Source organism: Candidatus Brocadia sp. (genome assembly GCA_021646415.1).
Taxonomy (GTDB): domain Bacteria; phylum Planctomycetota; class Brocadiia; order Brocadiales; family Brocadiaceae; genus Brocadia.
Genome location: SOEU01000025.1, coordinates 1 through 43,359 on the forward strand (window position 1 = coordinate 1; position 43,359 = coordinate 43,359).

At 42.9% G+C, this 43,359-nt stretch carries 36 protein-coding genes and 3 pseudogenes; 15 read left to right on the top strand and 24 right to left on the bottom strand.

The window, feature by feature from the left end:
• Positions 1-208: 208 nt before the first annotated feature.
• The 3 genes and pseudogenes from E3K36_15150 to E3K36_15160 all read left to right on the top strand — a co-directional run bounded on the left by E3K36_15150 (position 209) and on the right by E3K36_15160 (position 2,280).
• Positions 209-703 carry a hypothetical protein gene (locus E3K36_15150; protein ID MCF6156540.1) on the top strand — a complete coding sequence of 165 codons (495 nt, stop codon included), beginning with the start codon at positions 209-211 and terminating at the stop codon, positions 701-703.
• A 702-nt stretch (positions 704-1,405) separates the two neighbouring features.
• A pseudogene (locus E3K36_15155) lies at positions 1,406-1,957 on the top strand (transposase).
• Positions 1,958-2,019: 62 nt separating this feature from the next.
• A pseudogene (locus E3K36_15160) lies at positions 2,020-2,280 on the top strand (type II toxin-antitoxin system HicA family toxin).
• A gap of 121 nt (positions 2,281-2,401) precedes the next feature.
• On the opposite strand, the gene E3K36_15165 reads toward E3K36_15160, so the two are convergent.
• The 3 genes from E3K36_15165 to E3K36_15175 form a co-directional block, all read right to left on the bottom strand.
• Entirely contained in the window at positions 2,402-3,484 is a 1,083-nt protein-coding gene (locus E3K36_15165; protein ID MCF6156541.1) for an MBL fold metallo-hydrolase, read from the bottom strand.
• A gap of 168 nt (positions 3,485-3,652) precedes the next feature.
• Positions 3,653-4,738, bottom strand: a complete 1,086-nt coding sequence (locus E3K36_15170) for an NAD(P)-dependent alcohol dehydrogenase (GenBank protein ID MCF6156542.1) — start codon at positions 4,736-4,738, stop codon at positions 3,653-3,655.
• Positions 4,739-5,040: 302 nt separating this feature from the next.
• Positions 5,041-5,400: a hypothetical protein gene (locus E3K36_15175; GenBank protein MCF6156543.1), complete on the bottom strand. Its 360-nt coding sequence runs from the start codon at positions 5,398-5,400 to the stop codon at positions 5,041-5,043.
• Between the two features lie 514 nt (positions 5,401-5,914).
• Between E3K36_15175 and E3K36_15180 the strand changes: the two genes are divergently transcribed.
• The 5 genes from E3K36_15180 to gmhB all read left to right on the top strand — a co-directional run bounded on the left by E3K36_15180 (position 5,915) and on the right by gmhB (position 11,748).
• A complete protein-coding gene (locus E3K36_15180) occupies positions 5,915-8,278 on the top strand; it encodes a PAS domain S-box protein (protein MCF6156544.1) in 2,364 nt (787 codons plus the stop codon).
• Positions 8,271-8,897 carry a response regulator gene (locus tag E3K36_15185; GenBank protein MCF6156545.1) on the top strand — a complete coding sequence of 209 codons (627 nt, stop codon included), beginning with the start codon at positions 8,271-8,273 and terminating at the stop codon, positions 8,895-8,897. Before E3K36_15180 ends, E3K36_15185 begins: the two co-directional genes overlap by 8 nt.
• A 160-nt stretch (positions 8,898-9,057) precedes the next feature.
• The gene (gene rfaE2, locus E3K36_15190) at positions 9,058-10,581 is read left to right on the top strand and encodes a D-glycero-beta-D-manno-heptose 1-phosphate adenylyltransferase (GenBank protein ID MCF6156546.1); all 1,524 of its coding nucleotides are present in this window, start codon (positions 9,058-9,060) and stop codon (positions 10,579-10,581) included.
• Positions 10,582-10,600: 19 nt separating this feature from the next.
• Positions 10,601-11,182: an SIS domain-containing protein gene (locus tag E3K36_15195; protein ID MCF6156547.1), complete on the top strand. Its 582-nt coding sequence runs from the start codon at positions 10,601-10,603 to the stop codon at positions 11,180-11,182.
• Entirely contained in the window at positions 11,179-11,748 is a 570-nt protein-coding gene (gene gmhB / locus E3K36_15200; protein MCF6156548.1) for a D-glycero-beta-D-manno-heptose 1,7-bisphosphate 7-phosphatase, read from the top strand. Before E3K36_15195 ends, gmhB begins: the two co-directional genes overlap by 4 nt.
• A 268-nt stretch (positions 11,749-12,016) precedes the next feature.
• Here gmhB and E3K36_15205 read toward each other — a convergent pair whose 3' ends face one another.
• Positions 12,017-12,694 (bottom strand): DUF1326 domain-containing protein, encoded by a 678-nt coding sequence (locus tag E3K36_15205; protein ID MCF6156549.1) that lies wholly within the window; start codon positions 12,692-12,694, stop codon positions 12,017-12,019.
• Positions 12,695-13,017: 323 nt separating this feature from the next.
• Between E3K36_15205 and E3K36_15210 the strand changes: the two genes are divergently transcribed.
• The 3 genes from E3K36_15210 (at position 13,018) to E3K36_15220 (ending at position 17,248) form a co-directional block, all read left to right on the top strand.
• Positions 13,018-13,335: a DUF2325 domain-containing protein gene (locus E3K36_15210; protein ID MCF6156550.1), complete on the top strand. Its 318-nt coding sequence runs from the start codon at positions 13,018-13,020 to the stop codon at positions 13,333-13,335.
• 311 nt (positions 13,336-13,646) lie between these two features.
• On the top strand, positions 13,647-15,950 hold the full coding sequence (locus tag E3K36_15215) for a hypothetical protein (protein MCF6156551.1): 2,304 nt from the start codon (positions 13,647-13,649) through the stop codon (positions 15,948-15,950).
• Between the two features lie 227 nt (positions 15,951-16,177).
• Positions 16,178-17,248: a DUF763 domain-containing protein gene (locus tag E3K36_15220; GenBank protein MCF6156552.1), complete on the top strand. Its 1,071-nt coding sequence runs from the start codon at positions 16,178-16,180 to the stop codon at positions 17,246-17,248.
• A gap of 197 nt (positions 17,249-17,445) precedes the next feature.
• Here the strand turns inward: E3K36_15220 and E3K36_15225 are convergent, their stop codons facing one another.
• The 4 genes from E3K36_15225 to E3K36_15240 form a co-directional block, all read right to left on the bottom strand.
• On the bottom strand, positions 17,446-17,979 hold the full coding sequence (locus E3K36_15225; protein MCF6156553.1) for a PepSY domain-containing protein: 534 nt from the start codon (positions 17,977-17,979) through the stop codon (positions 17,446-17,448).
• 229 nt (positions 17,980-18,208) lie between these two features.
• Positions 18,209-19,714 carry a carboxypeptidase M32 gene (locus tag E3K36_15230; protein ID MCF6156554.1) on the bottom strand — a complete coding sequence of 502 codons (1,506 nt, stop codon included), beginning with the start codon at positions 19,712-19,714 and terminating at the stop codon, positions 18,209-18,211.
• Positions 19,715-19,922: 208 nt separating this feature from the next.
• Positions 19,923-20,882 carry a bifunctional riboflavin kinase/FAD synthetase gene (locus E3K36_15235; GenBank protein ID MCF6156555.1) on the bottom strand — a complete coding sequence of 320 codons (960 nt, stop codon included), beginning with the start codon at positions 20,880-20,882 and terminating at the stop codon, positions 19,923-19,925.
• A 97-nt stretch (positions 20,883-20,979) separates the two neighbouring features.
• Positions 20,980-22,734, bottom strand: a complete 1,755-nt coding sequence (locus E3K36_15240; protein MCF6156556.1) for a hypothetical protein — start codon at positions 22,732-22,734, stop codon at positions 20,980-20,982.
• Between the two features lie 230 nt (positions 22,735-22,964).
• Between E3K36_15240 and topA the strand changes: the two genes are divergently transcribed.
• A complete protein-coding gene (gene topA, locus E3K36_15245; protein MCF6156557.1) occupies positions 22,965-25,289 on the top strand; it encodes a type I DNA topoisomerase in 2,325 nt (774 codons plus the stop codon).
• A 36-nt stretch (positions 25,290-25,325) separates the two neighbouring features.
• Here the strand turns inward: topA and der are convergent, their stop codons facing one another.
• From der to groL (E3K36_15285), 8 genes are all read right to left on the bottom strand, one after another.
• Entirely contained in the window at positions 25,326-26,657 is a 1,332-nt protein-coding gene (gene der / locus E3K36_15250; protein MCF6156558.1) for a ribosome biogenesis GTPase Der, read from the bottom strand.
• Positions 26,658-26,964: 307 nt separating this feature from the next.
• Positions 26,965-28,182, bottom strand: a complete 1,218-nt coding sequence (locus E3K36_15255) for a hypothetical protein (protein MCF6156559.1) — start codon at positions 28,180-28,182, stop codon at positions 26,965-26,967.
• On the bottom strand, positions 28,175-28,375 hold the full coding sequence (gene yacG, locus E3K36_15260) for a DNA gyrase inhibitor YacG (GenBank protein MCF6156560.1): 201 nt from the start codon (positions 28,373-28,375) through the stop codon (positions 28,175-28,177). Before yacG ends, E3K36_15255 begins: the two co-directional genes overlap by 8 nt.
• A gap of 15 nt (positions 28,376-28,390) precedes the next feature.
• Complete coding sequence (locus E3K36_15265; protein MCF6156561.1) at positions 28,391-28,657, bottom strand: zinc ribbon domain-containing protein; 267 nt, start codon at positions 28,655-28,657, stop codon at positions 28,391-28,393.
• A gap of 113 nt (positions 28,658-28,770) precedes the next feature.
• A complete protein-coding gene (gene dnaJ / locus E3K36_15270) occupies positions 28,771-29,892 on the bottom strand; it encodes a molecular chaperone DnaJ (GenBank protein ID MCF6156562.1) in 1,122 nt (373 codons plus the stop codon).
• A gap of 251 nt (positions 29,893-30,143) precedes the next feature.
• The gene (groL, locus tag E3K36_15275) at positions 30,144-31,763 is read right to left on the bottom strand and encodes a chaperonin GroEL (GenBank protein MCF6156563.1); all 1,620 of its coding nucleotides are present in this window, start codon (positions 31,761-31,763) and stop codon (positions 30,144-30,146) included.
• Between the two features lie 53 nt (positions 31,764-31,816).
• Positions 31,817-32,101 carry a co-chaperone GroES gene (locus E3K36_15280; GenBank protein MCF6156564.1) on the bottom strand — a complete coding sequence of 95 codons (285 nt, stop codon included), beginning with the start codon at positions 32,099-32,101 and terminating at the stop codon, positions 31,817-31,819.
• Between the two features lie 85 nt (positions 32,102-32,186).
• Complete coding sequence (groL, locus tag E3K36_15285) at positions 32,187-33,851, bottom strand: chaperonin GroEL (protein MCF6156565.1); 1,665 nt, start codon at positions 33,849-33,851, stop codon at positions 32,187-32,189.
• A 395-nt stretch (positions 33,852-34,246) separates the two neighbouring features.
• Here groL (E3K36_15285) and E3K36_15290 point away from each other — a divergent pair, with 395 nt between their 5' ends.
• Entirely contained in the window at positions 34,247-35,143 is an 897-nt protein-coding gene (locus tag E3K36_15290) for a biotin--[acetyl-CoA-carboxylase] ligase (protein ID MCF6156566.1), read from the top strand.
• Positions 35,144-35,271: 128 nt separating this feature from the next.
• Here E3K36_15290 and E3K36_15295 read toward each other — a convergent pair whose 3' ends face one another.
• The 3 genes from E3K36_15295 to E3K36_15305 all read right to left on the bottom strand — a co-directional run bounded on the left by E3K36_15295 (position 35,272) and on the right by E3K36_15305 (position 37,483).
• Positions 35,272-35,886, bottom strand: a complete 615-nt coding sequence (locus E3K36_15295) for a hypothetical protein (protein MCF6156567.1) — start codon at positions 35,884-35,886, stop codon at positions 35,272-35,274.
• A gap of 52 nt (positions 35,887-35,938) precedes the next feature.
• Positions 35,939-36,715 carry a ParA family protein gene (locus tag E3K36_15300; GenBank protein MCF6156568.1) on the bottom strand — a complete coding sequence of 259 codons (777 nt, stop codon included), beginning with the start codon at positions 36,713-36,715 and terminating at the stop codon, positions 35,939-35,941.
• Positions 36,716-36,886: 171 nt separating this feature from the next.
• The gene (locus E3K36_15305) at positions 36,887-37,483 is read right to left on the bottom strand and encodes a hypothetical protein (GenBank protein ID MCF6156569.1); all 597 of its coding nucleotides are present in this window, start codon (positions 37,481-37,483) and stop codon (positions 36,887-36,889) included.
• Positions 37,484-37,750: 267 nt separating this feature from the next.
• On the opposite strand from E3K36_15305, the gene amrS reads away from it, so the two are divergent.
• Positions 37,751-38,893, top strand: coding sequence for an AmmeMemoRadiSam system radical SAM enzyme (amrS, locus tag E3K36_15310; protein MCF6156570.1), 1,143 nt, complete (start codon positions 37,751-37,753; stop codon positions 38,891-38,893).
• Positions 38,894-39,020: 127 nt separating this feature from the next.
• On the opposite strand, the pseudogene E3K36_15315 reads toward amrS, so the two are convergent.
• Positions 39,021-39,644 (bottom strand): annotated as a pseudogene (locus E3K36_15315) (DNA-binding protein).
• 451 nt (positions 39,645-40,095) lie between these two features.
• On the opposite strand from E3K36_15315, the gene E3K36_15320 reads away from it, so the two are divergent.
• Positions 40,096-40,755, top strand: coding sequence for an MOSC domain-containing protein (locus tag E3K36_15320; protein MCF6156571.1), 660 nt, complete (start codon positions 40,096-40,098; stop codon positions 40,753-40,755).
• A gap of 145 nt (positions 40,756-40,900) precedes the next feature.
• Here the strand turns inward: E3K36_15320 and E3K36_15325 are convergent, their stop codons facing one another.
• The 4 genes from E3K36_15325 to E3K36_15340 form a co-directional block, all read right to left on the bottom strand.
• Positions 40,901-41,485 (bottom strand): hypothetical protein, encoded by a 585-nt coding sequence (locus E3K36_15325; protein ID MCF6156572.1) that lies wholly within the window; start codon positions 41,483-41,485, stop codon positions 40,901-40,903.
• A gap of 94 nt (positions 41,486-41,579) precedes the next feature.
• Positions 41,580-42,509, bottom strand: a complete 930-nt coding sequence (locus E3K36_15330; protein MCF6156573.1) for a hypothetical protein — start codon at positions 42,507-42,509, stop codon at positions 41,580-41,582.
• A 93-nt stretch (positions 42,510-42,602) separates the two neighbouring features.
• Positions 42,603-42,881, bottom strand: a complete 279-nt coding sequence (locus E3K36_15335) for a hypothetical protein (protein ID MCF6156574.1) — start codon at positions 42,879-42,881, stop codon at positions 42,603-42,605.
• 75 nt (positions 42,882-42,956) lie between these two features.
• The gene (locus E3K36_15340) at positions 42,957-43,226 is read right to left on the bottom strand and encodes a hypothetical protein (protein MCF6156575.1); all 270 of its coding nucleotides are present in this window, start codon (positions 43,224-43,226) and stop codon (positions 42,957-42,959) included.
• Between the last annotated feature and the right edge of the window lie 133 nt (positions 43,227-43,359).

The window sequence follows — 43,359 nt, forward strand, 5'->3', positions numbered from 1 at the left end:
TTCATTGAAAAGGTGAACCTCCTTTTAGGTGTTTTTATTCTCAAAATACCTTGAAATCCCTTGGAGATTCTACCATTTCTGGCCTAATCCTGCAACAAGGCTTCGCCTTGTTTGCAGGATTTAGGTTTAACAATATTTTCGGGCAGGATATTTTTGTCCAAGGCTGAGCGCAAGCGTTAGATACAGGTAAGCATTAAGGAAAAACATTATGTCTGACCAAGATGGCACACCAATATTCGAAGTGTGGGATAGATATGAAAATATCGCCAAGCACTTCAATGATCTACTTATCAAGCTAAGAACACAGGCACTTGGTGGGGTTGCCGCAATTACTTCCATTGGGGCAATTCTAAGTAAAAATGGAGGTGAATCTGGGTTTAACTGGGCAATAATGGCTGGCGTATTCTTCTTTCTTAATGTTTTCTGGGTTGCTGTCTGGATTCTCGACTTTAAGTATTACAACCAACTTCTTCGTGGATCGGTTGATGCTCTATTGGATCTGGAAAAACTGACCCAAACTAAAACACACGTTAAAGAACTCGACCTAAGTACAAAAATTGAAGATGCAGTAGCCGGTAAAAGAACGAAGACTGGTGAAAAACCATACAGGAAGTTATTCTGTGGTATAATGTGGTTTTATTTTGTTGTGCTTGGTGGCCTTTTAATTGGTCTAGCTCTTTCAATTTATAAAGTTGTATGCTAGCTCACGGGGAGAAAGGAGAAAGAGGGGTCACCCATTAGAAGGCTTTTGTCAAGCGAAAAAGATTTGTCCCCCCCATTATTTCTCTGCTCGGCGCAAGTGATACTCATCGTTAGTTGCGACCCGAGGTTGCATAATTGATTGTATAACAAGGAGTTATCTTCTTGATTATACCTGATGTATTCCCATCAGTACCCTAGGGAGGCATGCTACCATTGCGCTGATGATGGGGTGTGGAGCCCTCTCGACAATGTACCGAAACGGGTAGAAACCGTGAGGTGAAAACCCATCCGGAAATCCCGTCCGGTTAAGGGCTAGGGTCTGGATAATACGGTGAGATTAGACAAAGTACTGTAGACGCATCGTCAAGCGAGCAACAGACCTACCGAGATTAATAGTCGAGTAGGATGGGTTAAACGAAGTGAACCCATCAGCATTATGGTTTCGTTGGGTGCGCTTTGTCACTTCGACAAGTTTAGTCAGGTAGGGTAGGCACTGCCTACCAAAAATTGAGCACTCGGGGTTGGTTCTGCATAAAGGATTGGACCGAAATGGTTTTGACCAATAATCGGTAGTTGGGTAGGTGGCGCGCGTACAACAGCCTACGTTAAATATTCGGGTGTTTGCCGCTTTGGGAATCGTGGGATTGATTATGGCGGGCAATGCCCGCCCTACATTAATATTACGTGGATGGGAAATAGGCATATGCCAAATTATCGAAGGATACGGATATCGGCTATAACTTATTTCTTTACGGTTGTCACCTACAAACGGCGGAATATCCTGGTGATTCCGAGGAGCAGGCAAATTCTACGTGCCATAATTCATGAGGTGCGGCAACTATATCCATTTACGATTTGCGGATGGGTGCTGCTGCCTGATCACATCCATTGTATATGGACCCTTCCGGAAAATGACGGTGATTATTCCAAACGCTGGGGCATGATTAAGGCAGGATTTTCAAAAAGGGCTAAAAACCTGTTTCATCGTAGCGAATGGATGACCGATTCAAAACGGAAATACCGCGAAGCAACGATATGGCAACGGCGTTTTTGAGAACACATGATTCGTAATGAGGATGATTTCAGGAGACACATGGATTATCTCCATTTTAACCCGGTAAAGCATGGATTGGTAAAACGTGTCAAAGACTGGCCGTATTCGACATTTCACCGGTTTGTGAAAAACGGGTTTTATCTGCCAGATTGGGTTGGAGATGAAATGGATGAGATAACCGATGCAGATTTTGGTGAATAATATTTTGGCAGGCAATGCTCTGCCCTACCTAACTGACATGGATTTTTGTTAAGATAAAACAAATGGGTAAGCATGAAAAGCTTTTACTTAAAATTCTAAGCGGAACTTCCGATGCAAATATTTAATTTAAAGATTTATGCAACTTGCTGAAAGATTTTGGTTTTGAAGTTCGTGTTCGAGGCAGTCATCATATCTTTAGAAAGGAAGGAATAGCGGAGAAGATTAATCTTCAGCGGGAAGGAAATAAATCCAAGCCTTATCAGGTGAAACAAGTACGAAATCTCAAGGCTGGTTCAATCTTGCAGATTGAACCATATATTTGAACGGTACTCTAAAGTTTGAACTTGTACTGTGAGACGGAATTATACCAAATGTTTCGGTTCGATCGAGGACGATTGAACCAGCGAAGAGATTTACAAATAGTTGCGAGAATGAAAACCATCACTATTTCATTTTTTCTGCCTGGCGAAAGGCAGTCATACCACCGCTCATATTAAAGACCTTCCTGAACCCCGCCTTCAGCAAAATAGCAGCTGCGGTATGGGCGCGACCACCGCTCCGGCATACGGTAATAATCTCTTTATCTTTAAACTTTTCCAACTCTTTCAGCCTTTGTGTTACCTGTCCCACAGGGATATTGACAACACCCTTAATGGCCCCCAACTCTCCTTTGAGTTCTGCCGGTTCTCTGACGTCCAGGATAACCGTGCCATCGAGCTGATTCGTTTCCACACGTCGTTTAACCTCTGCCACAGGAATGGTGGGCACCGGCTCTTCATTCACCCCGGGAGACAGAGTACCCTTGATCTCACAGGCTGGCGCATCTACCGGGATCCATGCAGCCTTGGGATCACGGGCGCAGGCATAATTAGCCTTCAGCACGTCCTTCATCCAGTCTGCAGGACCCAGTTTCATTTCAGTAAGCCATTTGATATATGCCTCTTTTGAACGGGGCTGTAAATTGGGATTGCGTTTTTTCTGCTCGCCCAAGCTGGACGGTTCTCGACCGCGATACTCATGGGCGGGGTATACTACTAAATGATCCGGTAATTGCATGATCTTTTGTAAGGATTCCCAGTGTTCACCAGGGTCACCGCCTGGTAAATCTGTACGTCCTGCCCCACCATCGTCCAGAAATAAGGTATCCCCCGTCAAAATGCGGTCTGAAAAGATAAGACACATGCTGTCCTTCGTATGACCCGGTGTGTGCATGATTTTTACCGGGATATCGCTCAGGTGACAGTCAAACCCATCAGGGACATGGAATGCCACACAGCGGACAGGGGAGTTTTGGTGCATGACGTATACGGCACCCGTAAGGTCAGCCAGTGCACCAGACCCTGAGATGTGGTCTGCATGGGTATGGGTATCTAACACATGGGTCAGTTTTAGTCCCTCATTTTTAATGAGGGATACATATTCATTTACCTGCTCCAGAACAGCATCTACCACAATTACTTCTTTCGTATTTTCTGAACCGATAAGGTAGGTTTTACACGAGGTCTTATTTAATTGTTTAAAGATCATTTTGGTATCCCTTCATTAAAATATACTCTTGAGAATTGCCTATTACTTATACCCGATTTCAGGAAGTCCTCAACACAGGTATCTTAATTAAATCGGGATCGTCCCATAGCTTTTGGACTCTATCTTATGTTTCCCCGCTAATGGGTGCCCCCTTTTGCTTCCATTACCTTACGCATCGCTAATTCGCAGCACGGGCTTGATGGTGTCGCCGTGCCTGGCATCAGCGATGGCCTGGTTGATCTCGCTGAAGTCATAGAATCTTACAAGGCGGTCAAAGGGAAACTGCCCTGCCTGGTATAGCGCGATCAGTTTAGGGATAAAGCGCTGCGGCACGGCGCCGCCCTGGATTACGCTGAGGGTTTTCCGCCCTTCTGGCAAAACATCCGTGCCCTTAGGGGAGGCAATGAGCACCACAATGCCATGGGGATTCAACACGTCAATGGCAAGTTGGTGCATCTTCGGGTTGCCAGTGATTTCCAGCACGTAATCAACGCCACTACCGGTGATACCGGTGATGCGTGAAGCAACCTCATCATGACGATTGTCGATCGAGTGGGTGGCTCCCAACTCCAGGGCAAGTTCGAGCCGCACAGGGTTAATGTCGACAGCTATGATCGGGTTGGCGCCGACGATACGAGCCGCCATAACCGCCGCCAGGCCAACCGATCCTGTGCCGAAGATGGCGATGCTTGCCCCGTCGGAGACCTCCAACGAGTTCATCACGGTGCCAGCCCCGGTCTGCAGGCCGCAACCCAGCGGAGCCAGAATCTCCAGACGTAAGTCTTTGGAAACCTCGACGAGGTTGCGTTCGGTCGCCAGGGCATGGGTGGCGAACGAAGACTGACCAAAGAAGTGCCCACTGACGTCACTGCGTTGGAATGCATTGCTGCCATCCAGACGTTTGAAACCGAAGTTCGCCTCATAGAAGTGCTCGCAATCTGTAGGGTATCCATTCCGGCATTGACGGCAGCGGCCGCAGGACTGGTAAGAGAGCACGACATGATCGCCGCGCTTGACACCCTTCACGCCTTTGCCAACCCGCTCTACCACGCCTGCCCCCTCATGACCCAACACTACCGGCTTAGCTGCTGCGTCCCAATCTTCGCAAAAGTCTATATCGGTATGACAGATGCCTGTTGCGACGATGCGCACCAGGACTTCGTCGTCTCTCGGACCTTCCAGATCGAGGGATTCGATCTTCAAGGGGCCGCCTTTCTTGCGCAGAACGGCCGCCTGAATCTTGTGCACTTGCACGCCGGAATGGTGAGTCAACGTGCGGCTCCTTTTTGTTTCGATGCTTCTGTTTTTTCTTTGTTGAAGCCTCTCTAAAGAACGACTTTCGCATCACTCAACGATAGAATTCATTGGCGGCGTTCTTTGCCGTCCACCGCAATAATTTGTTATTTTACCTAGCCTCGATAGCTTGCCTCCATGTGATAGCCGTAGCAGCGATCATCAAACAGGTTTTTTGAACTCGACGTAGGTTTCAGAAAGCGTACAAAGATAGCGGGAACACCAGAATTACCATGCGAGTCAGCATAATGTCAGAATATTTCTTATTGAGCGCCTACCCAGCCCTTTGTATCACATGTCTTGCAAGGAGCACAACTGCTACATCCTGCCCCCGTACAAGCCTTTTTACCGCTGTGCACCTGTCCCAATCCTTTGCATGATCCGCATCGTTTGGCTGAATCGGGGATTTTTCCTGATCCGCCACAGCTATTGCATTTTATACAATAATTACAACCTTTTCCACTGCACGGGATTTTGTTGTCGGTATGCCATACCCCGCTTCCGCAGCACTTAAAACACATCTGGCTTGCCAGGGCGAAGGGGATGCAAATCAATCCGATAACCAAACAGAAAGTGACTATGCCAGCTAGCATTTTTAACGTAAATTTCTTTTCATTCTTCATCTGTTTCTCCTTTTCTGTGACAAAGTTTATGGAGTTTTGCTTTTAGTATCTTATACGTTTTTTAATATTACTTTGAAAAAACTTTTTCCCCCATTTCCCATCCTTACGGGAACAAGTTTCACGAGGACAAGTTTTGGCAAGTTTTGGCAAGTTTTTACAACCCCCTGTGTCCCCCCTTGATAAGGGAGATTTGATTGAGACTCTGCAGCACCAATTATTTTCGATTGTAATCACTCCTGGATGTTTGTCAATGCCTTAATTTTGATAAATCCCCAACCGTCTTGATTGCATAGGAATTTCCATTTTATTTAAGCGGGTTTTTGATCCTTTACCACCCCTTCATCCCATCCTTCTAAAGGAGGGGAAAGAGGGGAGGTTATAACTTGAGTTGTTCCCGTGGCAGGCTGTACGCTTTGCACTTGACATAAATTTCCTATAATATTAATATTTATGAATACAAGTAAATTTTGTTGTATCCGATATTTACAATTAAACAAAGCGGACTAAATTCTACATGCAAAAGAGCCACAATATACTTATCATTGATGATGATAAGCTAATGTGTGTATCATTCAAAAGTCTCCTGGAGGAAAATGGATACCATGTGTACACGGCGTCTAATGGTGATGATGCTGTCCAAATCCTGAACAAACACTGCGTCGATTTAATTCTGTTTGACCTGAGATTACACGATGTTCGTGAGCTTTCTCTTGTAAACAAGATGAAAGAGGTCTCGGCAGATGCGATCATACTTGTTATGATCGATCAGAATAAAATCAAGGCTGTAATCAATACCCTGTGTTTGGATACGGTTGACTACATCCTGAAACCATTTGATCCGGATTATTTAAAAAAGACCATTGAAAAGGCCCTTTACAAGCAACAGTTGGAAACCAGTCTCAAAAGGACTGTCATTGAAAAAGAAATTATCAGCAACGCGAACAAGATCATTGCCACCAGCCTGGACATTCGGGAAAATTTTTCCAGCGTATGTAGCGAATTAAAAAAAATTATACCGTTCGATCGTGCCTGTCTGATTACTTCTAACGAGCAGGGACAATGGTTTCAGGTGTTCGCGCTGGCGAAAACATACCATTTCAGCGAGATCAACGAAGGTGAATCCTTTCCCATGTCCGGCAGCCTCCTGGAAGAAATCGTCAAAACAGGAGAACCGGTTATCGTCAATAATACGGAAGCAGGACGTTTTTGGACAGACAGGGTATTATTTAAAGAAAGGATACATTCCCGACTTGGATTTCCTCTTACCTATAAAGGAAAGGTACTTGGCGCCCTTACCTTTGGTAGTGAAAAGGCAAATAGTTTTAGCGAACAGTGTTATTATTACCTCTGGCAAATAGCGCCACAACTTGCCATTGCCATTGAAAATACCAAACTATTTAACCGTATTAAAGCCTCGGAAGAACGGTATAAAACATTATTTAACCACGCCGCAGATTCCATGCTGATGATAGACCTCAATGGAAAGATTCTTACCGTGAACCAGCGTGAAGAAGAAATTATTGGTTACAGGATGGAAGAACTCTTGGGTAAGTACATTTATGATTTCTTACCGGAAACGTCGAAGAAGGTGGTTACCCAACTTCTTTCAATGGCAGTTAACAACAAGGTTCCAACAACCGAGATTGAAGTTATCAGCAAGAATCAACAAACCTTAGTTATGGAATTAGATATCACTGTGGTAAGAGAAGGTGGCAACGTTTTACATTTATTGGCACACTTCAGGGACATAACCAGAAGAAAGAACCTGGAATCAGAATTAAAAGAGGAAAAGAAAAAACTGGATAATATTGTGAGTGAAATAGGGGCTGACCTCTTAGTTATTAACAAGAACAATACGATATGCTGGGCAAACAAACGATTAATCGAAAATCATCCCTTAGGCAAAAAAATAATAAATCAAACCTGCTTTGACAGTTATTGCCACCTTCAATCTGTCCCCTCGGATTGCCCCTCTGCGAAGGTGTTTGATACGGGAAGAATAAATCAAATTGAACGTATAGTTCACAATCACCATAAAAAAAGATTCTACAATGTGATCAGTTCTCCTATTTTTGATAAAGACGGAAATGTTGTACAGGTACTGGAGTTAATTCAGGATATTACCGGGAAAAAGCAGGAAGAAGAAAGGCAGAAAAGGCTTCAGCAGCAGCTGGTGCATTCTGACAGATTAATTTCTATCGGGCGACTCGCAGCTGGTGTTGCGCATGAAATTAATACTCCCCTTGCGATTCTTTCCGGCATGATCCAGGGGTTTCTCGAACGAAACAATTCCTTTACCAAAGAGATTATAAAAGAATTTAAAACCATGCACAAGGTAACAAGGCGTATTGAAAAAACAGTCGATTCTTTGCTGGAACTGTCTCATTTTGAGGGGAATGAGCAACCGAAACTTATCAACATTAATGAACTGATCAAGGATACCATTTCCCTTATTGTCGAACAATTTACTGCAAAAGACAAGAATATCATTTTAAAACTATCTTCCCGTTTGCCAAAGATCAGAGGTTTTGCAGAGCAACTGCAACAAATATTTATGAATTTGCTGATTAATGCTGACAATGCTACTGTAAACGGCGACACCATCTCAATAACCACAACTCAAAAAGATAAAAAAACCATAAATATCAATTTCAAAGATACTGGTACGGGTATGCGTGAGGATGTGTTGTCGAAAATTTTTGATCCATTTTTCACAACAAAAGAGGTAGGGAAAGGAACCGGTCTTGGGTTGTCTATTACCTATGGGATTGTAAAAAGGCATCACGGTACAATCCATGTCAAAAGCAAAGTAGGTAGAGGTACTACCTTTGATATCAATTTACCCATAGACTTTGGAAAGGTGGCGGTTCATGGATAGAGGGATAAAAATATTAGTCGTAGATGATGACAAGGACTATAATTTGTATTTAACGAAATTTCTATCTGACGAAGGATACATTACCAGGGGCATTACAAAACCGATGGATACCCTATCTACGTTGGAGCAGGAAAAGTTTCATATCGTTATACTGGACCTGAAAATGCCGCAAATAAACGGTACTGAATTACTCAAAGAAATAAAATCGAAATACCAGAATATTTGTGTTATCATATTGACTGGATATCCCTCATTTAAGACAGCAGTCGAAACGATGAAGCTCGACGCCTTTGACTACCTGAAAAAGCCGTTTGATTTAAACGATTTGAGAAAGGCACTGAATAATGCACAAAAGACGTACTGCCTCGTCGGAAGCTCAAAGGACAGGCTCAAAAGCTCTGTAGGGAAAAAACTGAAGTCGCTAAGAAAAAGTAAAAAAATTACGCAAAAACAACTGGCAAATCGTACCGGTTTGTCGCCAAGTTTGTTATCCCAGATCGAAAATGGACAAATTGCAGCCTCCCTTACCACCCTGGACAAATTATCTGCCTCACTTAATGTCAAAATAGCATACTTCCTGGATGAGGAAGCTGATGAATCCACAGCGGAGATTAGCTAAAACTTAATAACTGCAGTAAACACCGAGAATAAGTATCGCTTTTTAAAAGAAAAGGGCTTACTCTTTTGTTATTCTCTGTGTACTTCGTGGTTTTCTGTTTGCAGAATTTACGTAGAATGGCAAGTTTTAAACGGTTATTTTTGTAGGAGTTTTTACGTTGATGGATAAACTGCTCAATATTGTCTCAAACCTTGGTTCTCCCAGGATTATGATTATTGGCGATTTGATGCTCGACAAATATGTATGGGGTGAGGTAAAACGTATCTCGCAAGAGGCACCAATACCAGTTATTAATGTTTCTTCTGAAGACGTGCGGCCGGGAGGCGCTGGAAGTGTCGTTAACAACTTGCAGACATTGGGCGCACAGGTGTTTGCATGTGGGATTATCGGCGACGATACTTATGGACATACCCTTTTGAATCTTTTTAAGGGTATGGAAGTTGACACTTCAGGAATCGTTATGGATAAAAGCCGTCCAACTATCTTGAAAATGCGCTTCATGGGTCATTTACAAACTGCCGGAAGAGGAGTACAGCAGTTGTTGCGGGTTGATTATGAAAAGACCCATGTTATATCTGCGGAAATAGAGTCACAACTTACCGGTTATTTAAATAAAAATATACCTGCGTGTGATATCATCCTGGTTTCTGATATGAATAAAGGCTTGCTTTCTCATTCATTTCTGAAAACAATCGTAGCCATTTGTAAAAAGCATAAAAAGACCGTGATCGTGGATCCCAAACTCATGAGTGACTATTCCTGTTATGAGGGTTTCACCGCTATGACTCCCAACAGAAACGAAACAGAAATTGCCACGGGAATAAAAATTAATGATAGTGACAGTCTGCATCGTGCCGGAAGCAAACTTGTTTCGGGTCTTTCACTGGAGTATTGTATCATTACCATAGATAAAGATGGCATGTTCCTCTATCACAAGAATGGCAGTGGAAAGATCATACCAACTGTTCCGCGGGCTGTATTTGACGTGACTGGCGCCGGCGATATGGTACTCAGTATGTTTGGTATGATTGTCGGAACCGGTCATAGTTTTGAAGATGCCGCACTCCTTGCCAATGTAGCCGCAGGAATAGAAGTTGAAAAAATTGGTGCAACACCGGTTAGTAAGGGAGAAATCCAGAGTGAACTCATGGGTGGAAAAAGCCACCTGTCAAGCAAAATTAAAGACATAGAAGTACTTACGGGTATATTAAATGAACATAGAAAGAAAAATAATAAGATTGTTTTCACAAACGGTTGTTTTGATATCTTACACATTGGGCATGTCGAATACCTTAAATTTGCCCGGAAACAGGGCGATTTGCTTGTAGTAGGATTAAATACCGATCGGTCCGTCAAGAGTCAAAAAGGTCCTAGCCGTCCCTTTGTTTCCGAAGCAGAGCGTGCTAAAATGCTTTCTGCATTGGAGGATGTGGCTTACGTGGTACTTTTTGACGAACTCACCCCATTAAATTTAATTAAGGCCGTAAAACCGGACGTGCTGGTAAAGGGAGAAGACTGGAGAAATGCCGGGGCAGTAGGAGGGGAATTTGTAGAATCCTACGGGGGAAAGGTCGTCTTTGCCCCCTTTGTTGAGGGTGTTTCAACAACCAACATTGTTTCAAGAATACTGAGCAGGCACAACCAGATCCAAAATCCAAAGGAAGCAATTGGCCAAACTCAATAAAAATCGAAGGGATTTGTTTATGGATGATGACATTGAAATACAATTGCAGGACAGCATCGATACGAAAAAAGCGTTATTATCAACCAACCTTGACGTAATTCGAGAAATAGCCGATGTTCTTGTCAAGGCATTTAAAAACAACAACCGCTTATATCTCATTGGCAATGGGGGAAGCGCAGCAGATGCCCAGCATATTGCCGGGGAATTGATCGGAAGGTTCAAAATGAACCGGCGCCCCCTTCCCGCGGTTGCCTTAACTACGGATACTTCTGTAATGACCGCGCTTGCAAATGACTTTGGTTACGATACCTGCTTTGCCCGGCAGGTCGAGGCCCTGGCAAACCCAGGAGACGTTGTCCTGGCTTTCAGTACCAGCGGGAATTCAAAAGGCATCTTGAGTGCCGTTCACATTGCAAGAAATCGTGGCGCTATTACCATTGGGTTTACCGGAAAGGAAGGCGGCCTCCTAAAAGATGCCGTAGATATCTGCTTAAAAATTCCCTCAGACAACACACCACGAATACAAGAATGCCATATCACCGTTGGGCACATCCTGTGCTCCATTATCGAAAAACAAATTTTTGGAACGGTAGTTACATGAAAAAGAGAAAGGCTGTTTTCCTCGACCGGGACGGTACCATTGTCGTCCACGAACCTTACCTCAGTTCTCCGGATCAACTGAAACTATTGCCGAATGCCGCCCAAGGAATTCGTCTCTTCAAGGAATATGGTTATCTGATTATTATTGTTACAAACCAATCCGGTATAGCCAGAGGATTTTTCGATGAAGGACGTTTAATGCTAATTCATAAAAAATTGATGGGTATGCTGGAAGAGAAAGGGGTTTCCATTGACGACCTGTATTATTGTCCACATCACATCGAAGGAATCATAGAATGTTACAAAGTAGATTGTGATTGCAGAAAACCCAAGCCCGGGATGCTTCTTGATGCAGCCCGAAAGTACCACATAGATTTGACACAATCCCTGATGATCGGTGATTCAGAGACGGATATGCTGGCTGGTAAAAATGCAGGTTGCAAATGCGTATTGATAAGGAACAACCATACAGATGAGATAAGCACTGTCCAAATGATAGGCACTGATTACATTGTGAAAGACTTATTGGAGGCTGCGAGCCATGTTATATCAAAAATGTCTAAATAAGATTTCATCTTTTCAGGTATATTAATTTGGTTTGGTTTTAAAAGGCAAAACCCAACGACCTTCTTGTTATTCCGAATAAATATGAGGAATTTTAACATTGTAAGATTTTTCTTTGCAATGATGACCGGCGAGGATGCCAGTTCCATGAGAACAGCTTGTGCAGGGTGCGTCCTACGCACCAAAACAATCCAACGCATGGATGGTGCGTAGGACGCACCTACAATGGTTTGCTGCAAAATTGAAATTCCAAATTCAAAATCCCATAGTTTTAATTACCGGTAAAGTGAAATGTGGTAGCAAATCCGCTTCGCCCATCGTAATTCCATTCCTGGTTGCCCTCCTGGAACCGATGGGAAACGGCCTTTCCCATATCCAATGTCAGATCAAATTCCTTTGCCCAGATCGAAAAATTCTTGTTCACAATTTGGGTGGGTTTATCGGGATTTCCTGCGCCACGGAGTAATTCAACGTCTAATGTAAGATTGTTGGTAACAATTGCCTTCTTGCGCCATTGGGAAGACTCCACATGCATAGGTACATATCTTACCGTAATCCTCTCCGGGGGAACTTTTGCAAAGCCAAATACATCGTTTTGAAAGATATCCAGTAACGCATTTTTCTGAACGGCTGCGGCTTTTTCATCAAGGTAAAAAACAATCCAATTCTTGTCCGGCCTTGCCGTCAAATCTGTTATTCCTATAACGGTTTGGCCGTCCAGGGTATGTTGCCCATAATTCCCCTTTTTAATATGAAAAACACCGGTAATTTTACATGTATTGTTATGAGTCGGTTCACTTCCAAACAGGCATGGACAACCGGGATTACAAGTACATCCCTCAAAATACTCACCTTCGATTGACCAGTCGGGACCGGCAAAAATGGCATTGGAGACACCAAATGACATAATAATACCCAGGAATCCTGCCAACACATATCTGCTCTTCATCGTCCATTTCCTCCCACAAAAAATGAAATATCAAACACTCTGTAACAAAGGCAGAGATACCTTCTTCCTTAGCAATGTCGATAGCATAATCACACCATAGACATTTGTCAAGATAGAAAGGACAGAAACATTGAAGTCTGTTTCAGACAAAAACATAACTCTTAAAACAGCCTTGACAAGAAAAAAACTTTTTTGTTGACATCTCAAAATTTTTATTTATATTTAAATGAGAATGAGTCTCATTTGCATTTTATAATACCCTAGGAATTTCAGTGTTGAGGCTTGCGGAACCAAGAAACCTTTTTTAAAGAGGAGGCAGAAAAATGTCTGTACTTATTGTTGGCGGCGACTATTTGGGGAGCATCCCAAAGGAACTTGATAAAATCGGGGTTACGGAGATTCGTCACGTAACGGGTAGGAGCGGACAGAAGATTCGAGGTGGGATTCCCGAAACCATGGATTTTATCATTGTCCTGCACGACTTTGTGAACCATAACCTTGCCTATAAGATAAAAAGTTTTGCCGAAAATAGAAAAATTCCTATCGTTTATGCAAAAAGGTCATGGTCCTCTATCTATCAAAAAATGAAGGACTGTCAGCAACAATTGAAAAAAGCAGGTTTACAAGTTCTCTTGAATTAAGCCTTCGGCAACATTCCCCCCGTTTCCCCCCCCATTTACGGGTGGATTATGGGGGGGGTAATTGAAATTCCTTTACATTAAATTTTCTGACAGGAATCCACCCCCTTCACCCCCGCCAGCGGGGGACAATTGGCTGTCCCCCTCAGCGAGAGGGATTAAGGGGGAGGAAATTTTTGTTTGAAATTCCTGCACATTGAATGAAGCTGCCTTTGGCAGCGACTTTTTATTGCTTGTTCCCAAACTCAGTTTGGGAACAAGCCGCAAAACCGCTTAAATAAAATGAAAATTCCTATACAATTATATGAAAACTTATGAAATACTATAAAAAAATACTTATCCTCATTCTTGTTGTATTAGCCATATCCTTATTCTGTAAAAACTCCTTTGCAGGCGCATCTCACATTCTCAGCAGGAATGCAGATTATTCAACAGATGATCGTGCCTTCCTTAATACCGATACCCTTTACGTCCAGGTGACACAGAACATCATTGATTATAAGGAAATTAAAAAATCTTTCTTTACCTTAAAATCTCATAAGACGAAAAACAAAACCAAGTATCCATTGATTTGGAACTCTGACCTGACAGCCTTTACCGGCCTTGCGACCCTCGATCATTACCCCGTCGGCGATAAGATAACCATTCACATAACCTTGCGCGGAAAAAATGCAAAGGATGAAATTAAAAGGAAAGACCGCTTTGTTATTGGTAACGCCGGGAAGTGGACATTAACGGGGACCATTTATGAAAAAACATCAGATAAAGGCACAGGAACCCTCGCCAATGCACGCGTGCGGATTCAAGGCGTTGCGGATATTAACACAGCTGATATCAGTTATTACCCAAAAGAAGATGATAAATTTATCCTTTCAGGTGAGAATGGAAATTTTGCTATAGATTATGAAGGTATTTCCGGTCAGGTTATTGTGATCACCGCAGGTAAGGAAGGTTATAAAAATACAGGCAAAAAAATAACCCTGGGGCACGATAACGGTGCGACTATTACCCTTTCCCCCGTTCCGGCAGAAGACCATCCATCATACGACTACCGATCCTCAAAATCCTGCGAAAAGTGTCACAGTACTATTTACAATGACTGGCAAGACAGTGATATGGCATATGCGGCTGTTAATCCCATTAACCAGCTTATCTTTCTCCTCTACACGGCATGGTATGTTACCGGTGACCGTACCAATTTTACGGATCCTTCCATCTTTAATGACCCAAACCCTGCATTTGTGGGAGATAAGGGAAAGATATTTGAAGATGCAACGGGGCGTTACAAGATTCTTGGCGATGCCGGACATATCCACGATTGTGCCGACTGTCACTCCCCTTCTTATGCCTCAAAGGTACAGGACGATGGTGTCACTCCGTTATGGGATATGCGGGCAGGGATACTGTCCGACGTAGATAAACTCTCCTTTATAGACAAACAGGGTGTTCACTGCGATTTTTGCCATAAAATGCATAAGGTTCATGATGAGGAAGAGTATTGGACGGAACCCGGGGTAAATTATAAGGTAAATCTCTTGCGACCTGACCCCTTGCTTGAGTCATCTCAGGAGGGCAAGATCATGTTCGGGCCATTTGACGACGTCATATATAACAGCATGCAGGCGTCCTTTGTTTCTCAGTTTAAAAAAAGCGAAATCTGTTCGCCCTGCCATCAGGATGCCCGAAAACTCTATCTGCAACCTCTGAACAAGAATGGCCAGCCTGAGGGTGATGCAATTGAACGCATCCTCTGGAGTGAAGATACTTACCGGGAATGGCGGTTTAGTGGATACAGTGGACTGGAAGCTGATTATCCGGTAAATAATTATGCAGGAAAGGTATTGCAATGTCAGGATTGCCACATGAAAGACCCACCGCCGGATCCAGCTACCGGTAAATCGATTGCGGATTATACGGAAGTTACCGATCCCTTTTTCATGATTTCGGAAGAGAAAAGAAAGTACGCCACCAAACGGGATCCCAGGACAGTTTATCCTCATCGTTTTGAAGGCACCAATCAAAACCTGTCGGCTGGAAAAAGGAAAAGATATCTGGATTGGGCGGTAGATCTTACCGTTACCAACGCTCAGGTAAAAGATGGTATTTTGAGCTTCGATGTGAATGTAATAAATTCCCATACAGGCCACACCTATCCTTCCGGGGTGACCCAGAGAAACGTTGTTCTTCTCGCGGAGGCAACGCAATCGGGAACCGCTCTTACCCAAAGCAACGATCAGACGGTAGATACCCCGGGTGGAAGTTTTCCCGAAGGTTACTATGAAGGCAAAGGAGATTATGCAGGAAAGCCTGGGAAGATATTTATAAAACACAATAGAATGGTAGTGGATAATGAAGAACTCAGTCCTTTCTTCTACGACGTCTTGTATGCCTATGCTGTAGAAGAATTGTATGATACGCGTATTAAGGCAAACCAAACGGACACTACACATTATGAGTTTCAAACAATTGATACCAGCAAAATCACCATAACAGCCAGACTTATCTATCGTTTCCTCCCCAAGGGCACCCTGGAATTTGCGGCAGAAAACGGATATGTCATTTCGCTGGAAGAAAATGACTATGAATCGCACAAAGTGGAAACAACTTTAGAGCCGTAAATAAATCTTAGAGGCTAATATGCACTTGGGAGTGTTGATGTATTTCCGTAGAAGGATGTATCGAGACTATAGACGGCAAGGTACAGCCAGTCATTATGCTCAGGCAGTCTGACGAACCATCTGTTATTTTCCATTTTTATTTTTTATCTTTGTATCTATAATAGTATTGTTCATCTTCTTATTCTTACGAAAAAAGTATATTTTTCAATTTGTTTTATGACAGTACTATGAAGACTGGTATTGCACATCTTCCGCTTCACGGAGGCAAGGCACCGTCCTGGCTCTTTCAGCGGATGAAACGCCTGGCAAGGGAAATTACCATTGCTATCGTAAGCGAGTATGGCCCTCGGGAAATGCCCAAAAGACTTTCTGATCCATTCTGGTTTCAGGCGTTAGGCTGCGTATTAGGATTTGACTGGCATTCCAGCGGCGTAACCACAACTACCTGCGGGGCTCTGAAGGAGGGTATCAAGGGGCTTGAGAAGGAACTGGGACTATTCATTGCCGGAGGCAAGGGCGGGACTTCCCGAAAGACACCCTCAGAGATTGTGGGTGTGGGTGACCACTTGTCATGTGACCCTGAAAAACTCGTTTATGCCAGCCGTATGAGCGCCAAGGTGGATAGTAGCGCCGTGCAGGATGGGTATCAGCTCTATCACCATTCGTTCATCTTCACGAAGTCCGGGGACTGGGCGGTTGTTCAGCAGGGGATGAATGATGTCAATAAGTATGCCCGCCGGTATCATTGGTTGGGTAGTAAGGTTACAGATTTTGTGGTGGAACCACATCAGGCCATTTGCTGTGATTCCAGGGGAAATGCCTTGAATATGGTAGCCGGGGAAAGTGAAGAGGCACGACAGACCACTGTCATGCTTTCTCAAATAAAGCCCGATGCTTTAGTAAGCGAGATCAAGAAGATGCAGAACTTGCATTTGCCCTCCCGTCATCACGTCGATGTCCATGATATTCATCCTGACAGACTGTATAAGATATTCATAAAAACCTATGAAACCGTCCCCAAAGATTTTGAATCCCTGCTGGGAATAGAAGGTGTAGGGCCAAAAACCATCCGTGCCCTGGCCCTGATCTCAGAGATTGTCTATGGTAAAGCCCCGAGTTTCAATGACCCTGTACGGTACAGCTTTGCGCATGGTGGTAAGGACGGACATCCGTTCCCTGTTGATAAGACTGTTTATGACCGTTCCATTGAAATATTGAGAAAGGCCATTAAACAATCGAAGGTGGGAAACAGTGAGAAGATGGACGCTATCAAACGGTTGAATTATCTTGATGCATAGGATTTTCAATTTTGATCATTAGGAGTGGAAGATTCTATCCGCAGGGATGTCTATTGCAGGAAACAGAGTTGTTTTATCAATAACACAAGTATGAATTAAAAGGTTTTAAGATTAGTATATATTTTCAGTATAACGCTTCGGTTCAGCAGCGGACCGTCCGCTGGAACCGGTTGTTAGGTATGATCTGTTCCTCCTTGTTACCGCCTCGTTTCTCCAGTCATTGGATCTACAACCAGCTTCATCTTTTGTCTGTCCTTGCGCAGTTCGACTTCCCAGAACCCATCATCAAAATCAACTTCTATTACGGTGCCCATCCCACGAGCTTCGATAGACTGAATGATTGTTGAGATCGACATGGCGTTTGCTAATGGTATTTCATCAGAATCCGTTTTCCGCCGGCGTTTTTCGTCACCGGTTCGTGGGTCGAGGTAAAGCTTCTGGCAAGCAGCCGCACCGCAGATCTTCACCTCCCACAGGCCGTCCTCGAACTCGGCTTCCGTAATGCTCCCCAGTTTTCGTTCTTCCACCGATTTGAGGATCAACGAGAGTGGCTTGTTACCCGGTGGCAGAATTTCACCGGCTAGCGCTGCAGTCAGTGGGGAAAGCAACAATCCGAACATCAAGAAGACCATTGTGACACCCTTGCTTTTCATGAGACATCCTCCTGTCAAATGATTGCCTAACAATGTTATTAACAAGTTTTCTTTAATCTGACAAATAGTACAGCGCAAATCAAGGAATAATTGACATAAATATTGACATATAAAATAATTATAAGAAGTGGTTGAGGTACTATCCTGATTTCTGCCATAAATACTGGGGAAGACAAAAGGGGTCGAATCGTTCCAGGTTATCCGAGAATAGGTGTTTTAGCAAATTCTTGTGTCATACTTTGTACTAATTTTGTGCTAAAATCAATCCAAAAGGATATAGTTAATTGAGATGCATAGAAAGGTACATTCACAAGTTATAGATTTCACCATACTTGTTCTTTAAGTATGCAGTGAAAGAATGGGTCTGTAAGGATTCCCCGGTGATTTTGTTTGCAAGCTCGTTCAGGGTGAATTTACGGCCGTGGGTATGCAGATGTGTGCGCAGCCAATCAAGTAATATGTGAAACTCACCTTTCTCAAAATATTTATCGAGCCAAGAAATGTCTTTTTTGATCTGGTCAAATAATTGGGCTGCGAAAAAATTGCCGAGGGAATACGTTGGAAAGTAACCAAAGCTGCCGTGTGACCAATGAACGTCCTGAAGCACGCCATGCGCATCATCGGGTGGTGTTATACCGAGATATTCCTGCATCTTGCCGTTCCACACTTCGGGCAGGTCGTTCACCACTATGCGTCCTTCGAGCAGTGCATTTTCCAATTCGAAACGAAGCATGATGTGCAAGTTGTAGGTGATCTCGTCCGCCTCCACGCGAATAAGCGAGGGTTTTACGCGGTTTACTGCGCGGTACATCCTTTCGGCATCTACATTTTTGAACTGTTCAGGAAAAACGGCTTTCACGTGCGGCATGAAAAATTTCCAAAAAGGGCGGCTACGCCCAACGAGATTTTCCCACATCCGTGATTGCGACTCATGGGCACCAAGGGATGCGCCGTCCGCAAGGGAGGTTCGTTCGAGTTCATGGCGTATACCCTGGTTGTACAGCGCATGGCCGGTCTCATGCATGGTCGCAAAAAATGCGGCGGGATAATAATCATGCATGAAGCGTGTCGTGATTCGTACATCGTCCACAGAAAAAGACGTGGTGAATGGATGCGGCGAGCGGTCCTGGCGACCACGCTCAAATGCATAGCCGATCAATCGGGCTACTTCAATGCCGATATCCCACTGTTTTTGTTCATCAAAGGTTTGGTGCAAAAAGGAATCATCAATCGTATTCTGTTTTGGCGCAATGGCGTGAACGAGTGGCACGATTTCTTGTTTGACGTTTGCAAAGATGGCCTCTACCTGGGCTGTTTTCATGCCGGGTTCGAATTCATCGAGCAGTGGATCGTAGATACGATCTGTATAGCCCAGACATTCGGCGTAGCGCCTTTTCAAATCAAGATTCCGCTGAAGATAGGGTGCAAAGTCAGAGAACCTGGATTCGGCCTTGGCCTTTCGCCAGACTTCAAAGGCCTGAGCGCTGGCTTGTGCGATTTCAGAAACAAGCGCTGGTGGCACCCGTCGAGCCTTATCATATTCTCGTTTTGTCACCCGGATGAGGCTTGCATCGTCTGAATCGTAAGGTAAACCCACGGCATATGCGTGCAGTTCATCCAGGAGATGTCCGATTGTATCATCGGTAAACTTTTCATGTGCAATGTGGCTTAAGGTCGCAAGTTGCCGGGCACGAGCCGCAGCACCACCGGGCGGCATATAAGTCTGCTGATCCCAGCCAAGTACAGCCGCGGCGTTATTGAGATCGCTTATCTCAGCCAGTCGATTTTTTAAATCATTCAATTTCTCTTGCATGGGGCCTTCCGATATTGTAAATTTAATCTTGCTGCCCGTGGTCCGCTCAACCTGCAAAATATGCAGGACAGACAAAATTATCCTCACTATTCAACCAGGCAATAGAAATTCATTCAATTTCCGAGTTATGATTTGAGATTGAGGATTCTCCTAACTAAAAATCTAAAATCACAATTCTTAAATCGTAAATCTAAATTATCGTCGAAGTTTATTCTTCAATATGCTGGGCAGTTAATGCCCTTTTCAGCAGTATTTCTTTGTCTTTTTCAATTTGCGCCTTAAGTTCCTCTACCGTCTGAAATGGTATTTCATCCCTTATTTTAAAGAGGAATTGAACCTCAAGGTTTTGTCCATACAGAGACCCTTGAAAATCAAGGATATGCACCTCGATCTCCAGTGTTTCATCTTCACTCGTAAACGGTTCTTTTGCAAACGTGGGTCTTAAACCGATATTGGTCAACGCCAGATAGTCTTGCTCAGCCCATCGAACCTTTGTCCCATAGACACCCTGGGGCGGTCTGACTTCATGATGCAGGTTCAGATTCGCAGTAGGATATCCCAATATTCTGCCCCTGCCAGACTTCTTCACTACCGTGCCCAGGATGGAAACGGGCCTGCCAAGCATGGCCTCGGCTTTGTCTAACTCCCCGTTAAGAATGGCCTGACGAATGGCCGTGCTGCTAATTACCTGACCACGATATATCACCGGCGGGCATTCATATACCTCGAAACCATAGTGGTCAGCGAGTTTGCGAACCAGGGTTATGTTCCCCTGACGGTCTTTTCCGAAGTGACAATTAAATCCCAGCACTATGCACTTTACGCCCAGCCAGCAGACCAATATTTCACGAATAAAATCCTCAGCGGTCATTTCTGCAAGCTTCTGGTCAAATTGGAGCACTACTGTGTGATCTACTCCCAGACGTTCAAACAATGATAATCTGTGATCCATTGAGATGATAAAGGAAGGAGGTCTGTTTTCAATAATACTTTTCGGATGACGGTTAAAGGTAATCACAACCGACTCCCCTTTTCTCGTCAATGCGTAATGTCTTATACACTCGATGATCTTTTGATGTCCCCGGTGTACACCATCAAACATTCCAATAGTGACCACAGGATAATTAATCTTTCTGGGCAATTCCTTTATGCCATAAATCTTTTCCAACGCTCGCTCCTTCTGGGGTAATAGATTATTACTACGAAGTTCTTTGAATACTCAGGAAGGCGCCTTAATGGAAAAACAGATGATTTACATTGCTTTTTTATTGGAATTTTGTATAGATTTCCGCATGCCGGCGAATCTCATTCTGCCAGTCAGCCATGAAGGCCTCTTGTTTTTCATATAAGTATCGTTTGGTTACATTTTCCTTGTCTTTTTCAAAGGCAGTTTTGTCAGCAGACTTCCTATCAACTACGTCTATAATGTAGCAAGCTTTTTCGCCAGAGGTTTCTACCGCTATTGCCAGCTGGCCTGGTTTCAACTCGAATGCCTTTTTTGCCACATTGGGTCTATCCTCTTTGAGCGCTTCGATATATCTCGATTCTTTGTTGAAAAGTTTCATGGGGCGAGTAATATAATCAGTTTCATAAAGAGGAATATCTTTTTTTCCAGTTTCCGTCCTGATTGATTTTGCGATATCATTAAAGGAACTCTGCTTCGCAGCACCCGCATATTTCTCGGCAATCTCCTTTGCTTTAAGGAGTCCCTTCTCCTGCTTAAGGTCATTAATCACCACGTTTCGAATCTCTTCCAATGGCGCCGCAGCTGATGGTTTTTTATCAATTATCTGGAAAATGACCCTGCCTTCAACAAATTCGAGAGGAATGGAAGCCTCGTATTTATCCCTGTCAAACGCAATCTGAACGATCTGGTTAGAACCGGGGAATAGTTCCAAAAGGTCACTCTCCGTAAGAAATTCATTATTGGACTTCTTGCCTTTGGGGATCTCATACGTTACTTTATACTTTTTTGCCAGTTCCTTGAAACTCGGACGTTCTGCTTTATCCATTGTCTCGTATATCTCCTCGTCGAGCTTATTCATTATTTCAGCAGCCTTTTCCATTGCCTTTCGTCTTGCAAGGGTCTTTTGGATCTCCCCTTTTACCTCGGCAAATGATTTATATGTGGTCGACCCTTTCTCTTCTTTTTTCAATGGCTGTTTGGCGGTTGATGACTCATCTTTGGTTGCGGTCTTATCCTCTTTTCCTGCAGGTTTCTGCTCCGCAGTCGAAACCTTAAATTGTGCATCCTTATTCTCTTCATAATATTTTTTCATTTCCTCTTCTGTAACCGGCACCTGCTTTTCCACATCATCATATTTTGCAATCAGGCATTCCAGTTTAACCCTTTCCGGAAGCTTGTATCCTGGTCGCGCAGAGTCTTCCTGGTATTCATCATTCATGTACTTCTCATAAAAGGCACGTATTTCTTCCTCTGTTGCATGAACTGAATTCAGAAAATCCTTTGCTTTCAAGGGAAGCACCTTGAGTTTTACCTGTTCATTTTCCAAAGAGTACCTTTGCCAGACTTCATCCGTTGTTATCTTTACCGACATTCGTATCATAGATTCCAGTTTTTCGACAAGGAGCGCTTCCCCCAGGGTACGCATTATTTGCTCCTGGTTCAGCCTGAAATTATTACAGAGAAATTGCATGAGGCTTGAACGGTTGATGTTCTCATTCGCACCAAATATCTGAAAAGCAAGCCTTTGAAGACCGTCTTCAATCTCTTGCGCTGTTACCACCATCCCCATTCTCTTTGCTTTTTCCACAAGCATAAGCTGTTTCCAAATCAGGGAAACAATGGATTCTTTCGCCTGTGGAAAGAACAATCTTTGCCATCGCCCCAACATATCCGCAAATTCGTTCTGCGTAACCTTCCTGCCAAATATCTTTCCTATGGGTTTTTTAGGAATCATCTCCATAGCAGAATAACTGATCCCCCATACAAACATTGCAAAGATCATGATGATATAAACTGTCTTTTGATGCCTCCTGAACCAAGAACTCGAGACCATATCTCCCTCTTAATCGAATACTCTCAATAGTAATCACGAAAAAATAAAATAAAACAAAAAATCATTTTATCTATAATTTTTACAATTATCAAATGGTTTTTTAACATTTATATTTCAGTGAAAAGCCTGAATTAATGTACTTCCGAAAAATCTGTAACAGAAAAAAGTCTTGACACCGTTTCAAACCTCTGCTTAAATTTCCGTTTTAACGTTACTCTGAGGTTGTGAATATGGCAAAAGCTAAGAAAAATATGGTAATTGTTGAGTCCCCCGCCAAGGCCAAGACCATTGGTAAATATCTCGGTTCATCTTTCTTCGTTTGCTCATCGATGGGACATGTACGAGACCTGCCCGAAAAAAAATTATCCGTTGATATAGAAAATAATTTTACTCCCGAATATAAAATAATTCCCAGTCGGAAAAAGCTGGTCTCAGAATTACTGGCTGATTCAAAAAAAGCTGATACCGTTTACCTGGCGTCCGATCTTGATCGTGAAGGAGAGGCAATTGCCTGGCATCTGTCGAAAGCCCTTGAAATACCCGATGAAAAGGCGCAGCGAGTTATCTTCAATGAAATTACAAAAGACGCTATTCTGGAAGCCTTTAAACATCCCGGTCCTATCAACATGGCCAAGGTTAATGCCCAGCAGGCGCGCAGGATACTCGACCGCCTTGTGGGTTATCAGATAAGCCCATTGTTGTGGAAAAAAATCTCAAAAGGGCTCAGCGCTGGCCGTGTTCAATCCGTAGCAGTTCGGCTCATTGTAGAACGTGAAAAGGAAATCAAGGAATTTAAACCACAAGAATACTGGAAAATTACTGCTGAATTAAAAACCACTTCTGAGGATAAAGATAAACTCAGGGACATTAAGACTTTTAAATCCATTCTGCAAAAGTTCAATGGCGAGAATGTCGAAATAAAAAATGAATCACAAGCGAAAGACATTGTTCATGAACTTCAAAAGGCAGAATATGTTGTCGCCAACGTAAAAAAACAAACCAAACGCAACAATGCCCCTCCCCCGTTTACTACCAGCCTTTTACAACAGCAGGCATCCACACGATTGCAGTTCAGCGCAAAAAAAACGATGCTCCTTGCCCAGCAGCTTTACGAAGGGATTGATATCGGCACGGAAGGCGCGGTGGGGCTTATTACCTATATGAGAACGGATTCTTTTCATATTTCTGAACAGGCACTGACATCCTGCCGGAAGCTGGTTGCAGAGAAATACGGTAAAAATTACCTCCCGGAAAAACCCAATGTACATGCATCCGACAAAAAAGGAACCCAGGGCGCTCATGAAGCTATACGACCGACCGTAGTTGAATATGCACCTGAATCCATAAAAAACTTTTTAACAAAAGATCAATACAGACTTTACGAACTGATATGGAATCGATTTGTTGCCAGTCAGATGAGCCCTGCGCTCTACGCCGTGACAGACGTTGAAATCGCTTCGGGGCGTTATACTTTTAAGGCCAAAGGAAGAGAATTACTCTTTGACGGCCACACCATTGTTTCAGGACACGAGATGGACAAGGATGAACAAATACTCCCACCCTTGGAAAAGGACCAAAAACTTGAATTAATAGAATTGATGCCTACCCAGCATTTTACCCAGCCACCGCCTCGTTTTACCGAGGCATCACTTGTGAAAACTTTGGAAAAGATGGGAATAGGAAGACCCAGCACCTATGCCACCATCATTTCCACAATACAGGACCGGGGATATGTCAAACAGGAAAAACGTGCCTTTTATGCAACGGAGTTGGGAACACTGGTTACCGAAAAACTCATTGACCATTTCCCCAAAATAATGGATGTGAAATTCACCTCCCACATGGAGGATGAACTAGACAAGATTGAGGATGAAAAAATTGGATGGCTTAACGTGCTGAAGGAATTCTATGAGCCATTTAAAATCGATTTGGAAAAGGCGGTGGGAGAGATGAAAAGCGTAAAAGGAACCCCTGAAGAAAGCAGCCAGATATGCGCCATCTGTGGCCAACCCATGGTCATCCGATGGGGAAGACACGGAAAGTTTCTGGGATGCTCAGCATTTCCCACCTGTAAAAATACACTCCCCTTGGACGAAAAGGGTGCACCTGCCCCTCCTGAAACCACTGACCAGAAGTGTGAAAAATGTGGTAGTGCCATGGTAATCAAGACAAGCCGCCATGGGAAATTCCTTGCATGTTCTGCATATCCAAACTGCAAAAACACAAAGTCCCTTACCGGCGAGACAACCAAAGTTGAACCTACTGAAGAAAAGTGCGAGAAATGCGGCAGCCCCATGGTCATTCGATTCGGTAAGAAAGGCCGATTTATGGGGTGCTCAGCCTATCCCAAATGCAGAAACATCAAATCTCTCCCTACAGGGGTAAAGTGTCCCAAAGAAGGTTGCGGAGGAGACCTGATACAACGTCGTTCGAAAAAGGGTGGCATTTTCTTCGGATGCAGCAAGTATCCAGAATGCGACTATATCACAAATGAGCTACCGACCGCCTCTGATACTATAAAGGAAGAAACACCAACTTTAAAAGAACAGGAATAAATTCATCATACATCCTGGCAGACAAAATGCCATGTATTAAACATGGCTCAATGGTACTTTTGCTCTGGCCCGGAAATGGAATTTCAGGGGAACCTCTGAAAAGGGAAGTTTGCTGCGAAGTTGATTGGAAAGATACCGCTCATAATCACTATCAAAGAGTTTTGGGTCGTTAACAAAAAGGACAAATGTGGGTGGGGATACACCCACCTGGGTGGCATAATAAATCTTTGGCGACTTCGCCTTCCTTCGTGTCGGACGATGTAAGGCCAGGGCTTCTTCCAATGTCTGATTCAATTCTGAAGTCGTAATACGGGTGTTCGCCTGCTCGTAAAGTTCCATGGCCAAATGTATCGTTTCTACAACATGATCATTATTCTTTGCACTAATGAAAGAGATAGGTGCAAAGGAAAGTCCCGGCAGGCACTGATAAATATAATTATTAAATTTTTCTGTTTCTACCCCATGTACCAAATCCCATTTATTGATTACAACAATGCACGGCTTCCATTCAGAGGTAATATAATCCCCCAGTTTTTTATCCACCTCGGATACTTTTAGTGTGGCATCGATGAGAAGTAGTACAACATCTGCCCTCCGAATGGACCGCTCGGCCCGTGCCATACTATAAAATTCAATAGAATCCTTGACCTGCCTTTTCTTCCGCACACCGGCCGTATCAATGGCCAGGAATTGTTCACCGGCTATTTCAAACCGTACATCCACTGAATCACGTGTAGTACCTGGTACTTCACTGACAATTACCCTTCGTTCCTGAGCCAGTGTGTTGATTAATGTAGATTTCCCCGCGTTCCGCTTGCCTACAATAGCAAGTTTCATCATAGGTTCAGAAGAAACTGGTTCCGGACATGGTGCTGGCAATGATGAAATAATCCTGTCCAGTAATTCAGATCGTCCGAATCCCTCCAGGGCAGACAGGGGGAGAGGCTCACCAAACCCCAGTTTATTAAAATCTGCTGCCTGGGATTCAAACCTGGGGGTGTCTACTTTGTTGGCAACAATGATAATCTTTTTTCCCAGGCGTCGCAGCTTTTCGGTAACCATACTATCCAAAGGCGTCACGCCTTCCCGCACATCTACCACAAATAGAATGAGATCAGCCCTGAGAAGTGCAATTTCTATTTGCGCTTCTATCTCTGCTGTAAGCCCATCCACATCTTTCACCCCCATTCCTCCCGTATCGACTAACTCAAATACATAATCCTTATATCGAATTTCTGTCGAAACACGGTCTCTCGTAACTCCACTGGTAGGCTCGACGATGGAGATTCGGCGCTTTGCAAGGCAGTTCAGCAGGGAAGATTTCCCTACGTTTGGTCTTCCAACAATAGTAACGACGGGAATAGTCATCATTTAACCTGTAATAGAAACAGTATTATTAACAAACACAATGGAACAATTATACTAAATAATTGGAGTATGCGGAATGAAAAATTTGTTACCCTTCTCCCTTTCATCAAAGGAGGAGAATAATGGGAGGAATGTTCCATCTCCACGTTGGAAAGATCGTTAAAGTGAAGGTATACCTGATGAGAATTTGTTTACAAATCCTTAAGAGCTTGTGAAAAAAGCCTTTTACCTATCCAATAATAATATGTAAGGCGAAGAGACTCTTTGGTCTACAGGCTGTATACAGAAATAACTTTTGCACAGACTCTCAAGCCTTCGGCTTTGTTTCTCCACCTGAAGAAAGATTTTCTTTCTTATCCTCCATTGAAGAAGGTTTCTCTAATTCTTTATTCAACATCCCTGCCTCTGCCTTTTCCTGTTTTTCTTCTTCGATATATACATCAGTTACATCTGTACTATCAATTTCCTTCCTCAACAGAAAATAGATGACCGTCTTCGCAGAAAATAAATAGGTCGTCGCGAAGCTCCACACCGCCAGTTTAACCGAGAAAATATAAACAATTATCATGCCTGCAAGAAATTTCAGCGGCCAGTGGTCAAGGGGAACAACCGCAGTTTTTGCCTCTATGGAAGTTGCACTACAAAATCCAAGACAGGCAATATTGCACTTTTGTGATAGAAAGGACTGAACCATGTGCAACTTCTGCCCCATCCCCACACCCACGGTAAAAAAAGCCAGGCGCATCATTAACCACGCGACAAACGCAATCATAGCCAGACAAGCCAACCCATACAGTGTATTCACCGCGCAATAGATGAGAAACTGCTTGGGACGTGAAAGGACATAACTATACGCTCGGCTCATTGCATCAAAAGCATCAGACCCTTCCGCACTGATCGTGGGGAACATAAAACATAATCCCAGTGCCCCTATTGCACCGATAAAAACCATTAAAAATCCGGATATCAGGGCAAGGGGAAAACCCAGTGCCACCACGACTTCACCAAAAACAGGGATCCGTCCTATCAAACCACCAACCACGTTGCACAAGGCAAAAAAGAAGACGCCAATAACAGGAACCAGTGGTGACCAAAAATAAGACCAGAGCTTTTTCCTGGCAAATTTCAGGGCATCTGCCAAACGAACACTCTCATCCCTGGCATAGTCCAGTGCAGCAATTCGGGTAATTGCCCCGCCCACGAATGACCAGATGGCCAAGAGACCAGAAATGAGTATAAATAGAACGAAAAATTCCCCAAAATCCAAAGGCACAATTGACGATAATAAACTGTTTATAAGAATTGATATGCCTTCTCTGGCCGAATATAAGATAAGTTTTATAAAGGTATCGGGCGTAATGCTAACCAGTTTTAATGCGGAAAAAAACGCAACCACTGCCACACACCATACCAGGCTGGCTAAAAGGCCTGCATATCCAAGGAACATCTTCTTGGGATCAAAAGCCATTTTAAAGGCGCGAAAAATATCACGATAATCATGCCTTACAACTTTTGCTTCACCCATTTTCCCCTCCTTTTTTTTCTATCCGAAACAATGCTTCAGGGCTTATTGGTTCCTCGATACGATACCGTTCATCCAACCATGCTCCAAGATCAATAAGCTTGCACGGTTCGCTGCAAAAAGGGAAGTATGGTAAATCCTTTCTATTCAAATAGACAAGTTCCTTTTTGCAATGAGGGCAATTAATTCTGTGCATATTTATTTCTTCTCGTTACTTCTTTTCCGCAGCCTTTGTTTCCGATTTTTCAGATTTTACCGACTCGGTCTCCTTTTTGGCCTTTGACTTATATTCCTCACTACGATAATCCGTCTGATAGAAACCAGAACCCTTAAAAATAATACCCCCGCCTGCTCCTATCACCCGTTCTACCTCCAATTTTCCGCAAGCAGGACACTTTTTTACAGGATTTTCTGTTATGTGCTGAAATAATTCAAAAGAATGACCACAACTATTACATCGATAATCGTATGTAGGCATATGCTTTACTTAGTTATTGATTTAGCAAAATATCCCAAAATCAAAAACCAAGCGATTCTCCTCCTTCCTGAAAAAATTTCATTTGATCCGAAGAATTTTATCCTTTTTAAAATCTAAACAAAAAAATTCTTCATTTTTTCGAAAAATTTTTTTTGCCGGGGGGAAACATTTTTTTTCTCCAGTTCTGCAAACTCACGTAATAACTCCTCCTGCCTCGGAGTCATTTTTGTAGGCACTTCAACAATCACCTGTACCAGGAGATTACCCTTACCGTACCCGTGCAGGTTGGGAAAACCTTCTCCCCGTATCGGAATAACCTCATTGTTTTGTGTTCCCCTGGGTATCTTTACCTGGATAATATTACCGGTAAGTGTTGGCACGTCAATGGTACAACCCAATGCAGCCTGTGCAAAGGGAATGGGAACCTCACAAACAACATCATCTCCTTGCCGCTTAAAGATCGGGTGGGGTTTCACATGGATATCACAATACAGATCACCCGGAGGTGCCCCGTTTTCGCCAGGCTCCCCTTGCCCCGATAACCTCAGACGTGTACTATCTTCCACACCTGGGGGAACCTGAATCGAGATGACTGACTTCTTTGGATAACGCCCTGAACCACCACATTTCGTACAGGGAGACTCTATAATTTTGCCATTACCATGACATTTAGTACATGTTGTACGCAGCGTGAAAAAACCTTGCGACTGCTGCACTTCCCCTTTACCTCTGCAATACGGACAGGTTACCGGGGAAGTACCCTCCCGTGCACCGGTTCCACGGCACGTGTCGCAGACTTCTCTTCTCGTGAGCTCAATCTTTTTTTCAACACCGAGAGCAACATCTTTAAAATCGACTTCAATATCGCACTTTAGACTCGCCCCTCTCCTGGCGGCCTTTCCACGCCCTCTCCCTCCCCCAAAAAAGTCTTCGAAGATACTTCCACCACCAAAAATGTCTCCAAAGGCATCAAAAATATCTTCAAATGTGCTATATCCATAAGTCTCCGTACCTTTCAGACCATCCATCCCAAATTTATCATATTTCCTTCTCTTATCAGTGTCTCCCAGCACACCATAAGCCTCTGCGGCCTTTTTAAATATCTGTTCGGCTTCTTTATTTCCAGGATTTCTGTCGGGATGATATTTTAAGGCAATCTTTCGATACGCCTTTTTTATATCTTCTGCACTTGCGTTTCTATCAACTCCGAGTACTTTGTAAAAATCTTCTTCCATGTATTGTTGTATATAAAATAAGTAGTGATTTTATAAAGAGATGCTATCAGACAGGAATATTGCTACCATAAAATTATAGTATAACAAACTGCATAAAATCAAGGATGTTTTACATAACATGTCGAAAAAACAGATATAACCTATTCGCTAATTCTCTTTAAATAGTACTTCCAGAGGTATAAAAATAAAAAGGCCACTTATCGCAGCCTTTTTATTTTTATGATGTCTTAAGTTTTTTAATAAATGTTTAATTAATGGATGCTGCCTTCAATCTCTTTTTCTTCTTCGTCTTCCTTTAATTCGGTAATTATGGTTTCTGTAGTTAACAGAAGCCCGGCAACGCTAGCGGCATTCTGTAAGGCAACCCGCGATACCTTTGCCGGATCCACAATCCCTGCGTCAAACATATCCATGTAATTTCCCGTATTGGCATCGTATCCCATATTGGTCGACAGTTCTTTTACTTCTTCAACGACCACCGAGCCATCGACGCCTGTGTTTGAAGCAATTTGACGTAAAGGTGATTCGAGCACCTTTGCAATGATGTCTACACCAACTTTTTCATCGCCTTTTAATTTTTTCCGTGCTTCGTCGAGAGCCGGTATTGTCCTGATAAAGGCTACACCGCCTCCAGGGACAATGCCTTCTTCAACCGCGGCGCGGGTCGCATGCAGGGCATCTTCCACGCGCGCCTTCTTTTCATTCATCTCAGCCTCAGTAGCAGCGCCTACATGGATAACAGCCACTCCACCCGCCAATTTTGCGAGCCTCTCGCTTAGTTTCTCTTTATCGTAATTGGAGGTTGTCTGTTCGATCTGATTTTTGATTTGAGTGATTCTTGCCTGTATGTCAGCTTTCTTTCCAGCACCCTCAATAATCGTTGTATTATCCTTATCAATGGTAATCCGTTTTGCACGACCAAGGTCTTCAATTCCTATGCTTTCCAGCTTTAAGCCTAAATCCTCAGTAATCGCGCGTCCTTTCGTTAATATGGCAATATCCTCCAACATTGCCTTCCGCCGATCTCCGAAGCCCGGGGCTTTCACGGCTGCGCAACTCAATACGCCGCGAAGTTTATTTACTACCAGGGTCGCCAGTGCTTCACCTTCCACATCCTCCGAAATAATCAACAAGGGTTTCCCACTGGTGGCAATCTTTTCCAGCAAGGGAAGGAGATCTTTCATGCTGGATATCTTCTTCTCGTGAATCAATATATAGGCGTCCTCGAGGACAACTTCCATATTCTGTGCATCGGTAATAAAGTATGGAGAAAGATACCCTTTATCGAATTGCATACCTTCTACAACCGTTAGGGTAGTCTCAATTCCTTTCGCTTCCTCTACAGTAATTACCCCATCTTTGCCAACCTTTTCCATAGCGTCGGCCAGCAGGTTTCCGATCGAGGCATCGTTATTAGCGGAAATCGTTCCCACCTGAGCAATTTCAGCACGTCCCTTTACCGGCTTGCTTAACTTCTTCAGTTCTGCAACCACAACCTCTACAGCCTTATCGATACCTCTTTTAATCGCCATTGGATTTGCACCAGCTACCACATTTTTCAAACCTTCGTTAAAGATAGCTTCGGCAAAAATGGTAGCTGTGGTGGTACCATCTCCGGCAACATCGCTGGTTTTTGATGCAACCTCACAAACCATCTTTGCACCCATATTTTCAAAGGGATTTTTTAGTTCAATTTCCTTAGCCACCGTTACACCGTCTTTCGTAATCGAAGGTGAACCAAACCCTTTTTCGAGGATCACGTTTCTTCCCGTAGGGCCCATGGTTACCCGAACGGTATCGGCGAGCTGCTTAATCCCTTTTTGGAGCAACTTTCTGGCATCTTCATCATAAAGTAACTGTTTTGCTGCCATTTTTATAACCTCCAAAAAATTTTAACCATTAAAAAATATAAAGCCTGACCCTGTTACTCAATCTTGGCCAAAATGTCACTTTCTCTCATAACCAGATATTCTTTACCGTCGAGAGTAACCTCGGTACCTGCATACTTTCCATAAAGGACTTTATCGCCCTTTTTTACTAAAAGCTCTGCCCTTTTCCCGCTCTCCAGCATCTTTCCCTCGCCCACAGCGATAACCTTTCCTTTCATGGGCTTTTCCTTTGCTGTATCAGGCAAAACAATTCCACCCGGTGTCTTTTCTTCAGCTTCCATAGGTTCAATAACCACCCTATCATCTAATGGTCTGATCATTTTCTCTATTTACCTCCTTGTGAAAAATAAACAGTCAAAATATGTAAAGTTGCTCAAAATTATACTTAACTCTTCATCAATTGAATTACATTCCCATACCACCCATACCACCCATACCGCCCATGCCACCCATGCCGCCCATGCCACCTCCCGGCATAGGCATCTTTTCTTCTTTCTTAGGGATGTCGGTAATGATACATTCCGTCGTCAATAGAATACCTGCGATACTTACGGCATTTTGCAATGCGCTTCGTGCTACCTTCGTCGGGTCTATAACACCCGCATCAATCAGGTTGCAGTACGTTTCCTTCTCTGCGTCATAGCCAAACGCCTTGTCCTTGGATTCCAGTATCTTTCGGACAACCACAGCCCCCTCCAGTCCCGCATTCTTAAAGATCTGCTTTGCCGGTGCAGATAGGGCATTTTTCACAATATCGACGCCCATAGCCTCGTCACCCTTAAGTTTGAGGTCGCTCAAGGCTTCCGCGGCCCTCAACAACGCGACACCGCCGCCAGGTAAGATACCTTCTTCAACCGCAGCCCTTGTGGCGTGCAGTGCATCTTCCACCCTGGCTTTCTTTTCCTTCATCTCGCTCTCTGTGGCCGCTCCAACAAATATCTGGGCGACGCCTCCCGCAAGTTTCGCAAGACGCTCCTGCAACTTTTCCCGATCATAATCAGACGTCGTTGCATCAATTTCATTCCGGATTTGTTTAATTCGCCCGGAGATGGCATCAGTACTCCCAGCACCCTGAATGATAGTTGTATTATCCGAATCAATGGTAACCTTCTTTGCCCGTCCCAGGTCACGGATATCTATACTTTCCATCTGAATACCCAGATCTTTAAATATCGCCTTCCCGTCGGTAAGAATAGCAATGTCTTCCAGCATAGCCTTTCTGCGATCACCATATCCAGGGGCCTTTACCGCCGCACAGCTTATCGTACCTCGAAGCTTATTGACAACCAGCGTTGCCAATGCCTCACCCTCCACATCTTCAGCAATAATCACGAGAGGTTTTCCGGTCTTTGCTATTTTTTCCAGTAGCGGAACCAGTCCTTTAATGGCAGATATCTTTTCTTCGTAAATCAAGATATATGGGTCTTTAAATTCAACCTCCATGGAATCGGGATTAGTAACAAAGTGGGGGGAGAGATAGCCACGGTCAAATTGCATACCTTCTACCACATCCACACTGGTTTCGAGGCCTTTTCCTTCTTCTACGGTAATGACGCCGTCCTTTCCTACCTTCTCCATCGCATCCGCAATCATCTTCCCAATTTCTGAATCATTGTTCGCTGCAATAGAACCAATACTTGCAATTTCAGCCTGGTTCTTGATTTTTTTACTCATTTCTTTTAATTTTTCCACAACCGTATCCAGCGCCTTGTGCATTCCCCTGTTGAGCGCCATGGGGTCTGCTCCGGACGTCACACACTTCAACCCTTCCAGGAATATCGCTTCAGTAAGGACCGTTGCTGTGGTCGTACCATCACCCGCAACATCACTGGTCTTGGAAGCGGCTTCCCGTACCAGCCTGGCCCCTGTATTTTCATACGGGTCTTTTAATTCAATCTCCTCAGCCACAGATACACCATCCTTGGTTACTGTTGGACTTCCGTATCCTTTATCCAACACGGCATTTCTTCCCCTGGGTCCAAGGGTAACCTTGACCGCCCTGGCAAGTTTTATAACGCCCCGGGCAATAGCAGCCCTTGCCTCCTCATTAAAGGTTAGTTGCTTCGCCATTGAGTACCTCCTTTCAATCCGTTGAATATTTTTGAGAATAAAATAAATAAATGTAATGTCAAAAAATCTATCGATTAACAGCAACTAGCAAACCCGATGCCCTAAATTGTATTTTACACACCAATACACATTAAGTCGTTATAACAAATACCTTTATAGTTAGCTAAACAAAAACTGTACTATGCGAGATTTGCGTTAAAAATGTCATTGTGACAGCGGAAAAATTCCGATACAAATAGCATCTGTCAGTATGGCAGAAGGTTATTGATTCTTTAAATTAGTTAAAAATCGAGCTGGTTTTTTATCTTTTCATATTGACTTTAAACTGCTTATGACATATATTCTGAAATCAAAAATTATTGCAAAGAAAAATTCAATTTCTTCTGAAAATATAAATGCGCCAAACAAATATAAAAAATAATCCCCTGCATAATTTACACAAACAATCAAGACATGGCGTCATATTGCCAAGTGTGCAAGACCGTTTAATTCCGGAAGAAATTATTACGGGATTAAGGACGAAAGTCGTTGGAAGTTCGGTAGTTACTTACGAGCGGACAACTTCGACAATGGATATTGCCAAAAAAATTGCACGCACGGGTTTTAAAAACGGTACTGTAATTTTTACTGAAGAACAAACTCGTGGAAGAGGACGCTCTGGTCATTCCTGGTGTTGCCCCAAATATAAGGGGCTGCTTTTTACTCTATTGCTCGCACACAATATACAACACGACCACCTATGCTTATTAACGGGTACCATAGCCATTTCGATTACAGAAACAATCCGCGAAACCCTCCAACTGCCTGCGGAAATTAAATGGCCCAACGACATCCTGATTGCCGGAAAAAAGATAGGTGGTGTATTGGTAGAGCTAGAAAGGGGATTCAAAAAGCAATCGCTATTTTTGATTGGAATTGGTCTTAATGTCAATATCACTGAAAAAGAATTACCGAAACAAACACGTCTTCCTGCAACATCACTTGCCATAGAAAACAAAGGATTGATAGATCGTACACTACTTGCAAGGGCATTGCTTCAGGATATCGACAAGTGGTATTCGATATTAAGGGATGAACACTTTCGGTACATTGCAGATCGGTGGAAGGAACTTTGTGTCACGGTAGGAGAAAAGTTAACCATTACTGAGGGTGACACGGAGTACACAGGTAAGGTTATTGATATTTCCAATAACGGCGGTTTAATGCTGAAGCTCGATAGTGGTCAGATAAAGATATTTCGCGGGGAACATGCCACGATAAAATACTGGCGAGACATTGCCCCGGACCGGTGACAAAACGTTTTGAAACCATAAAAGAGTAGCGTTTTTGAAAAATTTGAGAGGTTGGAAAAATTCAAACCCTTTCATTTTTTCCATCTTTTCAACTTCTGATCATCAATAAGTCCTTCACACCACTGCTACTACTTCAGATGCAAAGCCTTTTCTATGGCAAAAAGTCGTGCCTCAATCCTGCTCGTCCGTTTTGAGAGGTCGTTGTACACAAAATATCCCAGAATAAGCAAAAGTGCTGTATAGGTAATAATGATATAAGTAGAAAAGCGGTCTGCAGAAACAGGGCGGGATATACGCTTTATTTCGGGTTCGTTTCTCTTCGCCGGTTGCATAGTTCTGGATGCAGGAAATGACGTTTCGATATAAGGTTTAGATTTCAGAAATGTACCTTCGTTATGCTGCGCTGACGTTGCCTTTTCCGTAGATGGCTTCTCATACAAACGTCCAATTACGACTCTGGGCTTAGGTGTTGTGGTATTATCCGTTATATTGTCGGTTTTTATACTATCGTTTTTGCCGTGAGGCTGCGATACCTTTGAAACGTCAGGATTCCTATCATCCTGTTTATTCATCGGAACAGGTATCTGCTGAGGAAGCATTTCAGGGGAACCCGTTTGGTGATCACTGCTCCCGGTATTTTGAATTGTTGCATCCACATCCACTGTTGGAAAAGATTTTTTATTCTCTTTTGTGATCTTCATCCAACCCAATGGATCATGTCCAAGCACACTATTTTTTCCCATTATTCTCTCCCAAATAGGTTTATAAAAGCGGTCTAAAATGTAACAGAAATCTCTATTTTCTGCTATTTTCCTGCTGCACTACTTCCTTTGCAAGCGCCATATAATCCTCAGAACCATGCGAATCCGGCGCATAAGAAACAACCGGCTTGCCGTGACTGGGCGATTCTGAGAGTTTTACATTCTTTCGAATGATCGTGTTGAAGGCCTTATCCCCAAGCGGGGGATATTCCTTAATCTTTCCAATAACCTCATTGCAAAGGCGGGTACGGCTGGTATACATGCAAAAAATGATTCCCGTAATTTCCAAATCGTGATTCAATCTTTTCCGGACAACTTCATATGTCTCTAATAATTTACTTACTCCCTGCAACGCAAAAAATTCGGTTTGTAAGGGGATAAATAACTCATGGACAAACGTCAGGACATTGAGGGTTAACAAACCAAGGGAAGGCGGGCAATCAACGAGAATATAATCGTACTTGTCAAGTATCTGCCCTAAATATTCCTTTAGTACCGTCTCTCTCCCCACAACGCCCACCAGCTCAATCTCTGCTCCGGCGAGTTCTATATTAGCAGGGATAATATCCAGACCCTGAATACTGGTGTTTAAAACCACGTCTTCTGGTGGACACTCTCCTTTAATGAGATTATACACGGAATACTTCAAATTGTGAATATCAATTCCGAGATGAACACTCAGGTTGGCTTGCGGATCCATATCAATGACCAATACCTTTTTGCCCAGCATTGCAAGACATGCACCCAAGTTTGCGGTTGTAGTGGTTTTTCCAACGCCTCCCTTCTGGTTAAGCAATGCAATACTTCTCATTCCGTACATCCTCCTATTTAAAGGTAGGTCTTGTAATCGGCACAAACGCTAGAGATTTTATTGTTATGTCATGAACAAGAATTTATGTCATAGAAGAACATTGAGCAAACTGCCAAAAGTTTAGCATTTCTCATTGAAATTGCAAGCTATAAATGAAACAAAATTACCTACTTATTCACTTTTCTGTCTCTTAAAAAGTTCCTCAATATCGCGGTATTTTTTTAACATTGTTGCTTCGCTCTGTTTTAAAGTATGAATGCGACCAAGAATCTTTGACATCAGTTCTGTTGATAAAACGACCTGCTCCCGTGCAATTTTCAGAATTGGTTTTGGTATAGGTGGTGTTTTTTTCACGGCATCCCATAGTATACGGGCATCGATATGAAACTGTGCGGCAATATCGTAAACGCTGAACTTCGAACGAAATGGATTGGAGATCGTCACACAATGCGCACCAATCACCGTATTTTCGTCAAGGCATATCGGCATTGAAAGCAGCGTCAAACCGCCCGGGCATTCCTCTTCAAATGATTTCCTGAAATGGATAGCGCTTTTCGCCAGTTCCCTGCTATAGGAAAGGCATAAATCTTTTCGTTCACTGACATACCGCAGTGTCTTGCAGTACGCCGAGGCATTGACTTCATTAATCACTTCTCCCTCCACATCGTACACAACGTCGTTGGTATTCAGGATATTCATTAAGTAAATTTGAATCGTGGAAATGATTTCCTTCTCGAAATTGATCTTTAATCGCCTAATCGGTTCCATACGTGCTTTCTCAACAAATATTTTGAAGCAACAGCATCCTTGCTGAAGGGGGGTGGATTTTTAATACGATATATATACACAAATCAAATAAGGTTTTCAACAAAACTCGGGAAATTTTTTCAAAATCCTAAACTCATACATAAAGAATTTGTATCCTGCATTTCTTGACTTGCTGATAAAATGACACTATAATTTTAAATATGAGTGTTTTTTTACCATTGTTTATTCCTGTGAAGTCAGGATCTATCTCTTTGTTTAAGGTGTTTTATGATTACCAGAAGGTTGTTATTAAAGGCAGGGGTATTGGGGGCATGTAGTCTCTGTCTTGGGAATACCCTGGAAGCATGGGCGGAGGATGTCTATACCCCTGAAGCGCTTAAAGACATAAACCAGGGGTTCCCGGTAAAGGCAGCCATGCATTACAAGAAACTGGAAGATCTCAGGGTGGAATGTGAACTTTGTCCCCGGAAATGCACCATTGCTGATATGGAACGTGGCTACTGTGGTGTACGGGAAAATCGCGGCGGTACGTACTACACCCTGGTGCATTCACGTGTCTGCGCCCTGAATGTGGACCCCATCGAAAAGAAACCCCTGTTCCACTATTTACCTGGTACAAAGGCTTATTCTCTGGCGACAGCGGGATGTAACGTTGAGTGCAAATTCTGCCAGAACTGGCAGATCTCTCAATATCGGCCCGAGCAGATAGAAAGCATTAAACTAACGCCCGAGGATGTGGTAAAAGACGCTGGTATGAATGGCAGCAAAACGATCGCCTTCACCTATTCAGAACCCGTGGTCTTTTACGAATACATGTATGATACGGCCCGATTAGGCAATGAGCACGGCTTGAAAAGCGTAATGATATCAAACGGTTACATTCAGGAAAAACCTTTAACAGAGTTGTGCCGTCACCTGGGTGCAGTGAAGATTGACTTGAAAGGTTTTACTGAAAAATTTTACCAGGAGACCTGCACCGGTGAGTTGAAACCCGTTTTAAATACCTTGGTGACGTTGAAGAAGATTGGTATATGGTTTGAGATTGTTATGCTTGTAATACCAACACTCAATGATAGTGAAAAGGAAATGAAGGAAATGTGTGTCTGGGTTAAGGAGAATCTTGGACCAGATGTACCTGTCCATTTTACCCGCTTTCATCCAACTTACAAGATTAAGAATCTACCGCCAACACCGGTGAAGACACTGGAAAGGGCGAGAAAAATTGCCATCGATACGGGTCTTCACTTCCCCTACGTGGGCAATGTGCCAGGACACGAAGGGGAAAACACCTACTGTCCACACTGCCGGGATATCCTTATCAAACGGGCTGGTTTCTCTATATTGGAAAACCGACTTAAAGATAATAAATGCAAAAATTGTGATCAATTCATACCAGGGGTATGGGTTTGAAGTAATTATTCAGAATTACATTACCTTCGGCAACTTTTTGCGCCACAAAGACACCAAGGCACAAAGAAAAATCTTCGTGCCTCAGTGACTTTGCAACAACCTTGAATTTCCGGGACGTTGTTTTTTATTATTTTTTAATACTTGCCTGTTCTACAATTACATCGTATTTGTAACCGCTCCCAAAATCCTTGTCTTTATACAAAGTACCGTTCACGGTGACAATATCTCCAACAGCGGCAAGGTCTTTTGAAGTCACAACAAGGTCATTACTACCATCATTCTGATTTCCAGTTCCATCCTGGATGTGTAGCCAGTTCTTTCCCATGATGCCAGATGAGACTTTAACAACCTTACCTTTGACCGCGACATTTTTGTTGTCAAGTTCGGCCTTTTTTTCATAGAGTTCGGCTACCGTATAAGCATCAGGACCGTGAGCCTTATCTACCTGTATTTTCTCACCGGAAGAAGCCTCTGTGTCTTTGCTGACCGCTTTACCATGAAAACTTTTTGTCTCAACCGCACCACCCGTCGAAGCGGGACCAGTCGAAAAAATGATCTTATCAAATGTCCGGTTCAGGGTCTTGCTCGTGAAATTGACCATTTCATAACCCGGCTGGAGAGCAATCTCCTGTCCAACAGTCACTTTCGTTTCCAGCACGGCCGCCCAGGTCTTTTTCCCGTCCTTCTCAATGCAGAGATAGGTGTAACCGCCGCTATTCATGGTTTCTACAACTTTACCAGAGAGAGAAGACACTTCCTGAGGAACGGGCGCGTCTTGTTTTTCTTTCATGTATACTTGCTCTGGCGGTGTTTTGTATAACTTCTTGGGACTGGCATAAATACCCTGTACTGAAACTGCGGTCGCCAAAGCCAAAACAAAGGTAAACAACATCGAAAATCTTTTCATTTCACAACTCCTTTTAATTTTAAATGATGTTTCTGCGATAAAAACTTTTAATGATTAAAGCATACTGCTTTTATCTCAAAAAACAAGTATTTTGTCTCACTATACACGATAATCAGATAAAATATCGAGACAGACCAAAATTTTAGATCGTTTATTCATCTTTCATTTTGATTTTATCGTTGTTTGGTGTTATTAATAGGGTAATTTTTCGGCAAATACAAGAAATACATTTTCTGACAATCAAACGTGCCTTCGGAGTTAGGCCTATAATTCGTAACCTGGCATCTGCATATTTATGAAAGAAGCAAGAATCCTCTCAATTCAGGTTGGCCTTCCCAAAACGCTCAGTGGAACCGGGACAACCGAATCGACTAAAAAATCCTGGACGACAGGCATCTTCAAGACGGCAGTTTGCGGTTCTGTATGGCTGGACAAACTCAACCTTGCCGGAGACGCACAGGCAGACTTATCAGTCCACGGCGGTTCACACAAGGCGGTTAATGTGTATCCATCCGAGCATTACTCTTACTGGAAGCAGGAATTCAATATACAGGATATGTCGTACGGTGCCTTCGGTGAAAATTTTACGACCTGCGATTTACCCGAAGACGAGGTTTGCATCGGCGATGTGTTTAGAGTCGGTGATGCCCTTGTGCAGGTTTCACAACCCCGGCAACCCTGCTGGAAAATAGAACAGAGGTGGGGTGTCAGGGATCTGGTTATGCATATGAAACGGACAGGAAAGACTGGCTGGTATTTTCGTGTCTTGCAGGAGGGATACGTGGAAGCCGGAAACACCTTCGTCCTTAGAGAGCGGCCTTTCCCGCAATGGACCGTTGCCACGGCATACGCAATCATGCGCAATCGCAGAACTGATATTACGGCAGCACAGGCATTAGCCCAATGTCCGGCACTTTCTCCACGGTGGCAGCAAAACTTAATCTCTCCGAAATAAGTTTCCATACCAGAACTGAAGTTCCTCTCAATATTTGGAACATTTGAATTGGTAATTTTGAAATTGTTTCAAATTTCGGACTTCGTGCTTTGGACTTAGCAGTTTTTCATAAACAAAAACTTACAAATAAAAGAAGTTTTTGGGACTATATCTTTTCATACATCCACACCTTGCCGCCGCTTACAATTCCATCTGCCCTCTTTACAAGCCGTTTCTTATGGAGGTTCAATAGTCTTGTACCGCTTGTATTGGCCTCAAGTTTCATAAGTTCCGAAAGCTCCTTAGCAGTAATTTTCCCCCTTTTGAGGATGAGATTTAATGTCTCTTTAAGATAGGTATTCAAACTTCCCATAAGGATTTTTTTCCTATCCCGCATCTCTGCCATAACGGCGAGGTCTTTCCTCTCAAGGGCAACCTCTATATTTTCCTTCTGATTTTCATTGAGTCCAACTAAGGTAATATATTTGTCTCCATATTCACCTCCAAGAAGTCTGGACACGAGTTTCGCCACGATCTCGTCGGCGCATGAATAATCAATGATTCCAATCTTTGAAAAATCAATGGCAATGACAGTTCCATCCTCTTCTTTGGAAATGTCCTTCTCAATACGTTCTCTGATTATGTGACCAGACGTCCTTGTCACAAGGTCGTTTGAGCCATTCTTCAGTTCTTCTTTGAGGAGTTTATAAATATTGTATGTTTGCATTTTTTCAACAGTTTCTGGTATCAAGTACCTTACACTCATTTTGTATTAATTTGGCAGAATTTACGAATTACGATTTTAGATTGAAAAAAACATAAATCCAAAATCGTAAATCTGGAATTTAAGTTTTATTCATACAGCACTTCTTGTATTTCTTTCCACTGCCACAGGGGCATGACACATTCCTGCCTATCTTTTCATCTGCCCGGATTGGTTTTTTTGATGGATCTGTAAGTTCTGCATATTCATCCTCATATTTAAGTGCATTTTCTTCCATTCCCATTTCACGATAAAGGTCAATCAATCGTTGAATGGCATCCAATTTATCATTTTTGCCGGTAAGCATTCCGTAAGCTTTTAGATAATATTCCTCTGCCGTATTCCATTCTTTAAGTAGTCTCATAGCATCACCGGCATTAATAACCACCCATTTTTTGTCAGGATATTTTTGTATATTCTCCTTTACTTGTCTGGTAGCCTCTTCTTTTCTCCCGGCCTGTGCCAGTATATACCCTATATCCTTTAAAAAGTTTTCTGGATAGAGTGAAAACGGAGCGAACCATCGTCCAATATTCACAGCTTCATCCACCAGTCCATGGTGGGAAAAATCAAACATAATATCGGATAAATAATCATTGCCGTAATAAGTAATTTCTTCCATTTCACGATAAAGGGAAGTATTTGGATTCCCGTTTTCATCAAGAAGCTCCTGATACAGCATTTTTATTTTTTCATAAATATCCAGGAGTAGCGTGCGGTTGAATTTATCCTTGTTGTTTGAATACACATTAGCAATATTCTCCATACATCTTGCAAGGATTTCAGGATTTTTTACATGATGGAGATGTCGTTTCCATAGTTCGCAAAAGGCATCGTGAAAGAAATTATATGTTTGCTCAGCCCATATATTTGCCATTTTATTTGGCGACCGTTCCTGGACTGCGATGTCTTTAAATTCGTCAAGATTTATGTGTATTCCCATCTTGTTAAAAGTATCGATAATTTCTTTGTCTGACATTTTTTCCACATCGAATTTTGCATATGTCGTCATTTATAGTACCCTTCAATATTTTGTATTCATAATTTTCCCCAATTCTCCGCACTCATTCACCACCGTATAAACTATCTTATGAATCTAAACGTCTCAGAGAAATTCAACCTTCTCGTATCTCTCTTCAGTCCACTTCCATATAGAGACATCGTATTTGTCAGACCCATTTATCCCTTCTGGCTCATAGCCGTAATCATGGGCTATTTCCTCAAAGGCCCTCTTGGCTTCTTTCAAAGAAGTAAAATGGTTTACTTCAGTTGTCATGCCTCTATCAACAACAATAACCAAATACTTTGCTATGCATGGTTGTGGTAATTGAAATGCGATTGAATCGATATTCTTGGAAGAAGATTTTTTATCTTTTTTATTCATTACTTATCCTCCATTCCTCTAGATAAAATGTAGCTACACTCCTTATTATTAAGTACTTCAATCCTTTGATTGTTGCTATAGGATTTTAGAACCAGCAGAGATATCATTAGCATTTTCACTAGATTTATTTTTAAAAATAATTCCACGCCAAAATTCAGATGGAAGAGGAGATTTATGTTTTATACATGCGAGAATATATACGGCAAGAGGTATATTACCAAGTTTTTCAGATGGAAATTTATCCCTCGATTGTACAATAAACTCCTTTATTTTTTCTGATAATGGTTTGTTAGTTTTTGCAATTTCCTCAAAATTGCCTATTGTTATAGCTATTCCATCCGTCACTTTTTCATTTAACAGGGATTATCACGGGAACTAAAAAATACTAAATACGTGACGTTTTATGAACTGCCACAATAAGTATAACTATTTGAATTCAAAGGAATAATGGCAAGCAAACGATTTTGCCCACAACGAG

Bases quoted from the DNA above. Each gene is read 5' to 3' on its own strand.
- E3K36_15150 (MCF6156540.1), top strand. From the start codon at position 209: ATGTCTGACCAAGATGGCACACCAATATTCGAAGTGTGGGATAGATAT.
- E3K36_15165 (MCF6156541.1), bottom strand. From the start codon at position 3,484: ATGATCTTTAAACAATTAAATAAGACCTCGTGTAAAACCTACCTTATC.
- E3K36_15175 (MCF6156543.1), bottom strand. From the start codon at position 5,400: ATGAAGAATGAAAAGAAATTTACGTTAAAAATGCTAGCTGGCATAGTC.
- E3K36_15180 (MCF6156544.1), top strand. From the start codon at position 5,915: ATGCAAAAGAGCCACAATATACTTATCATTGATGATGATAAGCTAATG.
- E3K36_15185 (MCF6156545.1), top strand. From the start codon at position 8,271: ATGGATAGAGGGATAAAAATATTAGTCGTAGATGATGACAAGGACTAT.
- rfaE2 (MCF6156546.1), top strand. From the start codon at position 9,058: ATGGATAAACTGCTCAATATTGTCTCAAACCTTGGTTCTCCCAGGATT.
- E3K36_15195 (MCF6156547.1), top strand. From the start codon at position 10,601: ATGGATGATGACATTGAAATACAATTGCAGGACAGCATCGATACGAAA.
- gmhB (MCF6156548.1), top strand. From the start codon at position 11,179: ATGAAAAAGAGAAAGGCTGTTTTCCTCGACCGGGACGGTACCATTGTC.
- E3K36_15205 (MCF6156549.1), bottom strand. From the start codon at position 12,694: ATGAAGAGCAGATATGTGTTGGCAGGATTCCTGGGTATTATTATGTCA.
- E3K36_15210 (MCF6156550.1), top strand. From the start codon at position 13,018: ATGTCTGTACTTATTGTTGGCGGCGACTATTTGGGGAGCATCCCAAAG.
- E3K36_15215 (MCF6156551.1), top strand. From the start codon at position 13,647: ATGAAATACTATAAAAAAATACTTATCCTCATTCTTGTTGTATTAGCC.
- E3K36_15220 (MCF6156552.1), top strand. From the start codon at position 16,178: ATGAAGACTGGTATTGCACATCTTCCGCTTCACGGAGGCAAGGCACCG.
- E3K36_15230 (MCF6156554.1), bottom strand. From the start codon at position 19,714: ATGCAAGAGAAATTGAATGATTTAAAAAATCGACTGGCTGAGATAAGC.
- E3K36_15240 (MCF6156556.1), bottom strand. From the start codon at position 22,734: ATGGTCTCGAGTTCTTGGTTCAGGAGGCATCAAAAGACAGTTTATATC.
- topA (MCF6156557.1), top strand. From the start codon at position 22,965: ATGGCAAAAGCTAAGAAAAATATGGTAATTGTTGAGTCCCCCGCCAAG.
- der (MCF6156558.1), bottom strand. From the start codon at position 26,657: ATGACTATTCCCGTCGTTACTATTGTTGGAAGACCAAACGTAGGGAAA.
- E3K36_15255 (MCF6156559.1), bottom strand. From the start codon at position 28,182: ATGGGTGAAGCAAAAGTTGTAAGGCATGATTATCGTGATATTTTTCGC.
- yacG (MCF6156560.1), bottom strand. From the start codon at position 28,375: ATGCACAGAATTAATTGCCCTCATTGCAAAAAGGAACTTGTCTATTTG.
- E3K36_15265 (MCF6156561.1), bottom strand. From the start codon at position 28,657: ATGCCTACATACGATTATCGATGTAATAGTTGTGGTCATTCTTTTGAA.
- dnaJ (MCF6156562.1), bottom strand. From the start codon at position 29,892: ATGGAAGAAGATTTTTACAAAGTACTCGGAGTTGATAGAAACGCAAGT.
- groL (MCF6156563.1), bottom strand. From the start codon at position 31,763: ATGGCAGCAAAACAGTTACTTTATGATGAAGATGCCAGAAAGTTGCTC.
- E3K36_15280 (MCF6156564.1), bottom strand. From the start codon at position 32,101: ATGATCAGACCATTAGATGATAGGGTGGTTATTGAACCTATGGAAGCT.
- groL (MCF6156565.1), bottom strand. From the start codon at position 33,851: ATGGCGAAGCAACTAACCTTTAATGAGGAGGCAAGGGCTGCTATTGCC.
- E3K36_15290 (MCF6156566.1), top strand. From the start codon at position 34,247: ATGCGCCAAACAAATATAAAAAATAATCCCCTGCATAATTTACACAAA.
- E3K36_15295 (MCF6156567.1), bottom strand. From the start codon at position 35,886: ATGGGAAAAAATAGTGTGCTTGGACATGATCCATTGGGTTGGATGAAG.
- E3K36_15300 (MCF6156568.1), bottom strand. From the start codon at position 36,715: ATGAGAAGTATTGCATTGCTTAACCAGAAGGGAGGCGTTGGAAAAACC.
- E3K36_15305 (MCF6156569.1), bottom strand. From the start codon at position 37,483: ATGGAACCGATTAGGCGATTAAAGATCAATTTCGAGAAGGAAATCATT.
- amrS (MCF6156570.1), top strand. From the start codon at position 37,751: ATGATTACCAGAAGGTTGTTATTAAAGGCAGGGGTATTGGGGGCATGT.
- E3K36_15320 (MCF6156571.1), top strand. From the start codon at position 40,096: ATGAAAGAAGCAAGAATCCTCTCAATTCAGGTTGGCCTTCCCAAAACG.
- E3K36_15330 (MCF6156573.1), bottom strand. From the start codon at position 42,509: ATGACGACATATGCAAAATTCGATGTGGAAAAAATGTCAGACAAAGAA.
- E3K36_15335 (MCF6156574.1), bottom strand. From the start codon at position 42,881: ATGAATAAAAAAGATAAAAAATCTTCTTCCAAGAATATCGATTCAATC.